At 61.6% G+C, this 56,111-nt stretch carries 55 protein-coding genes and 1 tRNA gene (2 of these 56 running past the window's edge); 26 read left to right on the top strand and 30 right to left on the bottom strand.

All coding sequences use genetic code 11. The features are described 5' to 3' along the window. The 4 genes from AC097A_RS15680 to AC097A_RS15665 form a co-directional block, all read left to right on the top strand. Positions 1–421, top strand: the 3' portion of a protein-coding gene (locus AC097A_RS15680; protein WP_479621550.1) for a S41 family peptidase. 1,016 nt of this gene lie to the left of the window's left edge; the window shows 421 of its 1,437 coding nt (coding positions 1,017–1,437); the start codon falls outside the window, past its left edge; the stop codon is at positions 419–421. A gap of 6 nt (positions 422–427) precedes the next feature. Next, positions 428–1,177 (top strand): HesA/MoeB/ThiF family protein, encoded by a 750-nt coding sequence (locus tag AC097A_RS15675; protein WP_479621549.1) that lies wholly within the window; start codon positions 428–430, stop codon positions 1,175–1,177. Between the two features lie 102 nt (positions 1,178–1,279). After that, positions 1,280–2,074, top strand: coding sequence for a GGDEF domain-containing protein (locus AC097A_RS15670; RefSeq protein WP_479621548.1), 795 nt, complete (start codon positions 1,280–1,282; stop codon positions 2,072–2,074). After that, the gene (locus tag AC097A_RS15665; protein WP_105261069.1) at positions 2,074–2,910 is read left to right on the top strand and encodes a MinD/ParA family protein; all 837 of its coding nucleotides are present in this window, start codon (positions 2,074–2,076) and stop codon (positions 2,908–2,910) included. The genes AC097A_RS15670 and AC097A_RS15665 overlap by 1 nt, the downstream gene beginning before the upstream one ends. 21 nt (positions 2,911–2,931) lie before the next feature. Here AC097A_RS15665 and AC097A_RS15660 read toward each other — a convergent pair whose 3' ends face one another. The 16 genes from AC097A_RS15660 to AC097A_RS15585 form a co-directional block, all read right to left on the bottom strand. Then, positions 2,932–3,768, bottom strand: a complete 837-nt coding sequence (locus AC097A_RS15660) for a DUF429 domain-containing protein (RefSeq protein ID WP_315493586.1) — start codon at positions 3,766–3,768, stop codon at positions 2,932–2,934. A gap of 4 nt (positions 3,769–3,772) precedes the next feature. After that, a complete protein-coding gene (locus AC097A_RS15655; protein WP_479621547.1) occupies positions 3,773–4,654 on the bottom strand; it encodes a DMT family transporter in 882 nt (293 codons plus the stop codon). Between the two features lie 109 nt (positions 4,655–4,763). Beyond that, on the bottom strand, positions 4,764–5,186 hold the full coding sequence (locus AC097A_RS15650) for a BLUF domain-containing protein (RefSeq protein WP_105261072.1): 423 nt from the start codon (positions 5,184–5,186) through the stop codon (positions 4,764–4,766). 4 nt (positions 5,187–5,190) lie between these two features. After that, positions 5,191–5,892, bottom strand: coding sequence for a GTP cyclohydrolase I (gene folE / locus AC097A_RS15645; RefSeq protein ID WP_105261073.1), 702 nt, complete (start codon positions 5,890–5,892; stop codon positions 5,191–5,193). Between the two features lie 113 nt (positions 5,893–6,005). Next, positions 6,006–7,208, bottom strand: a complete 1,203-nt coding sequence (clsB, locus tag AC097A_RS15640) for a cardiolipin synthase ClsB (protein ID WP_479621546.1) — start codon at positions 7,206–7,208, stop codon at positions 6,006–6,008. Next, the gene (locus AC097A_RS15635) at positions 7,205–7,951 is read right to left on the bottom strand and encodes an endonuclease/exonuclease/phosphatase family protein (protein ID WP_479621545.1); all 747 of its coding nucleotides are present in this window, start codon (positions 7,949–7,951) and stop codon (positions 7,205–7,207) included. The genes clsB and AC097A_RS15635 overlap by 4 nt, the downstream gene beginning before the upstream one ends. Further along, entirely contained in the window at positions 7,948–8,442 is a 495-nt protein-coding gene (gene nudB, locus AC097A_RS15630; RefSeq protein ID WP_315493590.1) for a dihydroneopterin triphosphate diphosphatase, read from the bottom strand. The genes AC097A_RS15635 and nudB overlap by 4 nt, the downstream gene beginning before the upstream one ends. A gap of 76 nt (positions 8,443–8,518) precedes the next feature. Beyond that, the gene (aspS, locus tag AC097A_RS15625) at positions 8,519–10,333 is read right to left on the bottom strand and encodes an aspartate--tRNA ligase (RefSeq protein ID WP_479621544.1); all 1,815 of its coding nucleotides are present in this window, start codon (positions 10,331–10,333) and stop codon (positions 8,519–8,521) included. Positions 10,334–10,380: 47 nt separating this feature from the next. Further along, complete coding sequence (locus AC097A_RS15620) at positions 10,381–11,022, bottom strand: DUF502 domain-containing protein (protein ID WP_201740836.1); 642 nt, start codon at positions 11,020–11,022, stop codon at positions 10,381–10,383. Positions 11,023–11,054: 32 nt separating this feature from the next. Further along, on the bottom strand, positions 11,055–11,390 hold the full coding sequence (locus tag AC097A_RS15615; RefSeq protein ID WP_479621543.1) for an FmdB family zinc ribbon protein: 336 nt from the start codon (positions 11,388–11,390) through the stop codon (positions 11,055–11,057). A 51-nt stretch (positions 11,391–11,441) separates the two neighbouring features. Continuing rightward, positions 11,442–13,007 carry a ubiquinone biosynthesis regulatory protein kinase UbiB gene (gene ubiB, locus AC097A_RS15610; protein WP_479621542.1) on the bottom strand — a complete coding sequence of 522 codons (1,566 nt, stop codon included), beginning with the start codon at positions 13,005–13,007 and terminating at the stop codon, positions 11,442–11,444. Continuing rightward, on the bottom strand, positions 13,004–13,474 hold the full coding sequence (locus AC097A_RS15605; RefSeq protein WP_479621541.1) for an SCP2 sterol-binding domain-containing protein: 471 nt from the start codon (positions 13,472–13,474) through the stop codon (positions 13,004–13,006). The genes ubiB and AC097A_RS15605 overlap by 4 nt, the downstream gene beginning before the upstream one ends. Positions 13,475–13,593: 119 nt before the next feature. Next, positions 13,594–14,568 (bottom strand): Tim44 domain-containing protein, encoded by a 975-nt coding sequence (locus AC097A_RS15600; RefSeq protein WP_479621540.1) that lies wholly within the window; start codon positions 14,566–14,568, stop codon positions 13,594–13,596. 21 nt (positions 14,569–14,589) lie between these two features. After that, a complete protein-coding gene (ubiE, locus tag AC097A_RS15595) occupies positions 14,590–15,321 on the bottom strand; it encodes a bifunctional demethylmenaquinone methyltransferase/2-methoxy-6-polyprenyl-1,4-benzoquinol methylase UbiE (RefSeq protein WP_315473642.1) in 732 nt (243 codons plus the stop codon). A 69-nt stretch (positions 15,322–15,390) separates the two neighbouring features. Further along, positions 15,391–15,804 carry a gamma-butyrobetaine hydroxylase family protein gene (locus AC097A_RS15590; RefSeq protein WP_479621539.1) on the bottom strand — a complete coding sequence of 138 codons (414 nt, stop codon included), beginning with the start codon at positions 15,802–15,804 and terminating at the stop codon, positions 15,391–15,393. An 11-nt stretch (positions 15,805–15,815) separates the two neighbouring features. Further along, a complete protein-coding gene (locus AC097A_RS15585; protein ID WP_479621538.1) occupies positions 15,816–19,766 on the bottom strand; it encodes a DUF3683 domain-containing protein in 3,951 nt (1,316 codons plus the stop codon). Positions 19,767–19,967: 201 nt separating this feature from the next. Between AC097A_RS15585 and ugpB the strand changes: the two genes are divergently transcribed. The 5 genes from ugpB to ugpQ all read left to right on the top strand — a co-directional run bounded on the left by ugpB (position 19,968) and on the right by ugpQ (position 25,194). Continuing rightward, positions 19,968–21,296, top strand: a complete 1,329-nt coding sequence (ugpB, locus tag AC097A_RS15580) for a sn-glycerol-3-phosphate ABC transporter substrate-binding protein UgpB (RefSeq protein ID WP_105261085.1) — start codon at positions 19,968–19,970, stop codon at positions 21,294–21,296. Positions 21,297–21,358: 62 nt separating this feature from the next. Further along, on the top strand, positions 21,359–22,246 hold the full coding sequence (gene ugpA, locus AC097A_RS15575) for a sn-glycerol-3-phosphate ABC transporter permease UgpA (protein ID WP_315478692.1): 888 nt from the start codon (positions 21,359–21,361) through the stop codon (positions 22,244–22,246). Beyond that, a complete protein-coding gene (gene ugpE, locus AC097A_RS15570) occupies positions 22,246–23,097 on the top strand; it encodes a sn-glycerol-3-phosphate ABC transporter permease UgpE (RefSeq protein ID WP_315478693.1) in 852 nt (283 codons plus the stop codon). The genes ugpA and ugpE overlap by 1 nt, the downstream gene beginning before the upstream one ends. A gap of 285 nt (positions 23,098–23,382) precedes the next feature. After that, a complete protein-coding gene (gene ugpC, locus AC097A_RS15565) occupies positions 23,383–24,411 on the top strand; it encodes a sn-glycerol-3-phosphate ABC transporter ATP-binding protein UgpC (protein WP_315493601.1) in 1,029 nt (342 codons plus the stop codon). A 3-nt stretch (positions 24,412–24,414) separates the two neighbouring features. After that, positions 24,415–25,194, top strand: coding sequence for a glycerophosphodiester phosphodiesterase (gene ugpQ / locus AC097A_RS15560; RefSeq protein ID WP_479621537.1), 780 nt, complete (start codon positions 24,415–24,417; stop codon positions 25,192–25,194). A gap of 60 nt (positions 25,195–25,254) precedes the next feature. Here ugpQ and AC097A_RS15555 read toward each other — a convergent pair whose 3' ends face one another. Together AC097A_RS15555 and AC097A_RS15550 are read right to left on the bottom strand one after the other, a co-directional pair. Beyond that, positions 25,255–25,917 (bottom strand): HAD family hydrolase, encoded by a 663-nt coding sequence (locus AC097A_RS15555; protein ID WP_479621536.1) that lies wholly within the window; start codon positions 25,915–25,917, stop codon positions 25,255–25,257. Positions 25,918–25,942: 25 nt separating this feature from the next. Continuing rightward, positions 25,943–26,212 (bottom strand): hypothetical protein, encoded by a 270-nt coding sequence (locus tag AC097A_RS15550; RefSeq protein WP_479621535.1) that lies wholly within the window; start codon positions 26,210–26,212, stop codon positions 25,943–25,945. A gap of 76 nt (positions 26,213–26,288) precedes the next feature. On the opposite strand from AC097A_RS15550, the gene hemA reads away from it, so the two are divergent. Further along, positions 26,289–27,548 carry a glutamyl-tRNA reductase gene (gene hemA / locus AC097A_RS15545; RefSeq protein WP_479621534.1) on the top strand — a complete coding sequence of 420 codons (1,260 nt, stop codon included), beginning with the start codon at positions 26,289–26,291 and terminating at the stop codon, positions 27,546–27,548. Between the two features lie 121 nt (positions 27,549–27,669). Further along, the gene (prfA, locus tag AC097A_RS15540) at positions 27,670–28,779 is read left to right on the top strand and encodes a peptide chain release factor 1 (RefSeq protein ID WP_479621533.1); all 1,110 of its coding nucleotides are present in this window, start codon (positions 27,670–27,672) and stop codon (positions 28,777–28,779) included. A gap of 103 nt (positions 28,780–28,882) precedes the next feature. Here prfA and AC097A_RS15535 read toward each other — a convergent pair whose 3' ends face one another. After that, positions 28,883–30,850, bottom strand: a complete 1,968-nt coding sequence (locus tag AC097A_RS15535; RefSeq protein ID WP_479621532.1) for a methyl-accepting chemotaxis protein — start codon at positions 30,848–30,850, stop codon at positions 28,883–28,885. Positions 30,851–31,046: 196 nt separating this feature from the next. Between AC097A_RS15535 and prmC the strand changes: the two genes are divergently transcribed. The 3 genes from prmC to AC097A_RS15520 all read left to right on the top strand — a co-directional run bounded on the left by prmC (position 31,047) and on the right by AC097A_RS15520 (position 33,189). Beyond that, complete coding sequence (gene prmC, locus AC097A_RS15530; RefSeq protein ID WP_315478703.1) at positions 31,047–31,862, top strand: peptide chain release factor N(5)-glutamine methyltransferase; 816 nt, start codon at positions 31,047–31,049, stop codon at positions 31,860–31,862. Between the two features lie 59 nt (positions 31,863–31,921). Beyond that, a complete protein-coding gene (locus tag AC097A_RS15525) occupies positions 31,922–32,263 on the top strand; it encodes a zinc ribbon domain-containing protein YjdM (protein ID WP_479621531.1) in 342 nt (113 codons plus the stop codon). Between the two features lie 95 nt (positions 32,264–32,358). Then, positions 32,359–33,189 carry a substrate-binding periplasmic protein gene (locus AC097A_RS15520; protein WP_479621530.1) on the top strand — a complete coding sequence of 277 codons (831 nt, stop codon included), beginning with the start codon at positions 32,359–32,361 and terminating at the stop codon, positions 33,187–33,189. 24 nt (positions 33,190–33,213) lie between these two features. Here the strand turns inward: AC097A_RS15520 and leuA are convergent, their stop codons facing one another. Further along, positions 33,214–34,947 carry a 2-isopropylmalate synthase gene (leuA, locus tag AC097A_RS15515; protein WP_479621529.1) on the bottom strand — a complete coding sequence of 578 codons (1,734 nt, stop codon included), beginning with the start codon at positions 34,945–34,947 and terminating at the stop codon, positions 33,214–33,216. 166 nt (positions 34,948–35,113) lie between these two features. After that, positions 35,114–35,590 (bottom strand): peptidylprolyl isomerase, encoded by a 477-nt coding sequence (locus AC097A_RS15510; protein WP_315493608.1) that lies wholly within the window; start codon positions 35,588–35,590, stop codon positions 35,114–35,116. Positions 35,591–35,703: 113 nt separating this feature from the next. Here AC097A_RS15510 and grxD point away from each other — a divergent pair, with 113 nt between their 5' ends. Beyond that, on the top strand, positions 35,704–36,030 hold the full coding sequence (gene grxD / locus AC097A_RS15505) for a Grx4 family monothiol glutaredoxin (RefSeq protein ID WP_105261100.1): 327 nt from the start codon (positions 35,704–35,706) through the stop codon (positions 36,028–36,030). A 75-nt stretch (positions 36,031–36,105) separates the two neighbouring features. Then, positions 36,106–37,998 (top strand): putative bifunctional diguanylate cyclase/phosphodiesterase, encoded by a 1,893-nt coding sequence (locus AC097A_RS15500; protein ID WP_479621528.1) that lies wholly within the window; start codon positions 36,106–36,108, stop codon positions 37,996–37,998. On the opposite strand, the gene AC097A_RS15495 is transcribed toward AC097A_RS15500, so the two are convergent. Both AC097A_RS15495 and AC097A_RS15490 read right to left on the bottom strand, forming a co-directional pair. Next, a complete protein-coding gene (locus AC097A_RS15495) occupies positions 37,995–38,639 on the bottom strand; it encodes a lytic transglycosylase domain-containing protein (protein WP_479621527.1) in 645 nt (214 codons plus the stop codon). The genes AC097A_RS15500 and AC097A_RS15495 overlap by 4 nt on opposite strands. Continuing rightward, on the bottom strand, positions 38,636–40,378 hold the full coding sequence (locus AC097A_RS15490) for a proline--tRNA ligase (protein WP_479621526.1): 1,743 nt from the start codon (positions 40,376–40,378) through the stop codon (positions 38,636–38,638). The genes AC097A_RS15495 and AC097A_RS15490 overlap by 4 nt, the downstream gene beginning before the upstream one ends. Positions 40,379–40,469: 91 nt before the next feature. Here AC097A_RS15490 and AC097A_RS15485 point away from each other — a divergent pair, with 91 nt between their 5' ends. Then, a complete protein-coding gene (locus AC097A_RS15485; protein ID WP_105261104.1) occupies positions 40,470–41,096 on the top strand; it encodes an RNA pyrophosphohydrolase in 627 nt (208 codons plus the stop codon). Next, positions 41,089–41,616 carry a CNP1-like family protein gene (locus AC097A_RS15480; protein WP_479621525.1) on the top strand — a complete coding sequence of 176 codons (528 nt, stop codon included), beginning with the start codon at positions 41,089–41,091 and terminating at the stop codon, positions 41,614–41,616. Before AC097A_RS15485 ends, AC097A_RS15480 begins: the two co-directional genes overlap by 8 nt. Before the next feature lie 16 nt (positions 41,617–41,632). Here the strand turns inward: AC097A_RS15480 and proB are convergent, their stop codons facing one another. The 4 genes from proB to rplU all read right to left on the bottom strand — a co-directional run bounded on the left by proB (position 41,633) and on the right by rplU (position 44,569). After that, positions 41,633–42,769: a glutamate 5-kinase gene (gene proB, locus AC097A_RS15475; protein WP_479621524.1), complete on the bottom strand. Its 1,137-nt coding sequence runs from the start codon at positions 42,767–42,769 to the stop codon at positions 41,633–41,635. Positions 42,770–42,823: 54 nt separating this feature from the next. Beyond that, positions 42,824–43,915, bottom strand: coding sequence for an Obg family GTPase CgtA (cgtA, locus tag AC097A_RS15470; protein WP_479621523.1), 1,092 nt, complete (start codon positions 43,913–43,915; stop codon positions 42,824–42,826). Positions 43,916–43,987: 72 nt separating this feature from the next. Next, positions 43,988–44,245 (bottom strand): 50S ribosomal protein L27, encoded by a 258-nt coding sequence (rpmA, locus tag AC097A_RS15465; RefSeq protein ID WP_105261108.1) that lies wholly within the window; start codon positions 44,243–44,245, stop codon positions 43,988–43,990. Between the two features lie 12 nt (positions 44,246–44,257). After that, positions 44,258–44,569 carry a 50S ribosomal protein L21 gene (gene rplU / locus AC097A_RS15460; protein WP_105261109.1) on the bottom strand — a complete coding sequence of 104 codons (312 nt, stop codon included), beginning with the start codon at positions 44,567–44,569 and terminating at the stop codon, positions 44,258–44,260. 208 nt (positions 44,570–44,777) lie between these two features. On the opposite strand from rplU, the gene AC097A_RS15455 reads away from it, so the two are divergent. Both AC097A_RS15455 and AC097A_RS15450 read left to right on the top strand, forming a co-directional pair. Further along, positions 44,778–45,707 (top strand): polyprenyl synthetase family protein, encoded by a 930-nt coding sequence (locus tag AC097A_RS15455; protein WP_105261110.1) that lies wholly within the window; start codon positions 44,778–44,780, stop codon positions 45,705–45,707. A 24-nt stretch (positions 45,708–45,731) separates the two neighbouring features. Next, a tRNA-Pro gene (locus tag AC097A_RS15450) sits at positions 45,732–45,808 on the top strand. A 69-nt stretch (positions 45,809–45,877) separates the two neighbouring features. On the opposite strand, the gene AC097A_RS15445 is transcribed toward AC097A_RS15450, so the two are convergent. The 3 genes from AC097A_RS15445 to AC097A_RS15435 all read right to left on the bottom strand — a co-directional run bounded on the left by AC097A_RS15445 (position 45,878) and on the right by AC097A_RS15435 (position 49,085). Beyond that, a complete protein-coding gene (locus AC097A_RS15445; protein WP_479621522.1) occupies positions 45,878–46,393 on the bottom strand; it encodes an FxDxF family PEP-CTERM protein in 516 nt (171 codons plus the stop codon). Between the two features lie 125 nt (positions 46,394–46,518). Beyond that, positions 46,519–47,964 (bottom strand): mannose-1-phosphate guanylyltransferase/mannose-6-phosphate isomerase, encoded by a 1,446-nt coding sequence (locus AC097A_RS15440; RefSeq protein WP_479621521.1) that lies wholly within the window; start codon positions 47,962–47,964, stop codon positions 46,519–46,521. A 29-nt stretch (positions 47,965–47,993) separates the two neighbouring features. Further along, positions 47,994–49,085, bottom strand: coding sequence for a nucleotidyltransferase family protein (locus AC097A_RS15435; RefSeq protein WP_479621606.1), 1,092 nt, complete (start codon positions 49,083–49,085; stop codon positions 47,994–47,996). A gap of 443 nt (positions 49,086–49,528) precedes the next feature. Between AC097A_RS15435 and epsA the strand changes: the two genes are divergently transcribed. The 6 genes in view from epsA to epsF are tightly spaced (at most 25 nt apart) and all read left to right on the top strand, a layout consistent with a single transcriptional unit that may run on beyond the window. After that, positions 49,529–50,326, top strand: a complete 798-nt coding sequence (gene epsA / locus AC097A_RS15430) for an XrtB/PEP-CTERM-associated transcriptional regulator EpsA (protein WP_105261115.1) — start codon at positions 49,529–49,531, stop codon at positions 50,324–50,326. After that, positions 50,319–51,740 carry an undecaprenyl-phosphate glucose phosphotransferase gene (locus AC097A_RS15425; protein WP_479621520.1) on the top strand — a complete coding sequence of 474 codons (1,422 nt, stop codon included), beginning with the start codon at positions 50,319–50,321 and terminating at the stop codon, positions 51,738–51,740. Before epsA ends, AC097A_RS15425 begins: the two co-directional genes overlap by 8 nt. A gap of 2 nt (positions 51,741–51,742) precedes the next feature. Continuing rightward, complete coding sequence (gene epsL, locus AC097A_RS15420; protein WP_479621519.1) at positions 51,743–52,939, top strand: XrtB/PEP-CTERM-associated polysaccharide biosynthesis outer membrane protein EpsL; 1,197 nt, start codon at positions 51,743–51,745, stop codon at positions 52,937–52,939. A gap of 14 nt (positions 52,940–52,953) precedes the next feature. Next, positions 52,954–53,898 (top strand): EpsD family peptidyl-prolyl cis-trans isomerase, encoded by a 945-nt coding sequence (locus AC097A_RS15415; protein ID WP_479621518.1) that lies wholly within the window; start codon positions 52,954–52,956, stop codon positions 53,896–53,898. Between the two features lie 25 nt (positions 53,899–53,923). Next, entirely contained in the window at positions 53,924–54,730 is an 807-nt protein-coding gene (gene epsE, locus AC097A_RS15410; protein ID WP_479621517.1) for a polysaccharide export protein EpsE, read from the top strand. Between the two features lie 13 nt (positions 54,731–54,743). Next, positions 54,744–56,111: the 5' portion of a chain length determinant protein EpsF gene (epsF, locus tag AC097A_RS15405; protein WP_479621516.1), read on the top strand. Its footprint extends 9 nt past the window's final position; the window shows 1,368 of its 1,377 coding nt (coding positions 1–1,368); it begins with the start codon at positions 54,744–54,746; the stop codon falls past the right edge of the window.

Raw genomic sequence — 56,111 nt, 5'->3', positions numbered from 1 at the left:
CTCGGTGCAAACCTTCCGCCCCCTGGGCCCGGATACTGGCCTGAAGATCACCACCTCGCGTTACTACACGCCTAGTGGCCGGTCCATCCAGGCCAAAGGTATCGTGCCCGATGTGATGCTGGACGACACCGAAGAAGGCAGCCCCTACGCCGCCCTGCGCATGCGCGAAGCCGATCTAGAAAAACACCTGACCAGCGGCCAGGGCGAAGAGAAAAAAGACCCGGCGCGCGAAAAAGCACGCGAAGAAGCCATGAAGCGCCTCGAAGAAGAGTCCCGCAAACCGGCCTCGGAACGCCGCCCGCCCGAGTTTGGTTCGGACAAGGACTTCCAGTTGCAACAGGCCGTGAACCAGCTCAAAGGCAAACCCGTGCTGGTGAGCAAGACCCTGACCGAGCGCAAGGAAGAAAGCAAGGACAACTGATCTGCCATGCAGGATGACGCGCTGCTGCGTTACTCGCGGCACATTCTTCTGGATGAGATTGGGATTGAAGGGCAGGAGCGGCTGAACGCTGCCCATGCCTTGGTCATTGGGGCCGGTGGTTTGGGTTCTCCCGCTGCCATGTACTTGGCCTGCGCCGGTGTAGGCCACATCACGGTGGTCGACCCCGACACCGTCGACCTTACCAACCTGCAACGGCAAATCGCCCACACCACAGCGCGCGTGGGCCAGCCCAAAGTGGATTCCCTGGCCATCACCTTGCAGGGGCTCAATCCCTTGGTACGGGTCACCCCCATTCAGGGCGAAGCCAACACCGACACCCTGCCCGCCTGGGTGCAGCAGGCCGATGTGGTACTGGACTGTTGCGACAACTTCGACACGCGCCAGGCGGTCAACGCCGCCTGTGTGGCACACCGCAAACCCCTGGTGTCCGGCGCCGCCATTCGCTTCGATGGCCAGATCAGTGTCTTTGACCCGCGCGCGCATGACTCACCGTGTTACGCCTGCGCTTTCCCGCCGGGCGATGCACCACCAGAAACACAGTGCGCCACCATGGGGGTGTTTGCGCCTCTGGTCGGCATTGTTGGCGCCATGCAAGCCGCAGAAGCGCTCAAGCTGTTGCTGGGTCTGCCCCCCAGTCTGGCGGGGCGTTTGCTGATGCTGGATGGCCGGGCGATGGAATGGACTGAAGTACGCCTGCCCCGGCACGCCCATTGCGCGGTGTGCGCAAAGCGTTAAAGCCGCATAGATCGGGCGCCAAGACCGGGCAAATTCTGCCTTCAGGCCCAAAGCTTCCTGTTAGACTTTGAATACACTTTTGCGAACCCATTGACGCACCCTGTGGCCATCCACGCACCTTCCTCATCGGTCCATCTGCAGCATTTGCAGCTGGACGATGCGCGTGCCTTGCTCGACCATGGCCTGAACCTCAGTTTGCCACCCGCAGACGCCTCGGCCACCGCCCACTTACAAGCCATCATCGACGGCTTGTGCGAGCTCTCCCTCAAAGACCCCTTAACCGGCTTGGCCAACCGCCGCCACTTCCGCCAGGTGGTAGACCGTGCGATTGATGTGGTTGCGCGGTCCGGTGAACCTGCGCTGATGCTGATGCTGGACATTGACCACTTCAAGAGTGTGAATGACACGCACGGCCATCAGGCCGGCGACCAAGTGCTGCAGGCCATTGCCAAAACCCTGCAAGGCTGCGTGCGGCCTATGGACACCGTGGCGCGCCTGGGTGGTGAGGAATTCGCCGTCATGCTGCCCAGCTGCCATACGGCGTATGGCTCCATCGTGGCTGAGCGCATCCGCAAGGCCATTGAGACCATGCCGATCCAAATTGCGCCGGGCCAGACCATCCAGGTCACGATCAGCATCGGTGGCGCATTTGCGCCCGAATGGGTGCGCTCCACAGCCGCCCTGTGGAGCGAGCGTGCTGACCAGCAGCTCTACCGCGCCAAGGCCGAAGGCCGCAACCGCGTGCTGCTGGACCAGCAGCAAGAAGTATTTGTCAGTGCCGAAGAAAAGAACCTTTTGTTCGGTCACTTGTCGCTGGGCGACCCCGCCTGGATCGAAAGCGCCCCCACCGATCTGTCGGGCGGGAATAGCAATGGCGCCATGCAGAGGGTGTTTTGATGTCTGACGTGCTAAATCCTCCCGAAACCGCTGAAGGCAGCACCGGTGTGCCGCTCAAGCCTTTGGGTAAAGTGGTGGCCGTTACCAGTGGCAAAGGCGGCGTGGGCAAGACCTTTGTTTCGGCCAACCTGGCAGCAGCACTGGCCAAACGCGGTCACCGCGTGCTGGTGCTCGACGCCGACCTGGGCCTGGCCAACCTGGACGTGGTACTGAACCTGTACCCCAAGATCACTTTGCACGATGTGTTTACCGGCAAGGCCAAACTCGAAGAAGCAATCATCCGCGCACCCGGTGGTTTTTCGGTACTGTTGGCGGGTTCGGGCATGGTCGAATACTCGCGCCTGACACCCGAGGTGCGCGACGACTTCTTGCGCATCATGTCCGGCCTGGTGCCGCATTACGACGTGGTGCTGCTGGACACTGGCGCCGGTATTTCTGACGTAGTGCTATTTGCGGTATCCCTGGCCTCCGAGGTGCTGGTGGTCGCAACGCCGGAGCCGACATCGCTGACCGACGCCTACGCCACCATCAAGGTGCTGGCCAGCCAGCAAAAACGCAGCAGCATTCGCGTGGTGATCAACCAGACCGCCCGACTGGGTGACGGCCGCGCCATCACCACCCAGCTACAGCAGGTGCTGGACCGCTTTGTCACCACCGAGAGCGGCAAGCCGCTGAAGTTGCTGCACATGGGTGACATTCCGGTTGATCCGTCGGTACGCCAGGCCATCATGCGCCGGCAGCTGCTGATGCAAACCATGCCAGGTTGCCCTGCTGCGCTGGCCATTGCCCAACTGGCCATCAAAATCGAAGAGACCGTCGCGCCGCGCGCGGCCTGAGCGCTGCCGTCCCATGGCCACTCAGGCCGTCAGAATCCAGCCCTCCAGAGGATCCAGAGTGTCTGGCAAGCCATAACAGGGGTGTCCCGCATCGCATTGGGCTTGCGCCCAGGCTGCCTGCACCAGGCACAGCACCGCATCCAGCGCGTCGCCTGAGGCATCTTGCACCAGCGCGTCCCGCTGGGCGTGGCTCAGCTTGAGGCGCAGCCCCAGCCGGGTATTGCCCATTTCCAGCCCATGAATGACATCCTTGCGGGCGATCAGGCGTTCTGGCGTCTGTTTGGCCGCATCGTCACTCTTGTAACTGCGGGCGCCCACCATCTCACGCGCCAGCAAGGCGGGGTAGGCCTCCAAGGCCACCCGGGCAGCCGGCGTACCGGCTGGCGGCGCAGGCTGCACACCGACCAAATACACTCCGGCATCCAGCAGCCGGGGCACCCCGGCATGCAGCATGTAGGCCACCGGCGGATTCACCCACTTCATGGAGGGGCTGGAAGCCGCTGGGCCATCGGTTGCCCGATGGGCAAACTTGCCGCCCACGGGCCGCGCATCGCAAAAGGCAGCAAACTGCGCACGGATCTCTGCCCGCGACAGGCTGGCATAGTGACGAATGCAAGGCTCCCACTCCAGTGGCCAGCCCAAGGCCTGCACCAGCTCGCGTGGCAAGCCAAACGGCAGGTCAAAGCCACCGGTCCATACGGGATGTTGCAACAACCAGGCACTGAAGGCATCCAACGAGTCCAGGCGCTCCAGCCCTTGCAACAACAAGCGGCCCCGGTCCATGCGCCCCGTCGCCAGCACAATCTGCTTGCGCCGCGATGGACTGCTGGAAAAATCACAGCCTACGAGCAAGCCCATGTGCTCAGCCCAAGGCCAGTGCCATCACGCCGATGGCAATACACGCAGCGCCCAGCAGGCGCGCCACGCGGTCACCCTCGCCCAACAAATGCCCGCCCAGCAGCGCGGCAAACAACATGGAGACTTCGCGCGCAGGTGCCACATGGCTCATGGGCGCGACCTGCATGGCGTAGAGCACCAGCACGTAAGAGATCGGGCTGATGATGCCCACAATGGCGGCGTACTTCCATTGGCTCGCCCACAGCAGGCGCGCGGCTGGAAGGTCGCGCACCACCGAGGGCAGCAGGAAAGCCACGCGCACAAAATTAGCGATGTAGTCCACCAGGATGGGGGATAGCAGCAGCACCTTCACGGAGTAGCCGTCGACCACGGTGTAGCTGGCAATAAAGACGCCGGTGAGCAGGCCGTAGACCATGCCCTTGCGGATGCGTGCGCGCTTGTGCGGGTCCTGCGCCTGGCGGAACAGCCCGGGGCCACCGGCCACCAGAAATACGCCCCCCACCACGGCCACAATGCCCAGCCCTCCCAGGGCCGAAATCTGCTCACCGAGAAAGAGAATGGCGACCAACGAGGACAGCAAAGGTCCCGAGCCGCGGGCCAGGGGGTAGACCACCGTGAGGTCGGCCTTGCGGTAGCCGCGCAGCAGCACCACGTAATAGAGCACGTGCAAAATGCCACTGACCGTGATGAAGCCCCATTCCGTCAGGCCCCAGGAGGGGACCTGCTGCCAGCCCAGCCACAAGCCCACGGGGGCCCAGAACACCATCATCACCAGGGCGGTAAAGCAGGCAAAGCGGGCGTCGCCACCCGCCTTCTTGGCCGCGATATTCCAGCTTGCGTGAATCAGGCCGGCAAAAATAACCAGGGCAAGGGCACTAAGGGGCATTCAGGTTTCGCCGCCGGGCCGCCCCAAGGCGTGGACTTGGGGTTTTGCCAAACGCGGCCCACTTGGAGGGCAGGAAGCTACACGCAGTGAGCGACCGTGGGGGCCACATTCACGCGCGACCGATGATGGATGCGGTTGCCATCAGTTCTTCGAGCAAGGCCAGCGACACTTTGCCCGACACCGAATACGGATCCAGCTCGGGCTTCTCAGCGTACTTGAGCAGGATGTTGGTGTTGATCTTGGACATGTTCACCTGGCCCATGGTCCAGCCGCCAAAGCGGCGTTCGGTGATTTCTTCGTAGTGCAACAGCACCACATCCTTGTGGCGAATATCCTTCTGGATGTGGCCATACAGCTCGCTCACGGCCATGCGCCCGCCTTCGATGGCCTGCAGGAAAATGCCGCCACCGTAACAAAGAATGCCAGTAATGCCACAGGTGGGGTTGTAGTGGCGCGACTGGGTCAGGATGGCCTCGATGGCGTCCGGATTCGAATCAATCGCACGGCTGGCGTAGAGCAAACGGACCAACATGGCATTAGCCTTTCCGAGGAATCAGTGAAAGAAATTCGCGACGCAGGGTGGGGTCTTTAAGGAACACGCCGCGCATGACCGAGTTGATCATTTTGCTGTCCATGTCCTTCACACCGCGCCAGGCCATACAGTAGTGGCTGGCCTCCATCACGATGGCCAAGCCATCGGGTTGGGTTTTTTCCTGGATCAGGTCGGCCAGTTGCACTACGGCCTCTTCCTGGATCTGCGGGCGACCCATAATCCATTCGGCCAGGCGCGCGTACTTGGACAGCCCAATCACATTGGTGTGCTCGTTGGGCATGACACCAATCCAGATCTTGCCAATCACCGGGCAAAAGTGGTGGCTACAGGCGCTGCGCACGGTGATGGGCCCGACGATCATCAACTCATTCAGGTGGCCCACATTGGGAAATTCGGTGATGCTGGGTGCGGGCACATAACGGCCGCGGAACACCTCGTTGACATACATCTTGGCCACACGGCGCGCAGTGTTGTCGGTGTTGTGGTCATGCTCGGTGTCGATCACCAGGCTGTTGAGCACACCCTTCATCTTCTCCTCTACCTCGTCCAGCAGCAGTTCCAGCTCGCCGGGTTCGATGAAGGGGGCAATGTTGTCGTTGGCATGGAAGCGCTTGCGGGAGGCTTGCAGGCGTTCGCGAATTTTGACGGAAACCGGAGTTCCTTCGTCGGCATCGGTGGGTTTCATGGCGCTCTAAGGTATCAAGAATGCAAGCATGTTACCAGTCTTTGGATTTTAAGGTTTTTAGCCATTAACCCTTATGGATACTGCGCCAATAGCTCCTATATTCATAGCAAATATCAATACCGGCGCCCTGCCAGCAACAAAGTCAGGCGCATCAGCCCATAGGCCAACCAGTCCAGCGCCTGCTGCCCCCAGGGCCGCTGTCCAAAATCCTGCGCATCCAGCGCGCGGCCGTGTTGGGCCATCGCCGTCTCCAGGCGCTGCTGCAGCGCGGTGGCAAAGCCGGTGTCTTGCACCACCACGTTGGCCTCGCGCGCCAGCAGCAGGCTCAGCGGGTCCAGGTTGGACGAGCCCACCGTGGCCCACTGTTGGTCCACCACAGCCACCTTGGCGTGCAGAAAACCGCTGGTGTATTCGTGGATCTCGACCCCCGCGGCCAGCAGCAGCCCAAATACCGGGCGCGCCGCGTGGTACTGCATGAAATATTCATAACGCCCCTGCAGCAGCAGGCGCACACGCACACCGCGCTGTGCCGCATGCACCAGCGCACGCAACAGCTTGCCGCCGGGCAAAAAATAGGCATTGGCAATCAACACCTCCCGCTGCGCGGTTCCCAGCGCCTTGCGGTAGGCACGTTCGATGCGCTTGCGGTTGCGCACGTTGTCACGCAGCACCAGCGCCGCCAGCGCCCCACCGTGCGGCTCGGGCGCCACACCCTGCACCTGCGGGCGCGCCATGGTTTGCCACACTGCGCGGGCACCGGCCCACTGCAATTGCTCTAGCTGGCGAGTAGCCAGCAAACGGTCCCACAGCTGGGCCATGGCGGTATGCACCTGGGCCACCAGCGGGCCCTGCACCTGCACGGCAAAGTCAAACCGCGCCACCTGTTGTGGCCCATGCTGGGGGTCGTTGTAGTCGTCCAGGATGTTGATGCCGCCACAAAACGCCACCGTGCCATCCACCACCGCCAGCTTGCGGTGCAGGCGGCGCCAGTGGCTGGGCACCAGCAAGCCCAGCCGGCCCAGCGGGGCGAAACGCAGCCAGTGCACCCCGGCCGCATTCCAGCGCTGCTGCCACTGCGTTGGCACCTCCGGCGTGCCAATGCCGTCCATCAGCAGTGCCACGCGCACACCACGCAGGGCCGCGCGCTCCAGCGCCTGGGCCACACGCTCCCCCTCGGTATCGAAGGCGTAGATATAGGTCTCCAGCCGCACCTCGGTCTGGCTGGCATCCACGGCGGCCACCAGCGCGCTGAAGTAATCTTGCCCGCCCTGCAGCAGTTGCAGCTGGTGGCCGGGCAAGTAGGGGGCGTCGGTCATGGTGCGTCGGGCCAGGCGAACTCGGCGATCAAGGGCAGGTGGTCGGACATGCGCCACCAGTTGCGGCCGTGGGGCACGGTCAGGCCCACCGGCTGCAGGCCCCGCGCATACACGTGGTCCAGCTGCAGCAGCGGCATGCGGGAGGGAAAGGTGGGATGCCGCCCCTGCGTGTGGGCCACCAGCCCCGCTGGCCCCAGGATGCGGGCGATGGAGGGGCCCCACTCATTAAAGTCGCCCGCCACCAACAGCGGGGCGCTCGCAGGGATCTCGCGCGCCACAAACCGCACCAACTGCTGCAGCTGGCGCAAGCGACTGGCCCGGATCAGGCCCAGGTGCACCACCAACACGTGCACGGGACGTTCTTCCAGCAACAACTCCACATGCAACAGGCCACGTTGCTCAAAGCGATGGTCCGACATGTCTTCGTGCTGGTGCGTGAGCACCGGCCAGCGCGAGAGCAACGCGTTGCCGTGTTCGCCATGGCGCGTCACCGCGTTGGTGCGGTACACCGCCTCGTAACCCTCCGGCGCCAGAAACTCGGCCTGCGGCAGCTCGGGCCAGTGGGCAAAGTACTGCGCCTCCCGGCGGTGCAGCTTGCGCACTTCCTGCAAGCACACCACGTCGGCATCGAGCTGCTCCACCGCGTGGCCCAGGTTGTGGATCTCCAGCCGGCGCGCCGGGCCCACACCCTGCACGCCCTTGTGGATGTTGTAGGTGGCAATACGCAGGGTATTCGGGGTCATGGACAGCAGGCCTGGCGAGGTGCCAGCAAGGGCAGTTGCAAAATCGCCTCGGCGTTCGAGGGGGAGAAACAGGCATCCGCGGCAGCGTCATACGGCAACCACTGGTAGTGGGTGTGCTCACGGGGGTTCAACGTCACCGCCACGCCAGCAGGCACCTCTAAGCCAAACACGCGCTCGGTGTTGTGCGTCACCCCTGGCGGGTAGCGGTGCAACCAGCGCGGGTAGATGGTGTACACATTCTCCAGCCCCCAGTCGTGCAAGTGCGGCGCCAGCGCACTGCCCGGCGTGCAGTCCAGACCCGTTTCTTCCAGCACCTCACGTGCGGCGGTCTGCGCCCAGGGTTCCTCCTGCGTGTCCTTGCTGCCGGTAACCGATTGCCAGAACGCCGGGGCCTCCGGGTCCACCTCGGTGCGGCGGATCAGCAGCACGTCCCAAGCCGTGGTGTAAATCACCACCAGCACGGACTGCGGAATTTTGAAAGGAAGGGGCATGGTCTGCGCAAGAAAAAAGGGCGCTCCCAGAGCGCCCTTTCATTGTGCACCAGCCCTGCCGGCTGGAACTGTGCGGTCAGGCTGCCTTGACGGCGTCCAGGTTGCGCAGGCGGATGTGCAGTTCGCGCAGCTGCTTCTCGTCCACTGGGCTCGGTGCTTGTGTCAGCAAACACTGGGCGCGCTGGGTCTTGGGGAAGGCAATCACGTCGCGGATGGACTCGGCGCCGGTCATCAGCGTGACGATGCGATCCAGACCGAAGGCCAAACCACCGTGCGGGGGCGCACCATACTGCAACGCATCCAGTAGGAAACCAAACTTGAGCTGGGCTTCTTCCGGCGTGATCTTCAGGGCGTCGAACACCTTCTGCTGCACGTCGGCACGGTGGATACGGACAGAGCCGCCACCCATTTCCCAGCCGTTCAAGACCATGTCGTAACCTTGCGAAATGCACTTCTCGGGCGCGGTGACCATCCAGTCTTCGTGGCCGGCCTTGGGCGCGGTGAAGGGGTGGTGCACGGCGGTGTAACGCTGGTTTTCCTCGTCGAATTCGAACATCGGGAAATCCACCACCCACATGGGCTTCCAGCCCGCGGTGAACAGGCCATTTTTCTTGCCAAACTCGCTGTGGCCGATCTTGATGCGCAGGGCGCCGATGGCGTCGTTGACGATCTTTTCCTTGTCGGCACCGAAGAAAATCAGGTCGCCATCTTGCGCGCCGGTGCGCTCCAGCACCGCAGCCAAGGCAGCGTCGTGGATGTTCTTGACGATCGGGCTTTGCAGGCCGTCGCGGCCCTTGGCCAGCTCGTTGACGCGGATATAAGCCAGACCCTTGGCACCGTAGATCTTGACGAACTCGGTGTAGGCATCGATCTCGCCGCGGCTGATACCGCCGCCTTCGACGGAGCCACCAGGCACGCGCAGAGCCACCACACGGCCGCCCTTCATGGTGGCAGCGCCGGAGAAGACCTTGAAGTCCACGTCCTTCATCACGTCGGTCAATTCTGCGAACTGCAGGTTCACACGCAGGTCGGGCTTGTCGGAGCCATACAGGCGCGCAGCGTCCTGGTAGGTCATGACCGGGAACTCGCCCAAGTCCACACCGATGGTGTTCTTGAACACCGTGGTGATCATGCCCTGGAACATGTCACGGATGTCCTCTTCCGTCAGGAACGAAGTTTCGATATCGATCTGGGTGAACTCGGGCTGGCGGTCGGCGCGCAAGTCTTCGTCACGGAAGCACTTGGTGATCTGGTAGTAGCGGTCAAAGCCGGCCACCATCAACAACTGTTTGAACAGCTGGGGCGATTGCGGCAGCGCGAAGAAATGGCCGTCATGCACGCGGCTGGGCACTAGGTAGTCGCGCGCGCCTTCGGGCGTGCTCTTGGTGAGCATGGGAGTTTCGATGTCCACAAAACCGTTGGCGTCCAGGAACTTGCGCACTTCCATGGACACGCGGTAGCGCAGCATCAGGTTGTTCTGCATGTAGGGGCGGCGCAGGTCCAACACGCGGTGCGTGAGGCGCGTCGTCTCCGACAGGTTCTCGTCGTCGATCTGGAACGGAGGCGTGACGGAGGCGTTGAGCACGGTCAACTCGTGGCACAGCACTTCAATCTTGCCGCTCTTGAGGTTGTCGTTGGTCGTGCCTTCAGGGCGCGCACGCACCAGGCCTTTAATCTGCACGCAGTATTCGTTGCGGATGTCTTCGGCCACCTTGAACATGTCGGCACGGTCGGGGTCACAGACCACCTGCACATAACCTTCGCGGTCACGCACATCGACAAAAATCACACCGCCGTGGTCACGGCGACGGTTCACCCAACCACACAGGGTTACGGTTTCGCCCAACAGGGCTTCGGTCACAAGACCGCAATAGTGGGAGCGCATGGCCATAGCTTGCTTTCAGTTCGCCGCGACTAAGGCGGCGGGTTGGTAATAGGTTATTGGGGTGCGGGGGCAGGAGACGCGGACGCGGCGGGTGCCACCGATCCCATGGAAATCACATAGGTCAATGCCTCGTCCACACTCATGTCCAGCTCGATCACATCTGCCTTGGGCAGCATCAAGAAAAAACCGCTGGTGGGGTTGGGTGTGGTGGGCACGTAGACGCTGACAAAGTCACCGTTCAAATGGCTTTGCACCTCGCCACTGGGTGTGCCCGTCTGGAAGGCAATCGTCCAGCTGCCAGCGCGCGGGTACTGGATCAACAAGGCCGTGCGAAACGCATTGCCGTTGCTGGAGAACAGCGTATCCGACACCTTTTTGACGCTGTTGTAGATGGATTTGACGATGGGGATGTTGGTGAACAAACGGTCCCATTGCTTGACCCACCAGCGACCGGCGACGTTGGACACCAGTGCACCGGTGAACAACATGGCGGCAAACACCAACAACACGCCCAGGCCAGGAATGTTGTGCAGGCGTTCCAGCAAAGGGCCCATGCTTTCGGGCGTGACCGCCGCCACACCGGACAGGAAACCGCCAAACACTGCGTCCAGCAAACCCACCAGCCACAGCAACACCCAGATGGTGATGGCCAGGGGTAGCCACACCATCAGGCCGGTGAGCAGGTATTTTTTTATGGGCACAGTGTTTCCAGTTCTAGGGACGGAGATCAGGTGGTGGATTTGGGTGTGGCGGTGGCAGCGGGTGCGCTACTGGAGCTCGCCGCGGCAGGGGCTGCAGCTGCGGGCGCAGCATCGGTCTTGGCCGCAGGGGCTGCCGCACTGTCACCCGTCGCAGGGGCTACGGCGGTGGCCGGGGCGTTGCCGCCCTTGAAATCGGTCACGTACCAGCCTGAACCCTTGAGCTGGAAGCCCGCAGCGGTCAGCTGTTTCTTGAACGTGGGCTGGGCACAGGTGGGGCAGTCTTGCAGTGGGGCATCGGAGATTTTCTGCAATACGTCCTTGGCAAACCCGCAGGACTCGCATTTATAGGCGTAGATGGGCATGGAAATAAGGCTCTGACATCAGGTTGCAAAGCCTTCAATTATAGGTGGCGGTCAGAAAACCCCAACCCGCACCACAATCTGCATCACCACCATGCCCAGCGCAAATCCAATCACCGCGGCCACCAGGGTCTGCAGCAGGCGGTTGGTGCGTTTTTGCTCCAGCAGCAGCTCCTGCACCAGCTGGCTGTTGTCAGTACCACGCTGCTGCAAAAACTGGTGCAGCAAACCGGGCAGTTCGGGCAGCAGTTTGGCGTAGCGCGGCGCCTGGGCCTTGAGCTCACGGATGAGCTTTTGCGGACCGACCTGCTCCAGCATCCACTGCTCCAGAAACGGTTTGGCCGTGGCCCAGAGGTCCAGATCGGGGTCCAGATCGCGGCCCAGGCCCTCGATATTGAGCAGGGTTTTTTGCAGCAGCACCAGCTGCGGCTGGATTTCCACCTGGAAACGGCGCGAAGTTTGGAACAGGCGCATCAGCACCATGCCCAGTGAAATCTCCTTGAGCGGCCGGTCGAAGTAGGGCTCGCACACGGCGCGTACCGCAGCTTCCAGCTCATCCACCCGCGTGCTGGCAGGTACCCAGCCGGATTCAATGTGCAGCTCGGCCACCCGTTTGTAGTCACGCCGGAAAAAGGCCACAAAGTTCTGCGCCAGGTACTCCTTGTCCACCTCTGTGAGTGTGCCGACGATGCCAAAGTCCAGCGAGATGTAGCGTCCAAAGGTCTCGGGTGCCAGGCTGACCTGGATGTTGCCCGGGTGCATGTCGGCATGGAAAAACCCGTCGCGGAACACTTGGGTAAAAAACAGCGTCACGCCATCACGCGCCAGTTTGGGAATGTCCACCCCCGCTTCGCGCAACTGCTGCACCTGGCTGATAGGCACGCCGTGCATGCGCTCCATGACCAGCACGTCGGTCGTACAGAGGTCCCACCACATCTCGGGGATAAGCACCAGGTTCAGCCCCTCCATGTTGCGGCGCAATTGGGCCGCACTGGCGGCTTCGCGCACCAGGTCCAGCTCGTCGTGCAGGTATTTGTCGAACTCGGCCACCACCTCACGGGGTTTCAGTCGCTTGCCATCGGCCGACAGGCCTTCCAGCCAACCGGCCATCATGCGCATCAGGCTCAAGTCTTTGTCGATGACATTGAGCATACCGGGGCGCAACACCTTCACTGCCACTTCACGCGGCTGGCCCTGCCGGTCGCGCAGGACGGCAAAGTGCACCTGGGCGATGGACGCACTGGCCACCGGGGTGTGTTCAAACGAATCAAACAACTCGGCCAGGGGTTTGCCCAGGGCGCGTTCGATGGTGGCTACCGCCACTTCGGAGGGAAACGGGGGCACGCGGTCCTGTAGCTTGGCCAACTCGTTGGCAATGTCCAGCGGCAGCAAGTCGCGCCGGGTGGACAACACCTGGCCGAACTTCACAAAAATGGGGCCCAGTCGCTCCAGCGCCTCACGCAGGCGCTGGCCACGGGGTGCGTCCAACCGGCGTCCTACCGAAACAACGCGCGCCAGCAGGCGCAGCCACGGCTTCTGGAAGCTGGTGAGCACCAGCTCATCCAGCCCATAACGCAGGGCCACCCAGACGATAAAGACCCCACGGCCCAGCCGTGTCATGCGGCAGCGCCAGAAGCCTTGGGTGCCGCACGCTGCCCCACAAACTGCTGTAGGGCTTGGGCGAAGCTGCGGCCGGTCTGCATCAGCAGGTGGGCCGGGGCGTCACCCAGGATGCGCGACAGGTCTTCCTCCACATCCCAGCGCACGTGGTCCGCCAGCCAGTTGATTTCGGCGGCCAGTTGCACGTCGCCTTCGATGCGCACCTTGGGCTTGCCACCCTGCATCAGCGCCTGGGCGATGGCCAGCGGAGAGTCGTCCAGGATGACCAGCGTGAGATCGGCGGACGCATCAGCCTGGGCCAGGTCCAGCAGCCCGGCGGGCGTGGCCTGCACCTTGAAGGTGAATTGCTGCCATTGGCTCAGGATCACCCGGCCCTTTTGGCGCGCCAGGCGCTCCATGGCCTGGGGCTCTTGCTGCAGCACATGGTTGAGCAAGAGCACCACACGGCGGTGGCTTTCTTCAACCATCCAGGCAGGGGGAGCGGGAGGAGTGGGAAGGGCTTTCAAAAAGCCCTCGAACATAGAAAAAGGGGACTGTGTTGCCATAGTCCCCTGATTATTGCTCACCCCCGTGGTGGGCGTTCGTTTTACTGCAGGGCTTGTACACCTGCCACCAGCCAGCCACTGGCACCAGCCTTGGCTTTGGTCATGTTCCAGACTTCGCGGAACGGGCTGGGGCCGGCCGAGGCTTCTTCGCGGATCATGCCAGAGAACTCCACGCTGGCCATGTACTCGTCGGGCAGCTCTTCGATGCCCAGCAGGCGGGCTTCGATCATCACCACATCGGTGTGATTCGGGCCGCTGCCGGTGTGGGTTTCGCGCTCGGCCAGTTGGGCCTGGATTTCCTTGAGCATGCTGTCGGTCATCATGGCACGCAAAGCCGGAATGTCGGAGCGGTCCCATGCGGCTTGCAGCGTCACGAAGTTGGTTTTGGCGGCCTTGAGGAAACCTTCGCTGTCAAAACCAGCAGGCACACCCCAGGTCTGCGAACCCATCAGAGCGGAACCGATCATCGAGCCGCCCTGCGGTTGCTGCGGGGCTTCAAACGCCATGCTGTTGCGCTCCCAGGGGCGGGCCGAGGCGTCGTTGCCGACGTTTTCGGCCCGGTAGGGCTTGGCCACCGTGGCGGGGGTATTGCCGGCGCCTTGGAAGGCAAACGGCGAGGACTGCGCCGCTGCGGGCTTGCGGCTGCGCAGGAACCAGCCAACCACGCCCACAACCACCATGGCCAAAAGCGCAAACATCAGGATGTTGCCAAAGGCCTCACCCATGCCCAGCGAGTTGGCCAACCAGGCCAAACCCAGACCGGCGGCCAAACCGCCCAACATGGCGCCCCAAGGACGCTTGGGGGCTGCAGCTGCCGCAGCGCCCGGTGCGGGCTTGGCCGCGGTGTTGTTCATGTTTTGGGTGGGTGCCGCTGGGGCGGCGGGCGCGGCGTCACGCTGCGTCACATTGCTGGACTGTTTGCCAAACGACTTGCCACCACCCAAACGCTTGGCAGCTTCTGCATTGATGCCCGACAGGGACAAAACCAACGCCAAACCCAAAGCCCACAGTTTCATGATTGCTCCAAAATAGTTATCTCAGCACTTGATTCCAACATGTAAAGCAGCAATGCCGCCAGTCAGGTTGTGATAGTCCACATGGCCAAAGCCCACTTTGTGCATCATGGTCTTTAGCTCTTGCTGGCTAGGATGCATGCGAATCGACTCGGCCAGATACCGGTAACTCGCGTCATCTCCCGCGATCAGCTTGCCCAAACGCGGCAATACCTTGAAAGAGTACCAGTCGTACACCTTCTCCAGCGGTGGTGCCACCTTGGAGAACTCCAGCACCAGCAGCTTGCCGCCGGGCTTGAGCACGCGTTGCATTTCTGCCAATGCCACATCCTTGTGGGTCATGTTGCGCAGGCCAAAGGCCACGCTCACCACATTGAAATGGTTGTCGGGAAAGGGCAGCTTCTCCGCATCACACACCATGGTGGGCAGGATGACGCCGGCGTCAAGCAGGCGGTTGCGACCGGTGGAGAGCATGGCCTCGTTGATGTCGGTGTGCACCACCTGCCCGCTTTTCCCCACCTTTTTGGAGAACGCCAGCGCCAGGTCGCCGGTGCCGCCGGCGATGTCCAGCGCCTTGTCGCCCTCTTTGAGGTTGGCCACCAGCACGGTGTAGGCCTTCCAGGCGCGGTGCAGGCCAGCTGACATCAGGTCGTTCATCAGGTCGTACTTGGGGGCGACCGAATCGAACACACCGCGCACGTGGCGGGCTTTGTCGGACTCGTCGACCGAGGTGAAACCAAAGTGGGTGGTGCTCATAGTTTTATATAAAAAGTGACCTTAGCCCTCGCGGATAGTGCGCGAACAGCTCCTAAATTAATAGCAAACTCAATGGCTGGCGCAGCTGTGCCCCGCCTTGCCCGCCATGGGTGCATCACGCTCCACCCCAGCCGCGGCCAAGCGATCCTGGTAGTCCTGCCACAGGCGCGTTTCCTGGGAGCCCAGAAAGTACAGGTAGTCCCAGGAGTAAATGCCAGTGTCGTGACCGTCCGAAAAACGCGGCTGCACCGCGTAGTTGCCTACCGGGTCCAGCGCTTCCAGCTCTACATCACGTTTGCCGGTCTGCAGCGTCTCCTGGCCTGGGCCATGGCCCTGCACCTCGGCCGAGGGCGAGTACACCCGCATCAGCTCAAACGGAATGCGAAAACGCGCGCCGTCCGAGAAAGCCACCTCCAGCACCCGGCTCTGGCCGTGCACCGTGATGTCGGTCGGGGTGGGCGCGCCTGCGGTCAGTCCTGCCATGGTGTGCCTCCTCAGACCAGCACGCGCTCAATGCCACCGGCATTGGCGATCTGCACGTACTCGGGCAACCACTCCTTGCCCAGGATCTGGTTGGCCATTTCAACCACGATGTAGTCGGCTTCCAGCAGGCCATTGTTCAGGTCATTGCCATAGCGGCTCAGACCTTGCAGGCAGCTCGGGCAGCTGGTCAGGATCTTCACATTGCCTTGCGCGGCGGGTGCCTGCCCTTCGGGGGCGGTCAGCGCGCGCAGAGCGGTTTCACCCTTGCGCAGTTCCTCTTCCTTGCGGAAGCGGATTTGCGTGGAGATGTCGGGCCGGGTCACACCCAGCGTGCCGGACTCACCGCAGCAGCGGTCGTTCTTGAGCACCGCGTCACCCACCAGGGCCTTCACGGTTTTCATCGGGTCCTGCAGCTTCATGGGGCTGTGGCAGGGGTCGTGGTACAGGTAGCCGGCCCCCGCGCCGCCCTCGGGCACCAGCGTGATGCCTTTTTCGAGCAGGTACTCGTGGATGTCGATGATGCGGCAGCCCGGGAAGATCTTGTCGAACTCGTAACCCTGCAGCTGGTCGTAGCAGGTACCGCAGCTCACCACCACGGTCTTGATGTCCAGGTAGTTCAGCGTGTTGGCCACGCGGTGGAACAGCACGCGGTTGTCGGTGATCATCTTCTCGGCCTTGTCGGCCTGGCCGCTGCCGCGCTGCGGGTAACCACAGCACAGATAACCCGGTGGCAGCACGGTCTGCACGCCCGCATGCCACAGCATGGCCTGCGTGGCCAAGCCCACCTGGCTGAACAGGCGCTCGGAGCCGCAGCCCGGGAAGTAGAACACCGCCTCGGTCTCGGCCGTCGTCGTCTGCGGGTTGCGGATGATGGGCACGTAGTCCGCATCTTCAATGTCCAGCAGCGCGCGGGCCGTCTTCTTGGGCAAGCCACCAGGCATCTTCTTGTTGATGAAGTGGATCACCTGCTCCTTGATGGGCGCGGTGCCCACCGTGGCCGGCGGTTTGGCGGTTTGTTTCTTGGCTGCCAGGCGCAGCACCTGATTGGCCAGGCGCTGGGCCTTGAAGCCCACGCCCACCATGGCCGAGCGCATCAGCTTGATGGTTTCGGGGTTGGTGGCATTCAGGAAGAACATGGCCGCGGCATTGCCGGGGCGGAAGGACTTCTGCCCCATTTTGCGCAGCAGGTTGCGCATGTTCATGGTCACGTCGCCAAAGTCGATCTTCACCGGACAGGGCGACTCGCACTTGTGGCACACCGTGCAGTGGTCGGCCACGTCCTCGAACTCTTCCCAGTGTTTGACACTGATGCCGCGGCGCGTCTGTTCTTCGTAGAGGAAGGCCTCCACCAAGAGAGACGTCGCCAGAATCTTGTTGCGCGGGCTGTAGAGCAGGTTGGCGCGCGGCACATGGGTGGCGCACACCGGTTTGCACTTGCCGCAACGCAGACAGTCCTTCACCGAATCGGCAATCGCGCCAATGTCACTCTGCTGCATGATCAGCGACTCGTGGCCCATGAGGCCGAACGAGGGCGTGTAGGCGTTGGTCAGGTCGGCGTAGATGGTCGAGCCATCTGCAGTCAAATGCGGTGCAAACCCGCTTCCAGGCTGCGCAGGCAGCTCCTGATTCCGTAGCAACTTGCCCTTGTTGAAGCGCCCCTCGGGGTCCACCTTGGCCTTGTAGGCAATGAAGGGGGCCAGCTCGGCCTCGCTCAAAAACTCCAGCTTGGTGATACCAATGCCGTGCTCGCCCGAGATCACGCCGTCCAGGCTGCGCGCCAACGCCATGATGCGTTTGACCGCGCCGTGGGCCGACTGCAGCATGTCGTAGTCGTCGCTGTTGACGGGGATGTTGGTGTGCACATTGCCGTCACCGGCGTGCATGTGCAGCGCCACCCAGACACGGCCCTTGAGCACGCGTTTGTGGATGGCCGTGCACTCGGCCAGGATGGCGTCAAACGCGGCACCCGTGAAGATGGCCTGCAGCGGCGCGCGCAACTGGGTCTTCCAGCTGGCACGCAGCGTGTGGTCTTGCAACTGCGCAAACAGCGGCTCCACATCGTTCAGCCAATCCTGCCATTGGCCGCGCACCTGCGCTACCAGGTCCAGCGCCTGGGCCACCCGGTCTTCCAGCAGCTCCGCGCTGGGAATATCGTTGGCGTCGTCGGTCTTGCCCAGGGGCAGGTCGCTGCGCTCGAAGAACTCGGTCAAGGCATCACACAGTGCCAGCTTGTTCTGCAGGCTCAGCTCAATGTTGATGCGCTCGATGCCGTCGGTGTACTCGGCCATGCGCGGCAGCGGGATCACCACGTCTTCGTTGATCTTGAAAGCGTTGGTGTGTTTGGAAATCGCCGCTGTGCGCTTGCGGTCCAGCCAGAATTTCTTGCGCGCCTCGGCGCTCACGGCCACAAAACCTTCGCCACTGCGGCTGTTGGCCAGACGCACCACTTCGCTGGTCACGCGGGCCACGTCGTCGGCGTTGTCACCGGCAATGTCACCCACCAGCACCATCTTGGGCAGGCCACCACGTTTGCTCTTGGTGGCATAGCCCACGGCCTTGAGGTAGCGGTCGTCCAGGTGCTCCAAGCCCGCCAGCAGCACGCCACTGCGCTTTTGCTCGGCAAACATGAAGTCCTTGATGTCCACGATGCTGGGCACCGCGTCTTTGGCATTGCCAAAAAACTCCAGGCACACGGTGCGTGTGTGGGCCGGCATCTTGTGCACAACCCAGCGTCCGCTGGTGATCAGGCCGTCGGTGCCCTCTTTCTGGATACCGGGCAGGCCGCTGAGGAACTTGTCGGTCACGTCCTTGCCCAGGCCTTCCTTGCGGAAGGTGGCGCCAGGGATGTCCAGCCGCTCCTTGCGGATCGGCGTTTTGCCGTCGGCCTTGAAATACTGCAGCTCGAAGCTGGCCACCTCCGCATCATGGATCTTGCCCATGTTGTGGTTGATGCGGGTGACTTCCAGCCACTCGGCCTGGGGTGTCACCATGCGCCAGCTGGCCAGGTTGTCCAGCGCCGTGCCCCACAGCACGGCCTTTTTGCCGCCCGCATTCATGGCGATGTTGCCGCCAATACACGAGGCCTCGGCCGAAGTCGGGTCCACGGCAAACACATACCCTGCGCGCTCGGCCGCATCGGCCACGCGCTGGGTCACCACACCGGCCTCAGACCACACGGTGCCAACCGCATAGTCCAGACCGGGCAGGACTTTCATCTCCACCTCGGTCATGGCTTCCAGCTTTTCAGTGTTGATGACCGCACTTTTCCAGGTCAGCGGAATGGCGCCGCCCGTGTAGCCGGTGCCACCCCCGCGCGGGATGATGGTCAGCCCCAGGTCGATACAGCCCTTCACCAGGCCGGCCATTTCTTCTTCCGAATCGGGGCACAGCACCACAAAGGGGTATTCCACGCGCCAGTCGGTCGCGTCGGTCACATGGCTCACGCGGCTCAGCCCGTCGAACTTGACGTTGTCCTTGGCGGTGAGTTTGTAAAGCAGCTTTTGGGTCTTTTTGCGCAGAGCGCCCACTTCGACAAAGGCTGCGTCAAACGTTTTAACCGCGGCACGGGCGGCCACCAGCAGCTGGCCCACCATGGCGTCGCGCTCAGGGTCGGTCTGCGGGGTGCGGCGTTTTTCCACCTCACCCAGGCGGTGATTCAGGGCATCGACCAGCTGACCGCGGCGTTTGGGGTTGTCCAGCAGGTCGTCCTGCAAATAGGGGTTACGCTGCACCACCCAGACATCACCCAGCACTTCGTACAACATGCGGGCCGAACGGCCGGTCTGGCGCTCACCGCGCAACTGGTTCAACAACTCCCAGCTGTGGGACCCGAGCAGGCGGATGACGATCTCGCGGTCAGAGAACGACGTGTAGTTGTACGGGATTTCGCGGATGCGTTCTTGCACGTGCGCGCCGGGGTTGGCGGCGCTGAGGAGGTGATTGAGCGAGGTGGGGGCGTTCATCAGGGTCAGTAGTAGCTGCCAAGGGGGCCAGACAGGCCACTTTTTGGTAGGCCTTAGATGGTAACGCACCCACTATTCACGGGCTTTTCTAGTGGAAACCCCTGACCAAATGGTCAGAAGAGCTGGCGTTTAATCGAATTGACACAAATTTGACACGCTGCCGCCCTAGCATCGCGCCATTCTTTTTCAGGAACCTCGACCATGACCCACAGCACCCTCACCCGCCGCGCACTGGCGATTGCCGCCGTCACCGCCGCTGCCTTCTCCATTGCAGCCCCGGCCCAGGCGCAAACCGACATCCAGTGGTGGCACTCCATGACCGCCGTGAACGGCGAATGGGTGAACGACCTGGCCAAGGAATTCAACGCCAGCCAGAAGGAATACCGCATCCTGCCCACCTTCAAGGGCACCTACGACGAGTCCATGACGGCCGCCGTGGCCGCGTTCCGTGCCGGCAATGCGCCCCACATCCTGCAGGTGTTTGAAGTAGGCACCGCCACCATGATGGCCAGCAAGGGCGCCGTAGTGCCCGTCGGCAAGGTCATGACGGACGCGGGTTACAAGTTCGACCCCAAGGTCTACATTCCTGCCGTGGCCGGTTACTACACCGCACCCAACGGCCAGATGTTGAGCTTCCCGTTCAACAGCTCCACCACGGTGTTCTATTACAACAAGGACGCCTTCAAGGCCGCCGGGTTGGACGCTGAAAAAGCCCCCGCCACCTGGGCCGAAGTCGCCCTGGCTGCCGCCAAGCTCAAGGCCAGCGGCCATAAGTGCCCCATCTCTATTGCCTGGCAAGGCTGGACCCAGTTGGAGAGCTTCTCCGCCTGGCACAACGTGGAATTTGCCACCAAACAAAACGGCCTGGCCGGCATGGATGCCCGCCTGAAGATCAACTCACCCCTGCATGTGCGCCACATCGAGAACCTGGCCAACATGGCCAAGCAGGGTCTGTTTGTGTACAAGGGCCGCGGCAACGTGCCGGAAGCCAGCTTTGTGTCGGGCGAGTGCGCCATGATGACCACCTCAAGCGGCTTCTACGGCAACGTGAAGAAAAACGCCAAGTTCGCCTTTGGCCTGGCCCCCCTGCCCCATTACCAGGACGTGCCCGGCGCGCCACAAAACACCGTCATTGGCGGTGCCAGCCTGTGGGTCATGTCTGGCAAAAAGGCCGAAGAGTACAAGGGCATCGCCAAGTTTTTTGACTTCCTGTCCAAGCCCGAAGTGCAATCTGCCAGCCACAAGCGCACCGGTTACCTGCCCATCACCACGGCAGCGTTCCAGCTGACTGAGAAGTCTGGCTTCTACAAGGAAAACCCAGGCACCGATGTGGCTGTGACCCAGATGGTGCGCAAGGTGACCGACAAGTCCCGCGGCATCCGCTTGGGCAACTATGTGCAGATCCGTGCCATCGAGGACGAAGAACTCGAACAGGTGTGGGCTGGCAAAAAATCGGCCAAGGAAGCGCTTGACTCCGTCGTGACACGGGGTGATGAACTGTTGGCGCGTTTCGAAAAGGCCAACAAGTAAACTTCGGCTCCTTCCAAGAAGTGGCGGCTTGTGCCGCCACTTTGCATTTCTGATCGGTTGATATGGCGGTTGAAAAAAGAGTCGTTTTCAAGTCGGCGTGGCTGCCCTGGGTGCTCATTGCACCGCAGGTGGCGGTCATCGCCATTTTCTTTTTCTGGCCGGCCGCGCAGGCTTTGCTGCAGTCGGTGCAGCAAAGCGATGCGTTTGGCACCTCGGTCGAGTTTGTGGGCCTGGAGAACTTCCGCAACCTGTGGAACGACGCCTCTTACCTGGAGTCCTTCAAAACCACCGCCGTGTTCTCTGCGCTGGTGGCGGTGCTGGGCCTGTCCCTCTCGCTCACGCTGGCCATTTTTGCCGACCGTGTGGTACGCGGCTCTGGTATTTACCGCACCTTCCTGATCTGGCCCTACGCGGTGGCGCCTGCGGTGGCCGGGGTGTTGTGGCTGTTCATGTTTGCGCCCAGCATTGGCATCGTGTCGTATGGCATTCGCCAGCTTGGCATGGGTTGGGACCCGCTGCTCAACAGCAACCACGCCATGGCGCTGATCGTTATGGCCGCGGTGTGGAAGCAGATTTCGTACAACTTCCTGTTCTTCCTAGCGGGCCTGCAAAGCATCCCCAAGTCGCTGATTGAAGCGGCTGCCATGGATGGCGCCAAGCCCTGGAAGCGCTTCTGGACCATCCAGTTCCCGCTGCTCTCGCCCACCACCTTTTTCCTGCTGGTGATCAACATCGTGTACGCCTTCTTCGACACCTTCGCCATAGTGGACGCAGCCACCAAAGGCGGACCCGGCAAAGACACGGCCATTCTGGTCTACAAGGTGTACTTTGACGGTTTCAAGGCCATGGACCTGGGTGGCTCGGCCGCGCAGAGTGTGGTGCTTATGTTCATCGTCGTGGCACTGACCGTCGTGCAGTTCCGGTTTGTTGAAAAGAAAGTGAACTACTGATGGTCGAACGTCGCCCCTGGCTGGACTTTGTGTCGCATGCCATCCTGATCATTGGTGTGCTGGTGATTGCCTTCCCGGTCTACATCACCTTCGTCGCCTCCACCCACACCACGCAAGAGGTCGTGCAGTCGCCCATGCCGCTGCTGCCCGGCGCCCACCTGTGGGACAACTACCGCACCGCCCTGCTGGGTGGCCGCGAGGGCACAGGCTCCAAGGCTGCCGTGGGCGGCATGATGATGGTGAGTCTGGTCACCGCCCTGGTCATCTCGTTGGGCAAGATCGCAATCTCGCTGCTGTCGGCCTTTGCCATCGTCTACTTCCGCTTTCCGGCACGCATGTTCTTCTTCTGGGCCATCTTCGTCACACTGATGCTGCCCGTGGAAGTGCGTATCGGCCCCACCTACCAGGTGGTGGCAGATCTGGGCATGCTCAACAGCTACGCAGGCCTGACCATACCGCTGATCGCCTCGGCCACGGCCACCTTTCTGTTTCGCCAGTTTTTCCTGACTGTGCCCGATGAGCTGGTGGAGGCTGCACGCGTGGATGGCGCCGGGCCGCTGCGTTTCTTCAAAGACATTCTGGTGCCCCTGTCGCGCACCAGCATTGCGGCGCTGTTTGTGATCCAGTTCATCTATGGCTGGAACCAGTACCTGTGGCCCCTGTTGGTGACGACCGAGGAGAGCATGTACCCCGTGGTGGTCGGGATCAAACAGATGATTTCGGGCGGTGATGCCCAAACCGAATGGAACATCGTGATGGCCACCGCCATGCTGGCCATGCTGCCACCCGCGCTGGTGGTCATGCTGATGCAAAAGTGGTTTGTTAAAGGCCTGGTGGATACCGAAAAATGACCACGGTTTCTGCTGGAATACCAGCCCGCAACACAGCAGCGTCTGGCGTGAGGCCGGGGGCCGATTTCTGCGCGTTTGGCAGTATGAGGCCCCCGGCTTCACGCCAGACGCTGCCACCACCATGCCGCGCACACCACACACCCACATTAGCTCCGCCCAGCTGCTCCGCGCTGAGTGGCCTTAGCCCCCGCGCCTCATACTGCCAAACGCGCAGAAATCGGCGCGCGGGCTAAGGCCACTCATCGCTCCCTGGTTCACGATCGTCCCTTACTTCCTTTCTGCTCTATGGCCTCCATCGAACTCAAAAACGTCATCAAACGCTACGGCAGTGGCAAAACGGCCAACCAGGTCATCCACGGTGTGAACGCCCAAATTGCCGATGGCGAATTCATCGTCATCGTGGGGCCCAGTGGTTGTGGCAAGTCCACGCTCTTGCGCATGGTGGCCGGGCTCGAAGAAGTCAGCGATGGCCAGGTTTGCATTGGCGGTAAAGTTGTCAACGACTTGGAGCCGTCGGACCGCGACATCGCCATGGTGTTCCAGAACTACGCGCTTTACCCCCACATGAGCGTGTTCGAGAACATGGCGTATGGCCTCAAGATTGCCAACGTGCCCATGGACGAAATCAAGGCGCGCGTGGACAAGGCCGCCAAGATTCTGGAACTCGCGCCCTACCTGGACCGCAAACCCAAAGCCCTGTCGGGCGGCCAGCGTCAGCGTGTGGCCATGGGCCGTGCCATCGTGCGCCAGCCGCAGGTGTTCTTGTTTGACGAACCGCTCTCCAACCTGGATGCCAAGCTGCGCGCCCAGACCCGACTGGAGATCCAGAAGCTGCACCGCGAACTGGGCATCACCAGCCTGTTTGTCACGCACGACCAAGTGGAAGCCATGACGCTGGCCCAACGCATGATCGTGATGAACGGTGGCGTGATGGAGCAGTTCGGCACCCCCGAAGAGGTCTACACCCGCCCGGCCAGCACCTTTGTGGCCAGCTTCATCGGCTCGCCGCCCATGAACTTGCTCAAAAATGCGCCTGACGCCAAACCCGGTCTCATCACCGGCATCCGCCCCGAACATCTGGACATCACGCCCACGGGTTGGGCGCTGCAGGTCGAAGCCGTGGAAATGCTGGGCGCCGAGCGACTGATCTACGGCAAATGGGCGCACAAATTGCATGCGGCAGATGCCGACGAGCTGCTGATCATCCGCACCGAAGAATCTGCCGCCGTGCCCGCGTTGGGCGCCACCCTGCATGTGACACCGCGCCCAGACCGCATTCACCACTTTGACGCCAACACTGGCAAACGTATCTAAAAAATGGCCCCCACTCCCGCTGACCTTCCTCACTGGCCCTACCCGCGCTGGGTGGCCCACCGCGGTGCCGGAAAACTGGCGCCCGAGAACACGTTGGCCGCCTTCCGTCTGGGTGCCAGCCACGGCTACCGCATGTTCGAATGTGATGTAAAGCTGAGCAGCGACGGCGTGCCGTTTTTGATGCACGACGCCACCTTGCAGCGCACCACCAATGCGCGTGCGAAGCTGGGCCAAGGCCAGAGCGCTGTGGGTGGTGACCATACCTGGGGCGCACTCTCGCAACTGGACGCCGGCAGCTGGCACAGCCGTGCCTATGCGGGCGAACCCCTGCCCACGCTGGACGCGGTGGCCGCCTACTGCATCCGCAATGGCTACTTTTTAAATATTGAGATCAAACCCACGCCCGGCACCGAACGCCACACGGGCGAGGTGGTAGCCCAGCACGCGGCACGCCTGTGGCAAGGCCAGGCCGTACCACCGCTGCTCACGTCCTTTGACCCCGAGGCACTGGAAGGCGCACAGGCCACACAGCCCGAGCTGCCGCGCGGCCTGCTGCTGGACACACTGTGGAAGGGCTGGCTGGAAACCGCGCTGGGCTTGGGCTGCCAGGCCATTGTGTGCAACCACGCACTGTGGGACCGCAGCACCGTGACCCAGGCCCAAAGTGCGGGCTTTCGCACGCTGAGCTACACAGTGAACGACGACTGGGCCGCGCAGCGCCTCATCGATCTGGGCACCGACGGCATCATCACCGACCGTGTGGACTTGTTCAGCCCGGTTTAAGTGCTATATAAACAATAGCTGCTCGCGCATACTCTACGCGGGCTAGAGCCCGATTTAATACTATTTTTGGGCCAACACCCAGCGCACCGCATCCAACATGCTGGGCAGGGTCACCGTGGCGGCGCTGAAGTCGTGGCTGGCCGACATCTCGGTCGGAATGGCCACACAGGCCAAACCTGCAGCGACGGCAGCGGCCACACCGTGTTCGGTGTCCTCGAACGCCACCACGTTCTGCGCTTGCAGGCCCATGCGCTGCAGCGCCAGCAGGTAGCAATCGGGCGCGGGTTTGCTGTGCACCACATCGTCGGCCGACACCACCGTCTCGAACGCGGCAGCCAGGTTATGCGAGCGCAGTGTGGCGTGGATGGCGTAGGCACGCGCACCGGTCACCACACCCATGCGCAGATGCGCGGCTTGCAGTTGGGCCATGGATTCGCGCACACCAGGCATGAGCGGAAAGGCGTTGGCCTGCAAATAGGCTTGGGCACTTTCGTTTTTCAGGCGGGCCAGCACCGCAGGGGCCTCTTTCACGCCAAAACGCTCCACCAGGTCACGTGCATTGGCGTCGGTGGGCACACCGGCATAAAAATCTTTGTATTGGGCCTGCGTCAGCGCCAAGTCGTAGGGTGCCAGCACCTGGTTCCACAGGGCCAGGTGCTGGCCCTCGGAATCCACCAGGGTGCCATCGTGGTCAAAAAGAACAGCGTGAAAACGGATTGACATAGGTCAAACTTTGGTGAATCGGGGTTTAGCGGCGCATGGCCCACCACTGGCTGCTGGCCGTGGCCAGCACCAGTGCGGCGTAGCTGAGCATCTTGCCGTCACGGCCAAAGAACACCAGCCCGGCCAGCAGGGCCAGCGCACCCACTACACAATTGATAGCTGCTTGCGCAGTACGGGTGCGGGCTAGAGCCTTATTCTTTATAAAAACAGGCGCCAGATAGGCCAATGCAGTCCCCAGCGCCAGGGCAGGAGCCACAAAGTTCAGCAGGTGATTCAGCAGGTCCAAGGGGCCCATAAGGTGTGGCGCAAGGCCAAAGCAGGCCCGTCAGGTGGTCAGTAGGGTCTCGATTTTATAATCGGGGTCTAAACATATGGCAGTCTGGGCATTAGGCATCAACCACACCACCGCTCCGCTGGACATGCGGGGCCGGTTTGCGTTCGCCACCGACCAGATTGCACCGCAGCTCCACGGCCTGCGCCAGAGCATGGCGCACCCACCCGAAGCAGCCATCGTCTCCACCTGCAACCGCACCGAAATCTACTGCGCGGGCGACGAGGCCGCGCTGGACCACACGCTGGCCTGGCTGGCGCAAAGCGGCGGTGTGACGCCCAACGAACTGCGCGCCCACACCTATCGCTTGCAAGACGGCCATGCCGCGCGCCACGCCTTCCGTGTGGCCAGCGGGCTGGACAGCATGGTGCTGGGCGAGCCGCAAATCCTCGGTCAGCTCAAAGACGCCGTGCGCGCCGCCGACGAAGCCGGCGCTCTGGGCACCACACTTTCGCAAATGTTCCAGCGCTCGTTTGCCGTGGCCAAAGAAGTGCGCACGTCCACCGAGATTGGCGCCCACAGCATCAGCATGGCCGCCGCCGCGGTGCGCCTGGCGGGCAACCTGTTTGAGGACCTGGCCCAGGTGAAGGTGCTGTTTGTGGGGGCCGGCGAAATGATCGAGCTGTGCGCCACCCACTTTGCCGCCAAGAACCCGAAAACCATCGCTATTGCCAACCGCACGCTGGAGCGCGGCGAGAAACTGGCCAGCCGCTTTGGTGGCGAGGTGATGCGCCTGGCCGACCTACCGGATCGCCTGCACGAGTTTGACGCGGTGGTGAGCTGCACCGCCAGCACGCTGCCCATCATTGGCTTGGGTGCAGTGGAGCGTGCGCTCAAGAAACGCAAACACCGCCCCATGTTCATGGTGGACCTGGCCGTGCCGCGCGATATCGAACAAGAAGTCAAAGCCCTGGGCGATGTGTACCTGTACACCGTGGACGACCTGGCCAGCGTGGTGCAAACCGCCCAGGCCAGCCGCCAGGCCGCCGTGGCCCAGGCCGAAGCGATTGTGGACGCCGGCGTGCAGAGTTTTATGCACTGGGTGGACCAACGCAGCGCGGTGCCCCTGATCCAACAGCTCAACGCCCAGGCCGACGAGTGGCGCCTGGCCGAGTTGGCCCGTGCCCGCAAGCTGCTGGCCAAGGGGGAAGACATGGACACGGTGCTCGAAGCCCTGTCCAAAGGCCTCACCCAAAAAATGCTGCACGGCGCCATGGCCGAACTGCATGCCGGTGATGCCACTGCGCGCGAACGCGCCAGCAGCGCCATCCAGCACTTTTTCCTGCGCAACAGCCGTTAGCGACGCTGCCCTGCGCAGCACTGCCCCTTCGACAAGCTCAGGGTGACCGGTGTGTGATTCAAAGCCCCGACCGCCTCCCCGTTCGGGCTGAGCCTGTCGAAGTCCATTGCCCCCTCTCTGTATGAAACCCTTTCTCCGCCAACAACTTGCCCGCTACGCCGACCGCCAGGGGGAGCTGGAATTTCTGCTGTCCCGCGAGGACATCATGAAAGACATGGAGCAGTTCCTCAAGCTGTCACGCGAGCACACCGATGTGGCCGCCGTGGCCGGCCGCTGGAGCCGCTACCAGCAGCGTGAAAGCGACTTGGTGAGTGCACAGGAGATGCGCGCCGACCCCGACATGGCGGAAATGGCCGAGGAAGAGATCACCAGTGCCACGGCCGAACTGGCGCAACTGGAAACCGAGCTGCAGCGCATGTTGCTGCCCAAGGACCCGGACGATGCGCGCCCAGCGTTTGTGGAAATCCGCGCCGGCACCGGGGGTGACGAGTCCGCCCTGTTTGCGGCCGACCTGGCCCGCATGTACACCCGCTACTGCGATGCCAAGGGCCTGCGCACCGAGATCATGAGCGCGTCGGAAAGCGAGCTGGGTGGCTACAAAGAAGTGGTGTTGCGCATCGAGGGCAGCACGACCACCAGCGCCGGATCCTGCGGCGCCTACGGCATGCTGAAGTTTGAATCGGGCGGCCACCGTGTGCAGCGCGTGCCCGCCACGGAGACACAAGGCCGCATCCACACCAGCGCCTGCACCATTGCCGTGTTGGCCGAGCAGGACGAGGCCGAGGCCATCAAGATCAACCCGTCGGACCTGCGCATTGACACCTACCGCGCCAGCGGCGCCGGTGGCCAGCACATCAACAAGACCGACTCCGCGGTGCGCATCACGCACCTGCCCACCGGCATCGTGGCCGAATGCCAGGACGGACGCAGCCAGCACAGCAACAAGGCGCAAGCGCTCAAAGTGCTGACCGCCCGCATCCATGAAAAAGACCGCTCTGAGCGCGCCGCCAAAGATGCCGCTGAGCGCAAAAGCCTGGTGGGCAGCGGGGACCGCAGCGACCGCATTCGCACCTACAACTTTCCGCAGGGCCGACTGACTGACCACCGCATCAACCTGACGCTGTACAAGTTGCTCAACATCATGGAAGGTGACATGGACGACGTGGTGGAAGCACTACAGGCCTATGAGGCCGCGCAACAACTCGCCGCGCTGGAAAACAACCTGAACTAGACGTTCGGACAGCGCAGCTTCTTGGGTGGTGGAGTCTGGGCGGCAGCCTCTCTGGCGCTCCAACGAAACGTCCCGCAAGGGTGTGCGGGACGTGCACTGCTCATCAGAGCTTGAAGACGCCCACCACCTGCACCAACTCGTTGGCCTGGCTCTTGAGGCTGCTGGCTGCGGCCGCCATCTCTTCCACCAGCGCCGCGTTTTGCTGCGTGGCCTGGTCCATCTGCGTGACCGCCTCGCCCACTTGGGCTACGCCCGCGCTTTGTTCGTTGCTGGCCGCGCTGATCTCGCCCATGATGTCCGTCACCCGGCGGATGCTGCTGACCACCTGGGTCATGGTTTCGCCGGCCTTGTCGACCAGCGCAGTGCCCTGCTCTACCCGCTCCACACTGGTGCTGATAAGAGACTTGATTTCCTTGGCCGCTTCGGCACTGCGACCGGCCAGGCTGCGCACTTCGGACGCCACCACCGCAAAACCACGGCCCTGCTCCCCAGCCCGCGCGGCCTCCACCGCCGCATTCAGCGCCAGGATGTTGGTCTGGAAGGCGATGCCATCAATCACGCTGATGATGTCGCTGATCTTGCGGGAAGCTTCGTTGATGCCTTTCATGGTTTCCACCACTTGGCTCACCACCTCACCACCTTGCACGGCAACCGTAGAGGCGCTCATCGCCAGTTGGTTGGCCTGGCGGGCGTTTTCGGCGTTTTGCTGCACGGTGGAGTTCAGCTCTTCCATGCTGGCCGCAGTTTCTTCCAGGGCACTGGCCTGGTGTTCGGTGCGTGCCGACAGGTCGTTATTGCCCTGGGCGATTTCGGCACTGGCATTGGCCACGCCATCGGCACTGCCGCGCACCTGGGTCAACACGCCGTGGATCTTGCCCACAAACTGGTTGAAGCCCGAACCAATGGCGGCCAGCTCGTCGTTGCCACGCACATCCAGTTTGGTGCGCAGGTCGGCCTCACCGCTGGACAGGTTGACCATGGCCTGGCTCAGTGCGCGCAGGGGGCGCATGAGGCGCGACAACACCGCCACCAGAATCAGGGCCGTGGCCAGCGCACACACCACCGCCACGACCAGCGCGTAGGCGGTGAGTTGCCGCGACGAGGCCGTGGCCACACTGCGCGGGAAACTGAGGCGCACGCTCCAGGGCAGCGTGTCGGGGTGGATGGTCACCGGCTGCAGCAGGTGCAACACGCCTTGTGCATCCTGGTACTCAAAGGCCTTGCCCGCCTGAATGGCGGCCAAACCATCGGTCGGCACGTCCTCGGCCTTTTTGTTGATGCGCTCGGCCTCGGGGTGGGAGGCGTACAAGCCGCCGTTGGACAACAAGGCCAGGGAGCCTCCGTCCATCACCTTCAGGTCGGTCAAAATTTTGCCCAGCTGGGTGAGTGTGAAGTCGGCACTGGCCAGCCCCTCGAACTTGCCCTGGATCAGGATAGGGGCGGCCAGCGTGGCCATGAGCACGTCCTTGCCCTCGATGGGGTAGAGATAGGGCTCGGTGAAGTTGACCTTGCCCGACTTCTTGGGCACGTCGTACCAGTCGTTGGCACCCGGTGTTTTGGGGTCAAACACAATCGGGTCCACATGGAAGCCACCCCCGGCCTTGCGGGTCCAGTAGGGCATGAAGCGGCCGCTGTCGTCGTATTCCGGCTTTTTGCCAGCGTAGTCGGCGTCCTTGCCGTCCAGCGCGTTGGGTTCCCAGGTCACGGCAGCGCCAATGAAGTCCTCGGCGCTGCCCAGCGTGGACTTGACCATCTCGTTGATCTGCTCCCGCTGCAGCGGCAGGTTGGCCGCCTTGGTGGTGGCCATGGCACCGGCCAGCGCCGTGACATTGGCCAGGTTGGAGCGAATGCGGGTTTGCAGGGCACCAGCGGCTTCGCGCGCCGAGGTACGGGCCAGGTCCATGGTGGCGTCTTCGGCCGCCGTGCTGCTTTTGAAACCAATCACCATCGACGTGATGGCCAAGCTGAGCACCACCAGCCCCGTGGCGGCCAGACCGATCTTGGCACTCAGCGACAAGGCCGGGCGCAGGCGGCTGGCGGGTCGGGCTTCGGAGGACAATGTGGGGCTCATATGCTTGATTCCTTAGGTTCAGTCCCGGCGCCTCACCTACCACCACGTGCTGCGATTGTTTGTACTTTTATTCGCGAGTTCATCGTAGCGCATCTGTGCCATGTGTGCTGGGCAAAACGGCTGCGTGTGCCCCCATTCCCCTCATCGCACGCAAATGGTGCGCCCTGCGCTACAAACCTGATAGCACCTCTTTGCCATGCTCTCCCACACCCTTGATACTTTTCTGACACACGGCCTGGACCGCCTGGATGCCCAGATGCTGCTGCTGCACGCGCTGGGCCGCCCGCTGCACGACCGCGCCTGGCTGCTGCTGCACAGCGACGCGCCTGTGCCTGCCCAAGCGCAGCAGTGGCTGGACCAGGCCCTGCAACGCAGGCTGGCCGGCGAACCGGTGGCCTACATCACGGGCCACAAGGAGTTTTATGGCCTGGACTTGCAGGTGGACGCCCGGGTGCTGGTGCCACGCCCCGATACCGAAACCCTGGTGGACTGGGCGCTAGAGGTGCTTCAGCCCCAGCCCGGCGCCCGCGTGGTGGACCTGGGCACCGGCAGCGGTGCCATTGCCCTGGCGCTGAAACACAGCTGCCCCAGCCTGCAGGTGCAGGCGGTGGACTACAGCCCCGGTGCGCTGGCCGTGGCCCAGGGCAATGCAGAGCGTCTGCAACTGCAGGTGGCCTTCCACCAGGGCTCCTGGCTCGCGGGAATCGATGGGCCGCTGGATGCCATCGTGTCCAACCCGCCGTACATCCGCGAAGACGACGAACACCTGCCCGCGCTGCGCCACGAACCCCGCCAAGCCCTGACCGCCGGGGCCGACGGGTTGGACGACATCCGCACCATCGTTGTGCAGGCCCGTGAACGGCTGCGCAGCGGTGGCTGGTTGCTGCTGGAGCACGGCCACGACCAGGCCCCGGCGGTGTGTGCCCTGCTGCAGCAGGCCGGTTTTGCCCAGGTGCAACACCGCCACGATCTGGCCGGCATTGCCCGCTGCAGTGGTGGAATATGGCCATAACCCCCGTATCTATTGCGCAAACAGCTCCTAATTTAATAGCAAACATACTATCTCTACCCATGCCACAAACCGCACCAGCCTGCCCCCAATGCACTTTGGAAAACACCTACCCTGACGGCAGCAACTTTGTCTGCGCCGACTGCGGTTTTGAATGGCCCCAAGACGCAGCCCAGGCCGACGACGATGACAGCGCGGTGGTGAAAGACTCCAATGGCCAGCCGCTGCAAGATGGCGATGCTGTGGTGCTGATCAAGGACCTCAAGGTCAAGGGCAGCTCCACCGTGCTCAAGCAAGGTACCAAGGTTAAAAGCATCCGCCTGGTCGGTGGTGACCACGAGGTCGACTGCAAGATGGACGGCGGCAGCTTCATGCTCAAGGCCTGCTTCCTGAAGAAAGCCTAGACACAAAACGACACCATAACGATTTAGGTGTTTACAGCGGCAAAAGCTTGCCGCTAGACTGCAATGGCCATATGGCACGCTTTCCGTGACAGGCCATGCAAACGACACAACCGGTGGGACAGGCTTCCGCCCGAGGCTGGTGCAGCCTCTGGGCGCTTGCATGGCTATGCCTGTGCACCGGCCAGGCCACCGCACAAACCGTACCCTGCAAGGCCCTGGTGGCCACGGGCAACCCCGAATATTCCCCCTACCTGTGGCGCGACCCGAGCGATGACACCCGACTGATAGGCGCCAATGCCGACCTGATGCAGCTGCTCTCCAAGGAGATTGGCCTGCCCATCGAGGTGAAGTACCTGGGCTCCTGGGCCCGCGTGCAAGAGCAGGCCAAAAGCGGTCGTGTGGACCTGATTGCCGGTGCCTTCTTCACGCTGCCACGGCTGGACTACATGGATTACTTCTACCCGGCGTTCCGCAGCACCCGCACGGTGATCTGGACGCCGGCCAAGAACACCTTCCCCTACAAGGCCTGGAGCGACCTCAAAGGCCGCAAGGGCCTGACGGTACTCAACAATAGCTTTGGCGAGGCCTTTGACCGCTACGCCAAAGAGTTCCTGCAGATTGACGAGGTGTCCCAGCTGGAGCAGGCCTTTCGCATGTTGGGGGTGGGCCGCGCCCAGTACATCGTGTACGAGGAAGACCCCGGGCGGGCTCTGGCCGCCAAGCTCGGCTACACCGAGCTAAAAACCTCTGCCGTGGCCGTAAGCAACGAGGGACTGCACCTCACGCTGTCCCACCTGTCGCCCTGCAACACCGGCGAGCTGCGTGGGCGTATTGCCAAGGCGCTCAACAAACTCACCAAAGACCAGGTGATGAAGCAGCTGGTGGAAACCAATATCCAGCGCTGGCGCCAGCAGGCGGGGCCTTAACCCGCCTCCCAGCCCCCGGGGCCCTCAGGCCGCCTTGTGCGCCGCCTGTGCGGGCACCGCGGCGTCCAGCCCCAGCCGGTTCACACCACTCACCAAGGCCTTGACCGAGGCGGTGACGATGTTGGTATCCATGCCCACGCCAAACCGCTCGGCACCACCGCTGCCCGACACCAACTCCAGAAAGGCACAGGCCTGCGCATCGCCCCCGTCGGTGCTGGCACGGGTGCTGCGTTCTTCGTAGCTGCGCACCTGCACCTTCACACCAATGGTTTGCAAGGCATGCACTGCGGCGTCAATCGGGCCATTGCCCTCACCGCTGAGCAGCATGGGCTGGCCATTCACCTCCACCCCGATACGGATGCCCTGCACATGGGCCTTTCCGGGCTGGCCGGGGTGCTCAAACAGATGGTGTTCCACGTAACGCACCGTGGGCGTTGCCGCATTCAGGTAGGTGGCGTCAAACAGGTTCCAGATGCTCTGTGCCGTCATTTCGCCGCCATGGGCGTCGGTGTAACTTTGCACCTCGCCCGAAAATTCCACCTGCAAGCGGCGCGGCATGACCACCCCAAACTCAGCTTCCATCAGGTAGGCCACACCACCCTTGCCACTCTGGCTGTTGACGCGGATCACCGAGTCGTAGCTGCGGCCCACATCGGCCGGGTCAATCGGCATGTAGGGCACATTCCACATCGCATCCGGGCCGGCTGCCTTTTGGGCCGCAAAACCTTTCTTGATGGCGTCCTGGTGGGAGCCACTGAACGCGGTGAACACCAGGTCACCCACATACGGGTGGCGCGGGTGGATGGGCAACTGGTTGCAATGCTCCACGGTGCGGGCAATGGCGTTGATGTCCGAAAAATCAAGGCCGGGGCTCACGCCCTGGGTGTACATATTGAGCGCCAAGGTGACGAGGTCCACATTACCCGTGCGCTCGCCGTTGCCGAACAGGCAACCTTCCACGCGGTCGGCGCCGGCCATCATGCCCAGCTCAGCCGCGGCCACGCCCGTGCCGCGGTCGTTGTGCGGGTGCAGGCTCAAGATGACGCTGTCGCGCCGCGCCAGGTGGGTGTGCATCCACTCAATCTGGTCGGCATAAATGTTGGGCGTGGACACCTCGACGGTTGCGGGCAGGTTGAGGATGACCTTGTTGGTGGGCGTAGCGCCCCACTCGGCGGTCACCGCGTCACACACTTCGCAGGCAAATTCCAGTTCGGTGCTGGTGAAGACCTCGGGGCTGTATTGCAACACCCACTCGGTTTCGGGCATGGTGGCGGTGATCTCTTTGATGAGGCGCACCGAGGACACGGCCAGCTCCTTCACCTCGGGCTTGCTCATGCCAAACACCACATCACGGAAGACAGGGGCCGTGGCGTTGTACACGTGCACGATGGCGCGGCGGGCGCCTTGGAGGGACTCGATGGTGCGGCGGATCAAATGCTCGCGGGATTGGGTCAACACTTCGATGGTCACGCCATCCGGCACGTGGCCGCCCACGATCAACTCACGCACAAAATCAAAGTCGGTTTGTGAGGCGCTGGGGAAACCGACCTCGATTTCCTTGAATCCCACCTGCAACAGTGTGCGGAACATGCGCATTTTGCGCTCCGCATTCATGGGTTCAAACAGGGATTGGTTGCCGTCCCGCAGGTCGGTGCTCATCCAGATCGGCGGCTGGGTGATGCTGCGCATGGGCCACTGCCGGTTGGGCAGATCAATGGCGGGGAAAGCGCGGTATTTGGTGGCGGGGTTGGACAACACGGCAAGAACTCCTGGAGCAGGCACTACGAACAGATAGCTCTATCGTAGGCCGTGCACAGGAGCAGGCGATTGCGGAATGCTGCCTCAACCCCAAAAAAAAGACCAAAAATTGCCTCGAATAACAATTCTCAGCAATTTTTCATTTCATGGTCAGAAAACCTTGCAATCAGTGGTGGTGGCCGTGGGCACCGTGCACGTGGCCGTGGGCGATCTCTTCCTCGCTAGCAGCACGTACTTCCAGCACCTTCACGGCAAAACGCAGGGTCTTGCCAGCGTGGGGGTGGTTGCCGTCCAGGTGCACCACAGGGCCCTTGATCTTGGTCACGGTGAAGACGATGGTGTTGCCGTCTTCGGCACGGCCTTCGAGCTGGCCGCCCACCTTTACACCCGGGGGGAACTGGGTTTTTGGTATGGTTTGCAGCAGCGCTTCGTTGTACTCACCAAAGGCATCGGCCGGGGCCAGCTCTACCGTGGTGGCAAAACCGACGCCCTGGCCTTCCAGCGCTTCCTCAATCTTGGGGAAGGTGTTGCCGTAGCCGCCATGCAGGTAAGAAATGGGCTCCTGGCTTTGGTCCAGCAGCTTGCCGGTGGTGTCGGAGACTTTGAATTGCAGTGTGACTGCGGTGTTTTTGGTGATGTTCATGGCCCCCATTATCCGAAAAAGCCCTGCCCACCGCCCGCCATGGCGCCAGCACCGCGCACAAGGGTGGGGGAAGGTGAAATAATTAGGGTATCTATCTACTTGGAAGCAGAAACATGAGCGACGCACAACAACGCATTGACGACCTGGTGAAATCCAACGAAATCCTGCTGTTCATGAAAGGCACCGCCAGCTTTCCCCAGTGCGGTTTTTCGGGCCGTGCCATCCAGATCCTCAAGGCCTGCGGTGTAGACACCAAGACTGTGAAAACCGTGAACGTGTTGGAAGACGACGGCATCCGCCAGGGCATCAAGGAATACAGCAGCTGGCCCACCATTCCCCAGCTCTACATCAAGGGCGAATTCATCGGCGGCTCAGACATCATGATGGAAATGTACGAGTCGGGCGAACTGGCACAGACATTGGGCAAGAGCCCCGCCTAATTCTCGCGCCGGCGCAGGTCCCGGCACACGAACCGGGGCGCCACCACACACACTGGAGCCCCAGGGACCCCTACCGTGCCAGACCACAGCGCCACTGACGCCCTCGACGACGCCTTGCGCAGCCGGCGTCTGTTCCAGTTTGCGGCGCTGTTGTTCGTTGCCTTTATGGGCACTGCCGTGCAATACGGCTTTCAGCAGCGCTGGGACGTGGTCTTGATTCTGGGCACCACCGCAGCCTTGATGCTGCCCAGCCAGTGGCTCAACCACCGCGGCCACTACGAGGCCGCCTCCATCCTCATTCTGGGCTCGGCCACACTGGCCCTTTTCGGCATCATGTGGCGCAGCGATGGTCTGCGCGACTCGTCCTTGTTGGGTTACCCCGTCATCCTGATCGCTGCGGGTCAGCTCCTCAAGCCCAAACAGTTCTGGTGGCTACTGGCAGCCATGGTGCTGTGTGTGGTGGGTGTGGGTCTGGGCACCCTGAACGGCTGGCGCGGAGCCACCACGCCGGGCACCGACGTAGACCGGCTCACCGACAGCGTCACGATCCTGGTGGTGAACGGCATGCTCGTCTGGTTTCTGGCCTATGACATGCAAAAAGCGCTCATGGGCCTGCGTGTGCAGATTGCACGCTTCCGGGAATCCGAAAAAAACCTCACCCACCTGGCCCAGCACGATGCCCTCACCCACCTGCCCAACCGCGTGTTGGGCAGCGAGCTGGTGGAGCAGGCCATTGCCAGCAGCACGCGCCACCAGCAGCTGGTGGCCTTGCTGTTTGTGGACCTGGACAACTTCAAGGATGTGAATGACTCGGTGGGCCACTCGGCCGGCGATGAGTTTCTCAAACAAGTCGCCCTGCGCCTACGCGACGCCGTGCGCCACGCTGACATCGTGTGCCGGCAAGGGGGCGATGAATTTCTGATCGGTGTGACCGACATCAGCGACACCCAGGGCATTGCCCAGGTGGCGGCCCAGGTGCTGCAGCGCATGCAGGCCCCTTTCCACCTGCGCGGGCTCGAAATCCTGGCCACCTGCTCCATCGGCATTGCGGTGCACCCCAAAGATGGGGCCACCTTCGAGGAATTACTCCGCCACGCGGATTTGGCCATGTACCAGGCCAAGGAATCAGGGCGCAATGCCTACCGCTTCTTTGACGAAGAAATCAACACCAGCATCCGCGAAAACCTGCACCTGATTTCCAGCCTGCGCCAGGCGCTGGCACAAAACGAACTGGTGTTGCACTACCAGCCGGTCTTTGACCTCGGCAACAACCGCTTGGTGGGTGCCGAGGCCTTGGTGCGCTGGCAAAACCCCAAGCTGGGACTGGTATCGCCCGGTCTGTTCATACCCGCGGCCGAAAAGTCAGGGCTGATTGTGGACATCGGACAGTGGGTGTTGCAGGACGCGTGTCGGCAAATGCAGGCCTGGCGCCAGGCCGGTGCACCAGCGCTCATGGTGGCGGTCAACCTGTCGGCCGTGCAGTTCAGGCGGGGCGATGTGGAGGCCGTGATTGAACATGCGCTGCAGCAATCCGGGCTGGACCCCACGCAGCTGGAGCTCGAAATGACCGAGTCCACGCTGATCCAGGACACCGACAAATTCATGCAAACCCTGCAACGTATCAAGGCCATGGGCATCCGCCTGTCCATCGACGACTTTGGCACGGGTTACTCCAACCTGTCTTATTTGCAACGCTTTGCGGTCGACAAACTCAAGATCGACCAGTCCTTTGTGCGCCGCTTGCTCAACGGCGAGAAGGATGTCGCCATGGTCAGCGCCATCATCCATCTGGCCAAGAGCCTGAACCTGACGGTGACGGCCGAGGGTGTGGAAAACGTAGAGACAGGTGACGCGCTGCAGCGCATGGACTGCGACCAGGCCCAGGGTTACTGGTTTGCCAAACCCATGCCCGCCGCCCAGTTCGAAGCCTTCTGGCGCGCCCACTTGGCCACGCCTGAGGCTCCCTAAACCGCCCAGTCCCAGTTGCGCTTGGCACCCATCACAGCGCTGGGGTACGGTGCCTTGCCACGCGAGCCGTTGTAGCGCCCCAAGGCCATGAACATGTCGCCCCGCTCACGCTCCAGGTAATGGCGCAAGATGACACAGCCAAACCGCAGGTTGGTTTGCATGTGAAAAAGCTTGCCCGCGTCCCCATCGCCGAGTACCCGCGTCCAGAAGGGCATGACCTGCATGTAACCCCGCGCACCCACACGGCTCACCGCAAACTTGCGGAAGTTACTTTCCACCTGGATCAGGCCTATGACCAGGGAGACGTCCAGCCCGGCACGCTTGCTCTCGTACCAAACGGTCTGCAAAAACTCTTTGCGGGTTTCCCAGTCGGGTTTCTTCTTTTTCAGGCGCTCGCTCATCGCCCCCAGCCAGCGCAAGTACTTCAGGCGTGACTCCGTATCGGCAAACTCGGGGACGGGTGGCGCAGCATTCTGGATAGCCGAGGACAGTGCGGTACGCACCGAGTCCACTAGCGGCTCTTCAATCTGCCCACCAGCCCGCGCCTGCTCTGCAAACGATAGCGCACCACACGCCAACAGCAAACGCTGCAGGCCATTTCGCCTATTGATCTGCGTGTTGGCTTCGGGCGGAAGACTCATGCCTTCAGGCGTGACAGCAGCAGGCCCGCAATCTCCGCCACGGGCACCTTGGTGGCTTCCGTGTCACGGCGGTGCTGGTACTCCACCACACCTTCTTTGAGCGCACGGTCACCAATGGTCACGCGGTGCGGCACGCCGATGAGTTCCCAGTCGGCAAACATGGCACCGGGGCGCTCGTTGCGGTCGTCCAGGATCACGTCCACACCAGCCGCCAGCAACTCGGCATACAGCGTGTCGGCAGCAGCCTTCACATCAGCAAAGCGGTCAGGGCTGATGGGGCACAGCACCACGGTGAAGGGCGCCAGCGCATCGGGCCAGATGATGCCCTTGTCGTCATGGTTCTGTTCAATCGCTGCCGCCGGCAAGCGCGTAATGCCAATGCCGTAGCAGCCCATTTCCATGAACTGGGGCTTGCCGTTCTCCCCCAGGAAAGTGGCGTTCATGGCCTTGCTGTACTTGGTGCCCAGGTAGAACACATGGCCCACCTCAATGCCGCGCTCAATCGCCAGCACACCCTTGCCGTCGGGCGAAGCATCGCCCGCCACCACATTGCGCAGGTCTGCCACCACATCAGGCTCGGGCAGATCACGGCCCCAGTTCACACCGCTCAAGTGGTAGTCCACCTCGTTGGCGCCGCAGACCATGTCGGCCATCAGGGCGACTTCGCGGTCCGCAATCACTTTGAGCGGCTTCTTCAAACCGACGGGGCCGAGATAGCCTGGCTCGCAGCCAAAGTGCTCATCAATTTCGGCGAGTGTGGCAAAGCGGAAGTCGGCCAATCCGGGGAGCTTGCCCACCTTGACTTCGTTCATGCTGCGGTCTCCGCGGATCAACAGCAACCAGACCTGGGACTTCAACACCGCGCCCTTATCGTCGCGCACATCCGTGGCAACCACCAGCGATTTGAGCGACTGCTCCAGCGGCAGATTCAAATAGACGGCCACGTCTTCACAGGTACTCTTGCCCGGCGTTGCTACTTTTTCCATAGCAGCTTGCGCAGCAGCTCTGGGGGCTGTGGGCGCCAAAGCCTCTGCCTTCTCCATATTGGCCGCGTATTCACTGTCCGGGCAGTAGACGATGGCGTCTTCGCCCGTCGCGGCAATCACCTGAAACTCTTCGGACAGATCGCCACCAATGGCGCCACTGTCGGCGGCCACCGCGCGGTAGCGCAGGCCAAAGCGGTCAAAGATCTTGCGGTAGGCACCAGCCATCACCTGGTAGCTGGCCTTGGCTGCATCTTGGTCGCGGTCAAAGCTGTAGGCGTCCTTCATGATGAATTCGCGCCCGCGCATCAGGCCGAAGCGGGGACGGCGTTCGTCGCGGAACTTCGTCTGGATCTGGTACAGGTTTTTGGGCAGCTGTTTGTAGCTCTTGATTTCCTGGCGCGCGATGTCGGTCACCACCTCTTCGCTGGTGGGCTGGATGACGAAGTCGCGGTCATGGCGGTCCTTGATACGCAGCAGCTCGGGGCCCATCTTGTCAAAGCGGCCAGTTTCCTGCCACAGCTCGGCCGGCTGCACCACGGGCATGGTCAGCTCCACGGCGCCGGCGCGGTTCATCTCCTCGCGCACGATGGCTTCTACCTTGCGGATGACGCGCAGGCCCATGGGCATGTAGTTGTAAATGCCAGCGCCCAGCTTCTTGATCATGCCCGCGCGCATCATGAGTTTGTGGCTGACCACCTCGGCGTCTGCAGGCGCGTCTTTGAGGGTGGAGATAAGGAATTGGGAGGCTTTCATGGGGGAACTCGCTGACGACGGAGGCGTTCTGCGCTTGATGCACTGCATTCGCTGTGCATAATGAACGAAGTTTAAAAATTGGGGTTTGATTATGCTTGACCGGGACGGATTTCGGCCCAATGTCGGCATCGTCCTGCTCAACCAGAAAAATCAGGTATTTTGGGGCAAGCGCATACGTACCCATTCGTGGCAGTTTCCGCAGGGCGGCATTGACCGGGGCGAGACTCCCGAGCAGGCCATGTTCCGCGAATTGCACGAGGAAGTGGGGCTCCAGCCGGAGCACGTGAGCATCGTTGCCCGTACCCGAGACTGGTTGCGCTACGAGGTGCCAGACCGGTACATCCGACGTGACGCACGCGGTCACTACAAGGGCCAAAAACAGATCTGGTTTTTGCTCCAGTTGGTGGGGCACGACTGGGATTTGAACCTGCGCGCCACCGACCATCCGGAGTTCGACGCTTGGCGCTGGAATGACTACTGGGTGCCGCTGGATGCCGTCGTTGAATTCAAACGCGGCGTCTATGAAATGGCGCTGACCGAGCTCGCGCGTTACCTGCCGCGGCATGAACCACGCAACCGCTTTTTACGCCATAACCACCGTCCACACGGTACCGAACACCTATCTGATGGTCCTGCCATGGGTGCGCATATCGAATTGCCGCCGGGCGCGTCGTTTGAGCCCGACCCAGGCACCAACCAAACACCGCACCATGACTAAGTTGGCATACAAATCAATGGCGGCAGCACTGGCCTGCTGCGCCGCCCAGTTGGCCTGGGGACAGGTCGGCAACGGATTGGATAACCTGGACTGGGCGGAGGAGAAAGAGCCACCTCCACCAGCATTCTCCAAAACCCAGGTCTTGCCGCTGGACATGCCCAACTACGTCTCGGTTCGCGTAGGCATTGACCCAACGACGGTGAAGGTCGGCCTGGACGGTGTGGTGCGTTATGTCGCGGTGATGAGCAATGCAACGGGAACCATCAATGCGGTATACGAAGGCATTCGCTGCGCCAGTGACCAAGTCAAGACTTATGCGCGCGCCGGTAACTCCGGCGAATGGACTGTCGCTGTCGAGCCACCATGGCGTGATGTGAATGGCAACCAGCCCTCCAAACACGCTTTTGTGTTTGCACGATTGGCCGCGTGTGATGTGCGTGTGGCCAACCGGCTGGAAGATATTCTTCGGGCCTTGCAAACCCAGAAAAACCCAAGAAGCACCAAACCCAGCTTCGACTGACGCGCAGAGCAGCGGGTCAGCGGGTCAACACCAGGTTGTCCCGGTGCAGCATTTCGGGCTCCGCGGCGTAGCCCAGCAAGCGCTCAAATTCACTAGACGGTTTGCGGCAGATCAGCCGCGCCTCCGAGCTGGAATAGTTGGCCAGCCCCCGGGCGATCTCCTGCCCGGCTGCATCGCGCACGGCAATCACGTCACCACGCGAGAAGTCGCCCTCCACCATCACCATACCGATGGGCAGCAGGCTTTTGCCTTCGTCGCGCACCTTGGCAGCGGCGCCCGCGTCAACCACCACCGCGCCGCGCATCTGCAAATGGTCGGCCATCCACTGCTTGCGGGCCTGGTTTTTCTGGGTCTGGGCAATCAACAAAGTCCCAATCGCTTCGCCCTGGGTAAGGCGCACCAGCGCATCGGCCTCACGGCCCCAGGCAATCACCGTAGACGCGCCCGAGCCCGCGGCACGTTTGGCCGCCAGAATTTTGGTCAACATGCCGCCCCGGCCAATGCTGGACCCTGCGCCCCCGGCCATCAGCTCCAGCGCCAGGTCACCCGCCTTGGCCTCGTGCACAAACTCGGCCGCAGGGTCCTTGCGTGGGTCTGCGGTGTACAGGCCTTTCTGGTCAGTCAAGATCACCAGCGCGTCAGCTTCCACCAGATTGGCCACCAGCGCGCCCAGGGTGTCGTTGTCACCAAACTTGATTTCGTCGTTGACCACCGTGTCGTTTTCGTTGATCACGGGAACCACGCCCAGCTTCAGCAGCGTCAACAAGGTCGAGCGCGCATTGAGGTAGCGCTCGCGGTCAGCCAAGTCAGCATGCGTCAGCAGCACCTGGGCGCTGCCCAGGCCATTGGCGCGCAGCTTGGTCTCGTACATCTGGGCCAAGCCCATTTGCCCCACCGCGGCGGCAGCTTGCAGCTCGTGCACTTCCTTGGGCCGAACCGACCAGCCCAGGCGCTTCATGCCTTCGGCAATCGCACCGCTGGAGACCATGATGACCTCGCGGCCATCACGAATCAGGTGGGCCAGTTGCCGGCACCACTCGCCAATCGCTTGCTCATCCAGCCCACGGCCTTCGTTGGTGACCAGACTGGACCCCACTTTGACCACCACACGCCGCGCATCGCGCAATACAGGGGAGCTAAATTTTTGAATCATTTTGGCCTGTAGCCCTTGTATCCACTGCGCAAGCAGCTATTAAATCAATAGCGTTTAAGACGAAGACGTATCGCTTGAATCGACCGCACCGGACAGGAAGCGGGGGTCCACTTCCACATGCGGTTGCTCGGCCAGCTGCTGGGCCTTGACGTGTTTGTAGATCTCTTTGATCAGCGGCTCACAACCTTCGCGGGTCAACGCAGAGATCTCAAACACCGGGCCCTTGAACTTGTAGCGTTTGACGAAGTCCTTGATCAAGGCGGGACGCTCATCGCCAGGCACCATGTCCAGCTTGTTCAAGACCAGCCAGCGCGGTTTTTTGTACAGGTTTTCGTCGTACTTCTTGAGCTCGTTCACGATAGCCTTGGCCTGCGCTACGGTGTCCACGCCTTCGTCAAACGGGGCCATGTCCACCACGTGCAGCAGCAAACGGGTGCGCTGCAAATGGCGCAGAAACTGGTGACCCAGCCCGGCGCCTTCGGCCGCGCCTTCAATCAGGCCTGGCAAGTCGGCCACCACAAAACTCTGCTCCGGCCCCACCCGCACTACGCCCAGGTTGGGGTGCAACGTCGTAAACGGGTAGTCCGCGATGCGGGGGCGTGCGTTTGAAACGGCGGAAATGAACGTGGACTTGCCCGCGTTGGGCATGCCCAGCAGCCCCACATCGGCCAGCACCTTCAGTTCCAGCTTGAGGTTACGTTTTTCACCGGGCCAACCGGGTGTTTTCTGGCGCGGTGCACGGTTGATGGCGCTCTTGAAACGCATATTGCCAAAACCACCATCACCGCCCTTGGCAATCGTGATGACCTCACCCGGGGTCAGCAGCTCAAACAACACCTCTCCGGTTTCGGCGTCCGTGATGATGGTGCCCACCGGCATCTTGAGGGTGATGTCATCGCCGGCAGCACCAAACATGTCGGAACCCATGCCGTGCTCGCCGCGCTTGGCGTCGTAGCGACGCGCAAAGCGGTAGTCCACCAGCGTGTTCAGGTTGATGTCGGCTACGGCAAACACGTGGCCACCACGGCCACCGTCGCCCCCGTTGGGGCCACCGAATTCTTTGTACTTCTCGTGCCGGAAGGAGACGCAGCCCGCGCCACCGTCTCCCGCGGAGATATCAATGTAGGCTTCGTCAACAAACTTCATGGCATGTACCGAGGTTAGAAATGAAAAACCCCGCGCAAAGGGCGCAGGGTTTCTCGGGGGAGCATGGGCAGATTACGCTGCGGTCACGCTCACGGTGTGCTTGTTCATCGCACCCTTGACTGCGAACGACACGTGGCCGTCTACCAGTGCAAACAAAGTGTGATCCACGCCAATACCGACGTTATTGCCGGGGTGGAACTTGGTACCACGTTGGCGCACGATGATGGAGCCAGCGCTGATCAACTCACCGCCGAAAGCCTTCACACCGAGCATCTTGGGCTTGGAATCGCGCCCGTTTCGCGTAGAGCCGCCGCCTTTTTTCTGTGCCATGACCTGTGCCCCTTATGCAGAAATCGCGCCGATTTGCAGTTCGGTGAACTGCTGGCGATGTCCTTGACGTTTCTGATAGTGCTTGCGACGACGCATTTTAAAAATGGTGACTTTGTCGTGCTTGCCGTGTGCCACTACCGTGACAGTAACTGTTGCGCCGGACACCAAGGGTGTGCCAACCTTCAGTTCTGCGCCGTTTCCGACTGCCAGAACCTGGTCGATCACGATCTCTTGGCCTACGTCCGCAGCAATCTGTTCTACTTTAATTTTTTCGCCAGCAGCAACGCGATATTGCTTGCCACCGGTTTTTATGACCGCGTACATGTTGACCTCTTCGACTAGGAAATCTGCAAATGAATTTTCGCAGAGCCCGGCAGTATAACATTTAATGCGGAATCTGCCAAATGCATCGCCAAGGCGGGTTCGGGCAGTCCAAGCGACTCCCTATAATCAGGCCATAACAAACCGGTTTATCGCCTTGCAAGTCACTACTTCCGGCTCTTCGACGGGTCTTTCCATCGTCGAAAACGACATGCGCCACGTTGACAAGGTCATCACCCAGAGGTTGGACTCAGGTGTTCCATTGGTCGGCAGCGTTTCTCAGTACATCATCTCTGCAGGTGGCAAGCGGCTGCGGCCTGTATTGCTGCTGCTGTGCTGTGGTGCACTGGGCTACCAAGGCGACCAGCGCTACAACCTCGCTGCGGTGGTGGAGTTCATCCACACCGCCACCCTGCTGCACGACGATGTGGTGGACGACTCCGCCTTGCGCCGCGGCCATGCCACTGCCAATGCCAAGTTTGGCAACCCCGCCAGTGTCTTGGTGGGCGACTTCTTGTATTCCCGCGCTTTCCAGATGATGGTCGAAGCCCAAAGCATGCGCATCATGCAAGTGCTGGCCGATGCCACCAACGTGATCGCCGAAGGCGAAGTGCTGCAACTCATGAATATGCACAACGCTGCACTGGACGAAGCCGGCTACCTGCAAGTCATCCGCTCCAAAACCGCCAAGCTGTTCGAGGCCAGTGCGCGCGTAGGCGCCATCCTGTCCCATGCCACGGCAGCCCAGGAAGAAGCCTGCGCCGAATACGGCCAAGCGCTGGGCACCGCTTTCCAGGTGATTGACGATGTATTGGACTACACCGGCGACGCCGCGGTAATGGGCAAAAACCTGGGCGATGACCTGCGTGAAGGCAAAACCACCCTGCCACTCATTGCGGCCATGCAACGCGGTACCGAGGCCGAACGCCTGACCATCCAAACCGCCATTGAAACCGGCGAAGTCGGCATGCTGGACCAGGTGATTGCCATCGTCAGAAAGACCGGCGCGCTGGATGTAGCGCAAGCGGCCGCACACGCAGAAGCACAACGCGCCATTGCTGCAGCGGAGCGGCTGCCAGCCGGCCCGCACACCGACTGCTTGGTACAATTGGCGACGCAGTTGCTAGCGCGAAATCACTGATTTTTGCGGCCAAATCACACGCATCGGGGTGTGGCCTAGCCCGGTAAGGCGCTTCGTTCGGGACGAAGAGATCGGAGGTTCAAATCCTCTCACCCCGACCACCATTGGGTCCATACAAACAAAAAGGGCTTGTCTTTCGACAAGCCCTTTTGCTTTAGACAAACAGCGTATTAGGCAGTTTGTGCAGTCTTGCGACGGCGAGCAATCGTACCCACCAAGCCCAGACCAGCCAACAGCATGGCGAAGGTTTCTGGCTCGGGTACGGGGGCTGCGCTCAGAGCAATGCCGTAGGTACCGCCGGAAGCGCCCTCGGCGATGCCGGTGATATCTACATGGTAGTTGCCTGCGGCAGGCAGGTTAAAGGTGTACGTTTGGGTGTTGCCAGCAAACGAACCGTACCAGACATTTCCGTCTGGATGGCTGTTATTCCAGACGTTGACCATCAAATTGGAAATATTGAGTACGCTGAAGTTGCCAAAAGACAAAACCAGATTACTGGCCGTGCCGCTGAGCGTAGAGGCACTCGCGATTGAGAAATTGATGGTGTCGTCAAAGCTGCCAGCAGCATGACTGAACACCTGCGTGGTGGAACCAATGGTTCCGACGCTACGGGTTTCGGCGTGCGCAATGCCCACCGACAGAGCAGCGGCCACGAGGCTCGCCACCAAAGTTTTATTGATTTGCATAATTATCCCTGTTGTGTGTTGGAGAAACCGCCCGTGGACCCCAGCCCAGCGAGACAGACGGAGTCTCGATGGAAGAGTGGCTCAGGTCTATAGCCTGATCGGACTAGCACGCCAAATAGAGCAGGTTAACGCCCGTACACGTCTTCAAAACGCACAATATCGTCTTCGCCCAGGTAACTGCCCGACTGCACCTCGATCATCTCCAGCGCCAACTTGCCGGGGTTTTCCAGTCGGTGCGTGGTACCCAGAGGGATGTAGGTTGACTCGTTCTCTGACAGCAGCAGGATCTTGTCCCCCACCGTGACTTTGGCGGTACCGCTCACCACAATCCAGTGCTCCGCACGGTGGTGGTGCATCTGCAGCGACAGCGCCGCCCCAGGTTTGACCACAATCCGTTTGACCTGAAACCGCTCGCCACTGTCCACACTGTCGTACCAGCCCCAGGGGCGAAACACCTTGCGGTGGGTCTGTCCCTCGCTGCGCCCAGCCTGCTTCAGGCGGTCCACAATCTTCTTCACATCCTGGGTCTTGTTCTTGTGCGCCACCAAAATCGCGTCGGCGGTCTCCACCACAATCAGATCGTCCACCCCCACGCATGCAATCAGGCGCCCCTCAGACAGCGCCAAAGTATTGCGGCTGTCCTGCATCAGCACATCGCCCTGTGCCACATTGCCCTCTGCATCCTTGGGCAGCACATTCCACAAGGCCTCCCAAGCACCCACGTCTGACCAGCCTGCCGACAATGGAATCACCACCCCCACAGGCAACGCTGCAGCCTGGGCATGACCCACTGCAATGCGCTCCATCACCGCATAGTCAATGGAGTCGCTGGGACACTGGCTGAACGCCTCTTTGCCCACACGCACAAACTCACCATCCTCGCGCCCCTGCGCCCAAGCCATCCGGCACGCCGCCGCAATATCTGGACGGCACACCTCCAGCGCCGCCAGCCACACCGAGGCGCGCATCATGAACAAACCACTGTTCCAGGAATACGTGCCCTCGTCCAAATAGGCTTGGGCCGTGGCCAGATCAGGCTTCTCCACAAACCGGGCAATGCGCTTGGCACCATCTGCACCAAACGCATCGCCAGACTGGATGTAGCCATAACCCGTCTCGGGTGCATCGGGCGTAATGCCAAAGGTCACCACCGCCCCCGCTGCGGCCAGCGTGGCGCCTTGTCGCACCACCGCCTGAAAGGCCTGGGTATTCACAATCACATGGTCGGCCGGCATCACCAGCAACACCGGATCCGCTCCGTTTTTGATAGCTGCTTGCGCAGCAAGGGTAAGGGCTGGAGCCGTATTTCGACCCAAAGGTTCCAACACCACCGTGCCCGGCTTGCCCATCACCCGCAACTGCTCTGCAATCACAAAACGGTATTCCTCATTGCACACCACCAGCGGCGCGGCCACCTCTAAGCCGGCAATGCCCTCCACGCGGCGCACCGTGGCCTGCAGCAACGAATCTTCACCAATCAGCGGCAAAAGTTGCTTGGGATATTTTTCACGCGACAAGGGCCACAAACGCGTGCCAGAGCCGCCCGACAACACCACTGGTTGAATCAACATAGGTAATCCTGAAATTTAAAAACTATTGGTCAGGCGCGGGCATCGCCCCAGCGCAGGCGGGCCGTATCGTCGCCACGGTACAGCGTCTCGCCGTGCCGATTGACGCAATAGTGGCGCGACACAATCATTTCGAAGAAGTGCATGTCAGCAGGAATACGCGTGTACTCAAACAACACCCCACGCGTAATACGCGCACCGGTCCGAATCACACTGCCATGGCCAATCCAGGCAGGCCCAATGATGGTCGAGCCCGGTTCAATCTTCACGCTGGAGCCGATGTAGACAGGCCCCTCAATCTTGACTTGGTCCCAAGGAACCTGCGTATTGAGCCCCACCCACACTCCCGGCTTCACCTCCTTGCCCGGCATGCGCATGTAGTCAATCTCGCCCTTCAGCACGCGTTGCAACACCGACCAATAGTCACTCACACGCCCAATGTCCAGCCAGTTGAACGGCCGGTTTTGCACAAAAAACGGCAACTTGTCCTGTGCCAACTGCGGAAACAACTGCGAGCCGATGTCGTACACCTGCCCTGCCGGCACCTTGTCCAGCACCGCTGGTTCAAAGATGTAGATGCCCGTACTGGCCAACGTCGACAAGGCATCTTCCGGTTTTGGCTTTTCCTGGAACGACTGAATGCGCCCATCCGCATCCGCCACCACCATGCCGTAAGACTGCACCTCCTCGCGCGGCACCTCAAGCGCCACCACGCTAGCCAAGGCACCTTTGGCCTTGTGCTCAGCCAATGCCGCAGTAATGTCCAAATCAATCAGCGCATCACCACACAACACCAACGTGGTTTCGTCAAAGAACCCGCTGAAATCCTGAATATGGCGCATGCCCCCTGCAGAGCCCAAAGGTCGGGGCAAGATGTCACCGTGCTCCCGCACACCCTCGTACGAGTAGCCAATCTCCACCCCCCAGAGGCTGCCATCACCAAAATACTCCTCGATGCGCTGGTGGTGGTACGCCACGTTCACCATGATCTCTTTGACACCGTGGCGTGCCAAATGCTCAATCAAATACTCCATCACCGGCTTGCCCAAAATAGGCACCATCGGCTTGGGCAAGTCCCTGGTCAACGGGCGCACCCGAGTCCCCTGCCCTGCCGCCAAAATCATTCCTTTTGCCATCTGCTATTCCCTTTTTTTGAGTGACCTGCAATCCGAGGAAGGGTAGCGCTCGCCCCTCGGAAAACCCCTGACTATTACGCGGCGAAGTGTATCCCTCAGCACTTAGTCCATATGGACTATTCCCGGAGCTCCCTGATGCCAACCGCACACAAAAAGAGTGCCAGTTTGCGTCACATGTACGTCACACAAGGCGTCCAAAAATTGGGCCTCTACACGCCATTTACCTGAGGTAATCGCCTACCACAGTGCGCTTCCGCACAAACGGCTGGATGAATCCCATAAATGTGAACTTGTTCACATTTACTCACATCCTTTTTCGCATTTGATGCAAATTCACCCGTTTGGGGGATAGGCATAGTCCATTTGGATCCGTAACATCCGCCACTTCTTACGTAATTAGCGTTAACCCTAAGCTCCGGCCACTCCACCCCATGTCATTTTTCCCCTCGCTCTCCTCCGAGGACCTGCACCACTACCACCGGGTCGTCACCCATTCGGTGGAAGTGCGCAGTCACTTTGACGTGCTGATCTGGCTCCAGGGCGACATGCAGCGCTACCTGCCGCACGACATTTTGGTGGCCGCGTGGGGAGACTTTTCTACTGGCGCCGTGCAACACGACATCATCTCGGCCCTGGCCGGCGTGCGCTCACACGCCTCCCACGCAGGCGCCATCACCCCTTTGCTGGTTCAGCTGTTCAACCGCTGGACCGAATTCAGCAACAAACCTTTCAGCCTCAACACCGGTGAAAGCGGCTTTCTGCTCGAAGACTCTGGCCTAAAAAGTGCTTTGGGGGGGGCATTGCAAAAAATGCGCTCCGCTGCGGTGCACGGCATCCGCGACGAGCGTGGCAGCCACGACTGCCTCTACGTCGCCTTTAGCGCCAAAGAGCAGTTCACAGAAATGGAGCGCGGAGCCATGGCCATGGTGCTTCCTTACATCGACACTGCATTGCGCCAAGTGGAGCACCTGCCCCACCAGGCCCAGGTGCAAACCGCCCCCACCACCTTCAACGACGCCCTGCTCAAAGGCGACCACGACCTGTCGGACCGCGAAGCAGAAATCCTCAAATGGGTCGCCCTGGGCAAAACCAACCCAGAGATTGGTTGCATTCTGGAAATCAGCGCGTTCACCGTCAAAAACCACATGCAACGCGTCTTCAAAAAACTCGATGTCTCCAACCGTGCCCAGGCCGTAGGCAAATTCCGAGCGTGGATGAACCATGTCTAAAGCCCACGTCACCCTCTCCGCCGCCGCCCTCAACCGGGGCGTTGAGCACCCCACACTGGGCAAAGACAACTTGCTCAGCCTGTTCGAATCCGCTGTCTGCCCCGCCGCCCTGGTCTCGTCACTCTGGGCCCTGGCGTATTACTTCGAAGGCAGCATCTTGCCCGCCTACCTGCTGCTGGCCGTGCTCACCTTCGCACTCACCTTTCCGGGTGAATCGCGCTTGCAAACCAGCGTTGGTACCGTCCTGCTAGACATCGTCCTCAACTGGATCTGGATCGCAGGCCTCCTGGGCGTCACCGGTTATGCCACCGGCTACATCCGCGAGTTTTCGCAAGACGCACTCATCGCCTGGCTCTGGGCCGCACCGGCCACCGAAGTTGCGGCCAGCTTTGGTCTGCGGCTCGTGGCCCCCATGGTGCTCAAACTCCAGGGCCCCAAGCAGCGCGCCCTTATTGTGGGCATGAACGAACAAGGCCTCGCCCTGGCCACCAAACTCAAAGACTCCCCCTACTCCCGCATCGAACTTGCCGGCTTCATCGACAGCCGCAGCACCGACCGCCTGCACCCCGACAGCCCCTACATCCTCTTGGGCAAGATTGACCAACTGGCCGCCCTTGCCCAGCAAAACCGCATACAGGTTATCTACCTCTCGCTGCCCATGGCCTCGCAGCCACGCATCCTGGCCATATTGGACGAGCTCAAAGACACCACCGCCTCCATCTACTTTGTGCCCGACATGTTCGTCACCGACCTGATCCAGGGCCACCCCAGCGCCGTATGCGGCATGCCTGTCATCTCGGTGTGCGAAACCCCTTTCCGCGGATTCAGCGGTGCCATCAAACGCATCAGCGATGTCGTCTTTTCCCTGCTCATCCTGCTGATGATCACCCCGGTGCTGCTGGCGATTGCCATCGCCGTCAAGATGAGCTCCCCCGGCCCCATCATCTTCAAACAGCGCCGCTACGGCCTCGATGGCGAAGAAATCCTGGTCTACAAATTCCGTTCTATGACCGTCACCGAAGACGGCGGCGCCATCCAGCAAGCCCAAAAGAACGACTCCCGCATCACCCCACTGGGTGCGTTCTTGCGCAAAACATCACTCGACGAACTGCCCCAGTTCATCAACGTGCTGCAAGGCCGCATGAGCATCGTGGGGCCCCGCCCACACGCCGTCGCCCACAACGAGCTGTACCGCAAACTCATCAAGGGCTACATGGTCCGCCACAAGGTCAAACCCGGCATCACCGGCTGGGCCCAGGTCAACGGCTACCGCGGCGAAACCGAGACGCTGGACAAAATGCAAGGCCGTATCGACTACGACCTGGACTACCTGCGCAACTGGTCCCTGCGGCTGGACATCCACATCATCCTGAAAACCGTGCGCTTGGTCGTCAAAGACCAGCAGGCCTACTGAGCATGCGCACCCCCTCCCCCCTCCACGTTGCCGTGGCGCTATGCGCCTGCGCCGGTGCAGCCCATGCCCAAGAAAACCCGCTGGTAATCACCGCGGGCTACACCGTGCAGACCGACAGCAACCTGTTTCGCCTGCCCTCCAGCGCCAACACCCAAGCGCTGATTGGCAAAGACAGCGCCGCAGAGCAAATTGGCGTCACCACCGTGGGCTTTGGGCTCAACACCTACCAAAGCCTGCAAAAGTTTGAGTTCGACCTGAACCTGGTGGACTACAACTACAAAAACTTCAACTACCTCAGCTTCACCGCCAGCAACTACAACGCGGCATGGCGCTGGGCCCTCACCCCTGCGCTAACCGGCAGCCTCACCTCCAGCCGCAAAGAAACCCTCAACAGCTTTAGCGACTTCAACAGCTACACCCAGCGCAACCAGCGCATTGACACCAGCACCGGCTTCAATGCCGAATACCAGCTCGATGGCACCTGGCGCCTGTTGGGCGGCGTCAGCACCACCCGCCAGGCCAACCAGCAAGCCGTGCTGGCCGGTAGCGACTACACCAGCAACACCGCCAACGCCGGGGTGAAATACGCCTTTGCCTCCGGCAGCAGCATTACCTACCTGGCGCGCCTGGGCAACGGCAGCTACCTCAATCGCACCGTACCCAACGCTGGCCAGTTTGACGACAGCTTCAAACAGTTCGACAACGACCTGCGCCTGCGCTGGGCGCTGGGCGGCAACAGCAACGCCGAGCTCTACCTCACCCATATCAACCGCACCCACCCCACCTACGGCCAGCGCGACTACAACGGCTTCAACACCGGCGCCAGCTTGGACTGGGCCATCAGCGGCAAAACAGCCCTTAACGTGGGCTTTAGCCACGCGCTAGAGGCCTACGCCACCGCCAACAGCAACTACAGCCAGACCGACAAAATCAGCATCGGCCCCGTCTGGCAGTTCAGCCCCAAAGCTGCACTGCGCCTGCGCTACGACTGGGCCCAGCGCGACTACCTGGGCTCGCCCGGCGCCACCGCCAGCACCCGGCGCGACACCACCCGCGACACCTCGGTCTCCATCAACTGGCAACCCTACCAACAACTCGCACTCAGCGCAGCACTACAAGGTGCTTCGCGCGGTTCCAACCAAACGGGCCTGGACTACGACAGCACCCAGCTGCTCTTTACCGCCCAACTCACCTACTAAACCGAGACACCACCATGCGCATCACACCCCGCCACCTCTCCACCACCGTACTGGCTGCCGCCATGGCCCTGGGCCTGGCCGCTTGTGGCAACAAAGACGACAAAAAAGTTGCCACCCAAGTTGCCGCCAAAGTGGGCTCCGAAGAAATCTCGGTGCACCAGATCAACCAAGTGCTCAGCCGCTCCGGCGCTGGCGCTGGCAACGCGCAAGCCATGGGCCGCGACGTGCTGGAAAAGCTCATTGACCAGCAACTCGCCGTAGACCAAGCCACCGAAAACAAGCTGCACCGCTCCCCCGAAGTCGTGGGCCAAATTGAAGCCGCACGCCGCGACATCCTGGCGCGCGCCTACATCCAGCAAATCACCGCATCCACCCCCAAGCCCACCGCAGACGAAGCCAAAAAGTACTTTGCCGACAACCCCGCCCTGTTCAGCGAGCGCCGCATTTACAACGTGCAAGAAATTGTGGTGCCCAACGCTGCAGGCGTGGCCGATGCACTGCGCCCCCTGGCCACCGCGGGCCGCCCCATTGAAGAAGCGGCTGCTTTGCTCAAAGGCAAAAACATCCAGTTTGGCGGCGGCAGCGCCACCCGCGCTGCAGAGCAAATCCCGCTCGAAATTCTGCCCCGCATCCACGCCCTGAAAGACGGCCAAAGCACGCTGATAGAGGCCCCCCAAACCATCACCCTGCTGCGCGTGGTGTCCTCTCAGTCTGCCCCCGTGGCACAAGAGGCTGCCCTGCCCCGCATCGAACAGTTTTTGCTCAACCAGCGCGCTGGCGAAGCCGTCAACGCCAACCTCAAGCAACTGCGCGCCTCTACCAAGGTGACCTACATGGGCGAGTTTGCCAACGCACCTGTGGCTGCCGCAGCCGCAGCTCCAGAGGCCCCCGCCGCTGCCGCACCAGATGCAGCCCCCGCCAAATCCACCATCGAAAAAGGCGTGGCCGGTTTGAAATAAACCCCAGCCCAGCAGGTACCCACCCATGACAACATTTCGCCTCCCCCGCTTTCTGGCCGCTGCCCTGCTGGCACTGGCCAGCCTGGGCGCCCACGCCCAAGGCCAGGCCGACTACCCGCTGGGCGCGGGCGACACCATTCGCGTGCAGGTCTTCCAAAACCCCGACCTCACCATCGAAACCCGCGTCTCCGAGCGCGGCAGCATCACCTACCCGCTCATTGGTGCGGTCGAGCTTGGTGGTCTGTCGGTCGCTGCCGCCGAAAAGAAAATTGCCGATGCCCTGCAAACCGGTGGCTTCATCCAAAAACCCCAAGTCAACATCGCCCTCATCCAGATCCGTGGCAACCAAGTGTCTGTGCTGGGCCAAGTTGCGCGCCCTGGCCGCTTTCCGCTAGAAACGGTTAACACCCGCCTCAGCGACATGCTGGCCAGCGCCGGTGGGGCCACACCAGGGGGCGACGACATCGCCATCGTCACCGGCGTGCGCGACGGCAAACTCTTCCGCAAAGAGGTGGACATTCCCTCCATCTTTTTGGCCGAAAAACTGCAAGACAACATGCTTCTGCAAGGCGGCGACACCATCTACGTGCACCGCGCCCCGGTGTTCTACATCTATGGCGAAGCCCAGCGCTCCGGCTCCTACCGCATTGAACGCGGCATGACGGTGATGCAAGCGCTGGCGCAAGGCGGTGGCCCCAACGCCCGCGGGTCCGAAAAGCGCCTGCGCCTGCACCGCAAACAAGCCAACGGCGGCATTCAGCAGCTCGAACCCCAGCTCACCGACCCCGTGCTCCCCAATGACGTGATTTACGTCAAAGAAAGCATCTTCTAAACCGGCCCCCGTTATGACACTTCAACAGTTTCTACTCATACTCCGGGCCCGCTGGAAGATTGCGCTGCTCGCCTTTGCCCTCACCGTAGCCACCACCGTGGTGGTGAGCATGCTCATGCCCAAGCAATACACCGCCAGCGCCGCCGTGGTGGTGGACGTGCGCTCCCCAGACCCGGTAAGCGGCCTCATGCTGCAAGGCATGATGGCCCCCGGCTACATGGCCACGCAGGTGGACATCATCAACAGCGACCGCGTCGCCCAAGCCGTGGTCAAAGGCCTGGGCATGGAAAACAGCCCCGCCATTCAGGCCCAGTGGCGCGAAGCCACCCAAGGCAAAGGCCAGTTGCGCGACTGGCTGGCATCGCTGCTGCAAAAAAGCCTGGACGTAAAACCCAGCCGCGAAAGCAACGTCATCAGCATCAACTACACCGGCGCCGACCCCGACTTTGCCGCCGCCGTGGCCAACGCCTTTGCACAGGCCTATATCGACGTGAACCTGGACCTGCGCGTAGCCCCAGCCCGCCAGTACGCCACCTTTTTTGACGAACAAACCAAGACCGCCCGCGAGAAGCTGGAGAAAGCCCAGCAAGCCCTGTCTGACTACCAGCAGCAAAACGGCATCACCAGCACCGACGAACGCCTGGACTTTGAAACCGCCAAGTTGAATGAGACCAGCAGCCAGCTCACCGGCGTGCAAGGCCAAACCACCGACAGCCAAAGCAAACGCAACAGCACCAAAGCCGACACCCTGGCCGAGGTTATGCAAAGCCCCCTGGTCAACGGCCTGAAAGCCGACATTGCCCGCCTGGAAGCCAAGCTCACCGAGAGCAAGGTCAACCTGGGTGCCAACCACCCCCAAATCCAGCGCACCGAGTCTGAGTTGGGCGCACTGCGTGCCCAGCTAGACGCCGAGACCCGCAAGATCACCAGCTCCATTGAAACCACCTACCAGGTCAGCAAACAGCGCGAAGCCCAGTTGCAAGGCGCCCTGGCCACCCAAAAAGCCCGCGTGCTCGTGCTCAACAAACAGCGCGATGAGCTGAACGTGCTGCGCCGCGACATCGAATCCGCCCAGCGCGCGTTCGAAATCGTGAGCCAACGTGCCTCACAAACCAATATCGAAAGCCAAACCAACCAAACCAATATTGCGGTGCTCAACCCCGCCATTGCGCCACCTGCGCCCTCCAAGCCGCGGGTGTTTTTGAATGTGCTGGTCTCCATCTTTTTGGGTGGCCTGCTGGGGGTGGGCCTGGCTCTGGTGCTAGAGCTCACCAACCGCCGCGTCCGCTCTACCGAAGACCTGGTGGAAGCACTGGAGCTGCCCGTGCTGGGCGCCATCAGCTCGGCATCGGGCATGTTTAAACGCACCGCCATTGGAGTT

This window comes from Rhodoferax sp. XS2R6, from assembly GCF_056521365.1.
The sequence above is the reverse complement of the archived record's forward strand: the minus strand, read 5'-3'. Positions and strand labels throughout refer to the sequence as shown.

What these genes read in the sequence shown, in the direction of transcription:
- AC097A_RS15675 (WP_479621549.1), top strand. Translation starts at nt 428, where the DNA reads ATGCAGGATGACGCGCTGCTGCGTTACTCGCGGCACATTCTTCTGGAT.
- AC097A_RS15665 (WP_105261069.1), top strand. Translation starts at nt 2,074, where the DNA reads ATGTCTGACGTGCTAAATCCTCCCGAAACCGCTGAAGGCAGCACCGGT.
- AC097A_RS15660 (WP_315493586.1), bottom strand. Translation starts at nt 3,768, where the DNA reads ATGGGCTTGCTCGTAGGCTGTGATTTTTCCAGCAGTCCATCGCGGCGC.
- AC097A_RS15655 (WP_479621547.1), bottom strand. Translation starts at nt 4,654, where the DNA reads ATGCCCCTTAGTGCCCTTGCCCTGGTTATTTTTGCCGGCCTGATTCAC.
- AC097A_RS15650 (WP_105261072.1), bottom strand. Translation starts at nt 5,186, where the DNA reads ATGTTGGTCCGTTTGCTCTACGCCAGCCGTGCGATTGATTCGAATCCG.
- folE (WP_105261073.1), bottom strand. Translation starts at nt 5,892, where the DNA reads ATGAAACCCACCGATGCCGACGAAGGAACTCCGGTTTCCGTCAAAATT.
- clsB (WP_479621546.1), bottom strand. Translation starts at nt 7,208, where the DNA reads ATGACCGACGCCCCCTACTTGCCCGGCCACCAGCTGCAACTGCTGCAG.
- AC097A_RS15635 (WP_479621545.1), bottom strand. Translation starts at nt 7,951, where the DNA reads ATGACCCCGAATACCCTGCGTATTGCCACCTACAACATCCACAAGGGC.
- nudB (WP_315493590.1), bottom strand. Translation starts at nt 8,442, where the DNA reads ATGCCCCTTCCTTTCAAAATTCCGCAGTCCGTGCTGGTGGTGATTTAC.
- aspS (WP_479621544.1), bottom strand. Translation starts at nt 10,333, where the DNA reads ATGGCCATGCGCTCCCACTATTGCGGTCTTGTGACCGAAGCCCTGTTG.
- AC097A_RS15615 (WP_479621543.1), bottom strand. Translation starts at nt 11,390, where the DNA reads ATGCCCATCTACGCCTATAAATGCGAGTCCTGCGGGTTTGCCAAGGAC.
- ubiB (WP_479621542.1), bottom strand. Translation starts at nt 13,007, where the DNA reads ATGACACGGCTGGGCCGTGGGGTCTTTATCGTCTGGGTGGCCCTGCGT.
- AC097A_RS15605 (WP_479621541.1), bottom strand. Translation starts at nt 13,474, where the DNA reads ATGGTTGAAGAAAGCCACCGCCGTGTGGTGCTCTTGCTCAACCATGTG.
- AC097A_RS15600 (WP_479621540.1), bottom strand. Translation starts at nt 14,568, where the DNA reads ATGAAACTGTGGGCTTTGGGTTTGGCGTTGGTTTTGTCCCTGTCGGGC.
- ubiE (WP_315473642.1), bottom strand. Translation starts at nt 15,321, where the DNA reads ATGAGCACCACCCACTTTGGTTTCACCTCGGTCGACGAGTCCGACAAA.
- AC097A_RS15590 (WP_479621539.1), bottom strand. Translation starts at nt 15,804, where the DNA reads ATGGCAGGACTGACCGCAGGCGCGCCCACCCCGACCGACATCACGGTG.
- AC097A_RS15585 (WP_479621538.1), bottom strand. Translation starts at nt 19,766, where the DNA reads ATGAACGCCCCCACCTCGCTCAATCACCTCCTCAGCGCCGCCAACCCC.
- ugpB (WP_105261085.1), top strand. Translation starts at nt 19,968, where the DNA reads ATGACCCACAGCACCCTCACCCGCCGCGCACTGGCGATTGCCGCCGTC.
- ugpA (WP_315478692.1), top strand. Translation starts at nt 21,359, where the DNA reads ATGGCGGTTGAAAAAAGAGTCGTTTTCAAGTCGGCGTGGCTGCCCTGG.
- ugpE (WP_315478693.1), top strand. Translation starts at nt 22,246, where the DNA reads ATGGTCGAACGTCGCCCCTGGCTGGACTTTGTGTCGCATGCCATCCTG.
- ugpC (WP_315493601.1), top strand. Translation starts at nt 23,383, where the DNA reads ATGGCCTCCATCGAACTCAAAAACGTCATCAAACGCTACGGCAGTGGC.
- ugpQ (WP_479621537.1), top strand. Translation starts at nt 24,415, where the DNA reads ATGGCCCCCACTCCCGCTGACCTTCCTCACTGGCCCTACCCGCGCTGG.
- AC097A_RS15555 (WP_479621536.1), bottom strand. Translation starts at nt 25,917, where the DNA reads ATGTCAATCCGTTTTCACGCTGTTCTTTTTGACCACGATGGCACCCTG.
- AC097A_RS15550 (WP_479621535.1), bottom strand. Translation starts at nt 26,212, where the DNA reads ATGGGCCCCTTGGACCTGCTGAATCACCTGCTGAACTTTGTGGCTCCT.
- hemA (WP_479621534.1), top strand. Translation starts at nt 26,289, where the DNA reads ATGGCAGTCTGGGCATTAGGCATCAACCACACCACCGCTCCGCTGGAC.
- prfA (WP_479621533.1), top strand. Translation starts at nt 27,670, where the DNA reads ATGAAACCCTTTCTCCGCCAACAACTTGCCCGCTACGCCGACCGCCAG.
- AC097A_RS15535 (WP_479621532.1), bottom strand. Translation starts at nt 30,850, where the DNA reads ATGAGCCCCACATTGTCCTCCGAAGCCCGACCCGCCAGCCGCCTGCGC.
- prmC (WP_315478703.1), top strand. Translation starts at nt 31,047, where the DNA reads ATGCTCTCCCACACCCTTGATACTTTTCTGACACACGGCCTGGACCGC.
- AC097A_RS15525 (WP_479621531.1), top strand. Translation starts at nt 31,922, where the DNA reads ATGCCACAAACCGCACCAGCCTGCCCCCAATGCACTTTGGAAAACACC.
- AC097A_RS15520 (WP_479621530.1), top strand. Translation starts at nt 32,359, where the DNA reads ATGCAAACGACACAACCGGTGGGACAGGCTTCCGCCCGAGGCTGGTGC.
- AC097A_RS15510 (WP_315493608.1), bottom strand. Translation starts at nt 35,590, where the DNA reads ATGAACATCACCAAAAACACCGCAGTCACACTGCAATTCAAAGTCTCC.
- grxD (WP_105261100.1), top strand. Translation starts at nt 35,704, where the DNA reads ATGAGCGACGCACAACAACGCATTGACGACCTGGTGAAATCCAACGAA.
- AC097A_RS15495 (WP_479621527.1), bottom strand. Translation starts at nt 38,639, where the DNA reads ATGAGTCTTCCGCCCGAAGCCAACACGCAGATCAATAGGCGAAATGGC.
- AC097A_RS15490 (WP_479621526.1), bottom strand. Translation starts at nt 40,378, where the DNA reads ATGAAAGCCTCCCAATTCCTTATCTCCACCCTCAAAGACGCGCCTGCA.
- AC097A_RS15485 (WP_105261104.1), top strand. Translation starts at nt 40,470, where the DNA reads ATGCTTGACCGGGACGGATTTCGGCCCAATGTCGGCATCGTCCTGCTC.
- AC097A_RS15480 (WP_479621525.1), top strand. Translation starts at nt 41,089, where the DNA reads ATGACTAAGTTGGCATACAAATCAATGGCGGCAGCACTGGCCTGCTGC.
- proB (WP_479621524.1), bottom strand. Translation starts at nt 42,769, where the DNA reads ATGATTCAAAAATTTAGCTCCCCTGTATTGCGCGATGCGCGGCGTGTG.
- cgtA (WP_479621523.1), bottom strand. Translation starts at nt 43,915, where the DNA reads ATGAAGTTTGTTGACGAAGCCTACATTGATATCTCCGCGGGAGACGGT.
- rpmA (WP_105261108.1), bottom strand. Translation starts at nt 44,245, where the DNA reads ATGGCACAGAAAAAAGGCGGCGGCTCTACGCGAAACGGGCGCGATTCC.
- rplU (WP_105261109.1), bottom strand. Translation starts at nt 44,569, where the DNA reads ATGTACGCGGTCATAAAAACCGGTGGCAAGCAATATCGCGTTGCTGCT.
- AC097A_RS15455 (WP_105261110.1), top strand. Translation starts at nt 44,778, where the DNA reads ATGCGCCACGTTGACAAGGTCATCACCCAGAGGTTGGACTCAGGTGTT.
- AC097A_RS15445 (WP_479621522.1), bottom strand. Translation starts at nt 46,393, where the DNA reads ATGCAAATCAATAAAACTTTGGTGGCGAGCCTCGTGGCCGCTGCTCTG.
- AC097A_RS15440 (WP_479621521.1), bottom strand. Translation starts at nt 47,964, where the DNA reads ATGTTGATTCAACCAGTGGTGTTGTCGGGCGGCTCTGGCACGCGTTTG.
- AC097A_RS15435 (WP_479621606.1), bottom strand. Translation starts at nt 49,085, where the DNA reads ATGATTTTGGCGGCAGGGCAGGGGACTCGGGTGCGCCCGTTGACCAGG.
- epsA (WP_105261115.1), top strand. Translation starts at nt 49,529, where the DNA reads ATGTCATTTTTCCCCTCGCTCTCCTCCGAGGACCTGCACCACTACCAC.
- AC097A_RS15425 (WP_479621520.1), top strand. Translation starts at nt 50,319, where the DNA reads ATGTCTAAAGCCCACGTCACCCTCTCCGCCGCCGCCCTCAACCGGGGC.
- epsL (WP_479621519.1), top strand. Translation starts at nt 51,743, where the DNA reads ATGCGCACCCCCTCCCCCCTCCACGTTGCCGTGGCGCTATGCGCCTGC.
- AC097A_RS15415 (WP_479621518.1), top strand. Translation starts at nt 52,954, where the DNA reads ATGCGCATCACACCCCGCCACCTCTCCACCACCGTACTGGCTGCCGCC.
- epsE (WP_479621517.1), top strand. Translation starts at nt 53,924, where the DNA reads ATGACAACATTTCGCCTCCCCCGCTTTCTGGCCGCTGCCCTGCTGGCA.